The 57671-nt window shown below is 36.1% G+C and carries 60 protein-coding genes and 1 pseudogene (2 of these 61 running past the window's edge); 23 read left to right on the top strand and 38 right to left on the bottom strand.

The genetic code is table 11. The annotated features are described in order from the left end of the window. Nucleotides 1-1697, bottom strand: the 5' portion of a protein-coding gene (locus KUI_RS05260) for an AAA family ATPase (RefSeq protein WP_013521252.1). Its footprint begins 637 nt before the window's first position; 1697 of the gene's 2334 nt are visible here — the first part of the coding sequence; it begins with the start codon at nt 1695-1697; its stop codon lies beyond the left edge, outside the window. A 99-nt stretch (nt 1698-1796) separates the two neighbouring features. Here KUI_RS05260 and KUI_RS05265 point away from each other — a divergent pair, with 99 nt between their 5' ends. Then, the gene (locus KUI_RS05265) at nt 1797-2027 is read left to right on the top strand and encodes a cold-shock protein (protein ID WP_013521253.1); all 231 of its coding nucleotides are present in this window, start codon (nt 1797-1799) and stop codon (nt 2025-2027) included. A 10-nt stretch (nt 2028-2037) separates the two neighbouring features. Beyond that, the gene (locus KUI_RS05270; protein WP_013521254.1) at nt 2038-2469 is read left to right on the top strand and encodes a DUF192 domain-containing protein; all 432 of its coding nucleotides are present in this window, start codon (nt 2038-2040) and stop codon (nt 2467-2469) included. On the opposite strand, the gene KUI_RS05275 is transcribed toward KUI_RS05270, so the two are convergent. From KUI_RS05275 to KUI_RS08225, 3 genes are read right to left on the bottom strand one after another with little or no spacing between them, the layout of a single operon-like run. Then, on the bottom strand, nt 2470-3411 hold the full coding sequence (locus KUI_RS05275; RefSeq protein WP_014840469.1) for a hydrogen peroxide-inducible genes activator: 942 nt from the start codon (nt 3409-3411) through the stop codon (nt 2470-2472). Between the two features lie 13 nt (nt 3412-3424). Beyond that, complete coding sequence (recG, locus tag KUI_RS05280; protein ID WP_014840470.1) at nt 3425-5467, bottom strand: ATP-dependent DNA helicase RecG; 2043 nt, start codon at nt 5465-5467, stop codon at nt 3425-3427. A gap of 3 nt (nt 5468-5470) precedes the next feature. Next, entirely contained in the window at nt 5471-5857 is a 387-nt protein-coding gene (locus KUI_RS08225) for a Rid family detoxifying hydrolase (protein ID WP_013521257.1), read from the bottom strand. A 143-nt stretch (nt 5858-6000) separates the two neighbouring features. On the opposite strand from KUI_RS08225, the gene KUI_RS05290 reads away from it, so the two are divergent. The 3 genes from KUI_RS05290 (at nt 6001) to KUI_RS05300 (ending at nt 9513) form a co-directional block, all read left to right on the top strand. Beyond that, nucleotides 6001-7014, top strand: a complete 1014-nt coding sequence (locus tag KUI_RS05290) for an extracellular solute-binding protein (RefSeq protein ID WP_013521258.1) — start codon at nt 6001-6003, stop codon at nt 7012-7014. 68 nt (nt 7015-7082) lie between these two features. Then, on the top strand, nt 7083-8750 hold the full coding sequence (locus KUI_RS05295) for an ABC transporter permease (RefSeq protein WP_014840472.1): 1668 nt from the start codon (nt 7083-7085) through the stop codon (nt 8748-8750). Then, the gene (locus KUI_RS05300) at nt 8743-9513 is read left to right on the top strand and encodes an ABC transporter ATP-binding protein (protein ID WP_014840473.1); all 771 of its coding nucleotides are present in this window, start codon (nt 8743-8745) and stop codon (nt 9511-9513) included. Before KUI_RS05295 ends, KUI_RS05300 begins: the two co-directional genes overlap by 8 nt. Before the next feature lie 308 nt (nt 9514-9821). Here KUI_RS05300 and KUI_RS08360 read toward each other — a convergent pair whose 3' ends face one another. From KUI_RS08360 to rph, 8 genes and pseudogenes are all read right to left on the bottom strand, one after another. Next, on the bottom strand, nt 9822-10070 hold the full coding sequence (locus KUI_RS08360) for a DNA cytosine methyltransferase (protein WP_225972083.1): 249 nt from the start codon (nt 10068-10070) through the stop codon (nt 9822-9824). A 72-nt stretch (nt 10071-10142) separates the two neighbouring features. Next, nucleotides 10143-10349, bottom strand: coding sequence for a hypothetical protein (locus KUI_RS08365; protein WP_197718092.1), 207 nt, complete (start codon nt 10347-10349; stop codon nt 10143-10145). Further along, complete coding sequence (locus KUI_RS08655) at nt 10328-10432, bottom strand: hypothetical protein (RefSeq protein WP_197718093.1); 105 nt, start codon at nt 10430-10432, stop codon at nt 10328-10330. The genes KUI_RS08365 and KUI_RS08655 overlap by 22 nt, the downstream gene beginning before the upstream one ends. Nucleotides 10433-10493: 61 nt before the next feature. Further along, nucleotides 10494-11021: pseudogene (locus KUI_RS08375) on the bottom strand (DNA cytosine methyltransferase); the annotation flags it as partial. An 83-nt stretch (nt 11022-11104) separates the two neighbouring features. Next, nucleotides 11105-12517, bottom strand: a complete 1413-nt coding sequence (gene glnA, locus KUI_RS05315) for a type I glutamate--ammonia ligase (RefSeq protein WP_013521265.1) — start codon at nt 12515-12517, stop codon at nt 11105-11107. Between the two features lie 54 nt (nt 12518-12571). Next, the gene (hemW, locus tag KUI_RS05320) at nt 12572-13756 is read right to left on the bottom strand and encodes a radical SAM family heme chaperone HemW (RefSeq protein WP_013521266.1); all 1185 of its coding nucleotides are present in this window, start codon (nt 13754-13756) and stop codon (nt 12572-12574) included. Continuing rightward, nucleotides 13737-14333 (bottom strand): RdgB/HAM1 family non-canonical purine NTP pyrophosphatase, encoded by a 597-nt coding sequence (gene rdgB, locus KUI_RS05325; protein ID WP_013521267.1) that lies wholly within the window; start codon nt 14331-14333, stop codon nt 13737-13739. Before rdgB ends, hemW begins: the two co-directional genes overlap by 20 nt. Beyond that, nucleotides 14333-15088: a ribonuclease PH gene (rph, locus tag KUI_RS05330; RefSeq protein ID WP_013521268.1), complete on the bottom strand. Its 756-nt coding sequence runs from the start codon at nt 15086-15088 to the stop codon at nt 14333-14335. The genes rdgB and rph overlap by 1 nt, the downstream gene beginning before the upstream one ends. A gap of 60 nt (nt 15089-15148) precedes the next feature. On the opposite strand from rph, the gene KUI_RS05335 reads away from it, so the two are divergent. Further along, nucleotides 15149-16057, top strand: coding sequence for a YicC/YloC family endoribonuclease (locus tag KUI_RS05335; protein ID WP_014840474.1), 909 nt, complete (start codon nt 15149-15151; stop codon nt 16055-16057). Between the two features lie 10 nt (nt 16058-16067). Here KUI_RS05335 and dnaB read toward each other — a convergent pair whose 3' ends face one another. The 9 genes from dnaB to xseB form a co-directional block, all read right to left on the bottom strand. Continuing rightward, nucleotides 16068-17483, bottom strand: coding sequence for a replicative DNA helicase (gene dnaB, locus KUI_RS05340; protein WP_013521270.1), 1416 nt, complete (start codon nt 17481-17483; stop codon nt 16068-16070). A gap of 99 nt (nt 17484-17582) precedes the next feature. Then, nucleotides 17583-18035 (bottom strand): 50S ribosomal protein L9, encoded by a 453-nt coding sequence (rplI, locus tag KUI_RS05345; RefSeq protein WP_013521271.1) that lies wholly within the window; start codon nt 18033-18035, stop codon nt 17583-17585. An 11-nt stretch (nt 18036-18046) separates the two neighbouring features. After that, on the bottom strand, nt 18047-18322 hold the full coding sequence (gene rpsR, locus KUI_RS05350; protein WP_013521272.1) for a 30S ribosomal protein S18: 276 nt from the start codon (nt 18320-18322) through the stop codon (nt 18047-18049). A 38-nt stretch (nt 18323-18360) separates the two neighbouring features. Next, nucleotides 18361-18651, bottom strand: coding sequence for a primosomal replication protein N (gene priB, locus KUI_RS05355; protein ID WP_013521273.1), 291 nt, complete (start codon nt 18649-18651; stop codon nt 18361-18363). Nucleotides 18652-18665: 14 nt separating this feature from the next. After that, nucleotides 18666-19145 carry a 30S ribosomal protein S6 gene (rpsF, locus tag KUI_RS05360; RefSeq protein WP_013521274.1) on the bottom strand — a complete coding sequence of 160 codons (480 nt, stop codon included), beginning with the start codon at nt 19143-19145 and terminating at the stop codon, nt 18666-18668. Between the two features lie 145 nt (nt 19146-19290). Next, the gene (gene folE2 / locus KUI_RS05365) at nt 19291-20094 is read right to left on the bottom strand and encodes a GTP cyclohydrolase FolE2 (protein ID WP_013521275.1); all 804 of its coding nucleotides are present in this window, start codon (nt 20092-20094) and stop codon (nt 19291-19293) included. Beyond that, a complete protein-coding gene (dxs, locus tag KUI_RS05370) occupies nt 20081-21949 on the bottom strand; it encodes a 1-deoxy-D-xylulose-5-phosphate synthase (protein ID WP_013521276.1) in 1869 nt (622 codons plus the stop codon). The genes folE2 and dxs overlap by 14 nt, the downstream gene beginning before the upstream one ends. Before the next feature lie 2 nt (nt 21950-21951). Next, nucleotides 21952-22863 carry a polyprenyl synthetase family protein gene (locus KUI_RS05375; protein ID WP_014840475.1) on the bottom strand — a complete coding sequence of 304 codons (912 nt, stop codon included), beginning with the start codon at nt 22861-22863 and terminating at the stop codon, nt 21952-21954. Beyond that, nucleotides 22832-23101: an exodeoxyribonuclease VII small subunit gene (gene xseB, locus KUI_RS05380; protein WP_013521278.1), complete on the bottom strand. Its 270-nt coding sequence runs from the start codon at nt 23099-23101 to the stop codon at nt 22832-22834. Before xseB ends, KUI_RS05375 begins: the two co-directional genes overlap by 32 nt. 115 nt (nt 23102-23216) lie before the next feature. Between xseB and KUI_RS05385 the strand changes: the two genes are divergently transcribed. Further along, nucleotides 23217-24350, top strand: a complete 1134-nt coding sequence (locus KUI_RS05385; RefSeq protein ID WP_173546055.1) for an aromatic ring-hydroxylating oxygenase subunit alpha — start codon at nt 23217-23219, stop codon at nt 24348-24350. Between the two features lie 50 nt (nt 24351-24400). On the opposite strand, the gene hutI is transcribed toward KUI_RS05385, so the two are convergent. The 3 genes from hutI to hutU are packed head-to-tail and all read right to left on the bottom strand — an operon-like array spanning nt 24401 to nt 28891. Continuing rightward, nucleotides 24401-25621: an imidazolonepropionase gene (gene hutI, locus KUI_RS05390; protein ID WP_014840478.1), complete on the bottom strand. Its 1221-nt coding sequence runs from the start codon at nt 25619-25621 to the stop codon at nt 24401-24403. Nucleotides 25622-25652: 31 nt separating this feature from the next. After that, nucleotides 25653-27194, bottom strand: a complete 1542-nt coding sequence (gene hutH / locus KUI_RS05395) for a histidine ammonia-lyase (protein ID WP_014840479.1) — start codon at nt 27192-27194, stop codon at nt 25653-25655. 5 nt (nt 27195-27199) lie between these two features. Continuing rightward, nucleotides 27200-28891, bottom strand: a complete 1692-nt coding sequence (gene hutU, locus KUI_RS05400; protein ID WP_014840480.1) for a urocanate hydratase — start codon at nt 28889-28891, stop codon at nt 27200-27202. Nucleotides 28892-29012: 121 nt separating this feature from the next. Between hutU and KUI_RS05405 the strand changes: the two genes are divergently transcribed. Continuing rightward, the gene (locus tag KUI_RS05405; protein ID WP_225971973.1) at nt 29013-29750 is read left to right on the top strand and encodes a GntR family transcriptional regulator; all 738 of its coding nucleotides are present in this window, start codon (nt 29013-29015) and stop codon (nt 29748-29750) included. Here KUI_RS05405 and KUI_RS05410 read toward each other — a convergent pair. Beyond that, nucleotides 29747-30580, bottom strand: a complete 834-nt coding sequence (locus tag KUI_RS05410; protein WP_013521284.1) for a sulfurtransferase — start codon at nt 30578-30580, stop codon at nt 29747-29749. The two genes, KUI_RS05405 and KUI_RS05410, sit on opposite strands and share 4 nt — an antisense overlap. Continuing rightward, nucleotides 30581-31507 carry a DMT family transporter gene (locus tag KUI_RS05415; RefSeq protein ID WP_225971974.1) on the bottom strand — a complete coding sequence of 309 codons (927 nt, stop codon included), beginning with the start codon at nt 31505-31507 and terminating at the stop codon, nt 30581-30583. A gap of 89 nt (nt 31508-31596) precedes the next feature. On the opposite strand from KUI_RS05415, the gene htpX reads away from it, so the two are divergent. Continuing rightward, nucleotides 31597-32559 (top strand): protease HtpX, encoded by a 963-nt coding sequence (gene htpX, locus KUI_RS05420; protein WP_013521286.1) that lies wholly within the window; start codon nt 31597-31599, stop codon nt 32557-32559. Nucleotides 32560-32630: 71 nt separating this feature from the next. Here htpX and polA read toward each other — a convergent pair whose 3' ends face one another. Then, on the bottom strand, nt 32631-35357 hold the full coding sequence (gene polA, locus KUI_RS05425) for a DNA polymerase I (protein WP_014840482.1): 2727 nt from the start codon (nt 35355-35357) through the stop codon (nt 32631-32633). Here polA and KUI_RS05430 point away from each other — a divergent pair. After that, nucleotides 35356-36024 (top strand): LOG family protein, encoded by a 669-nt coding sequence (locus KUI_RS05430; protein ID WP_013521288.1) that lies wholly within the window; start codon nt 35356-35358, stop codon nt 36022-36024. The two genes, polA and KUI_RS05430, sit on opposite strands and share 2 nt — an antisense overlap. A 1-nt stretch (nt 36025) precedes the next feature. After that, a complete protein-coding gene (locus KUI_RS05435) occupies nt 36026-36979 on the top strand; it encodes a DNA-formamidopyrimidine glycosylase family protein (RefSeq protein WP_013521289.1) in 954 nt (317 codons plus the stop codon). Here the strand turns inward: KUI_RS05435 and KUI_RS05440 are convergent. Genes KUI_RS05440 through thrS form a run of 6 tightly spaced genes read right to left on the bottom strand, consistent with a single transcriptional unit; the run spans nt 36976 to nt 42214 of the window. Beyond that, nucleotides 36976-37272: a hypothetical protein gene (locus KUI_RS05440; protein ID WP_013521290.1), complete on the bottom strand. Its 297-nt coding sequence runs from the start codon at nt 37270-37272 to the stop codon at nt 36976-36978. The two genes, KUI_RS05435 and KUI_RS05440, sit on opposite strands and share 4 nt — an antisense overlap. Beyond that, nucleotides 37269-38999: a phosphoenolpyruvate--protein phosphotransferase gene (ptsP, locus tag KUI_RS05445; RefSeq protein ID WP_013521291.1), complete on the bottom strand. Its 1731-nt coding sequence runs from the start codon at nt 38997-38999 to the stop codon at nt 37269-37271. The genes KUI_RS05440 and ptsP overlap by 4 nt, the downstream gene beginning before the upstream one ends. A gap of 9 nt (nt 39000-39008) precedes the next feature. Further along, nucleotides 39009-39278: an HPr family phosphocarrier protein gene (locus KUI_RS05450; RefSeq protein WP_013521292.1), complete on the bottom strand. Its 270-nt coding sequence runs from the start codon at nt 39276-39278 to the stop codon at nt 39009-39011. Nucleotides 39279-39288: 10 nt separating this feature from the next. Beyond that, a complete protein-coding gene (locus KUI_RS05455) occupies nt 39289-39729 on the bottom strand; it encodes a PTS sugar transporter subunit IIA (RefSeq protein ID WP_014840483.1) in 441 nt (146 codons plus the stop codon). Between the two features lies 1 nt (nt 39730). Beyond that, the gene (gene infC, locus KUI_RS05460; protein WP_081447329.1) at nt 39731-40255 is read right to left on the bottom strand and encodes a translation initiation factor IF-3; all 525 of its coding nucleotides are present in this window, start codon (nt 40253-40255) and stop codon (nt 39731-39733) included. Between the two features lie 18 nt (nt 40256-40273). Beyond that, entirely contained in the window at nt 40274-42214 is a 1941-nt protein-coding gene (gene thrS, locus KUI_RS05465; RefSeq protein WP_013521295.1) for a threonine--tRNA ligase, read from the bottom strand. 98 nt (nt 42215-42312) lie between these two features. Between thrS and KUI_RS05470 the strand changes: the two genes are divergently transcribed. Continuing rightward, nucleotides 42313-42816, top strand: coding sequence for a hypothetical protein (locus KUI_RS05470; RefSeq protein WP_013521296.1), 504 nt, complete (start codon nt 42313-42315; stop codon nt 42814-42816). On the opposite strand, the gene lon is transcribed toward KUI_RS05470, so the two are convergent. From lon to KUI_RS08305, 5 genes are all read right to left on the bottom strand, one after another. Further along, nucleotides 42809-45247 (bottom strand): endopeptidase La, encoded by a 2439-nt coding sequence (gene lon, locus KUI_RS05475; RefSeq protein ID WP_014840484.1) that lies wholly within the window; start codon nt 45245-45247, stop codon nt 42809-42811. The two genes, KUI_RS05470 and lon, sit on opposite strands and share 8 nt — an antisense overlap. A 28-nt stretch (nt 45248-45275) precedes the next feature. Next, on the bottom strand, nt 45276-46505 hold the full coding sequence (gene clpX / locus KUI_RS05480; protein ID WP_013521298.1) for an ATP-dependent Clp protease ATP-binding subunit ClpX: 1230 nt from the start codon (nt 46503-46505) through the stop codon (nt 45276-45278). After that, a complete protein-coding gene (clpP, locus tag KUI_RS05485) occupies nt 46502-47185 on the bottom strand; it encodes an ATP-dependent Clp endopeptidase proteolytic subunit ClpP (protein ID WP_013521299.1) in 684 nt (227 codons plus the stop codon). The genes clpX and clpP overlap by 4 nt, the downstream gene beginning before the upstream one ends. Beyond that, nucleotides 47185-48504 (bottom strand): trigger factor, encoded by a 1320-nt coding sequence (gene tig, locus KUI_RS05490; protein WP_013521300.1) that lies wholly within the window; start codon nt 48502-48504, stop codon nt 47185-47187. Before tig ends, clpP begins: the two co-directional genes overlap by 1 nt. Before the next feature lie 95 nt (nt 48505-48599). Continuing rightward, nucleotides 48600-48737: a hypothetical protein gene (locus KUI_RS08305; RefSeq protein ID WP_013521301.1), complete on the bottom strand. Its 138-nt coding sequence runs from the start codon at nt 48735-48737 to the stop codon at nt 48600-48602. A 75-nt stretch (nt 48738-48812) separates the two neighbouring features. Here KUI_RS08305 and KUI_RS05495 point away from each other — a divergent pair, with 75 nt between their 5' ends. From KUI_RS05495 to KUI_RS05545, 11 genes are all read left to right on the top strand, one after another. Beyond that, a complete protein-coding gene (locus tag KUI_RS05495) occupies nt 48813-49241 on the top strand; it encodes a hypothetical protein (protein ID WP_013521302.1) in 429 nt (142 codons plus the stop codon). Between the two features lie 3 nt (nt 49242-49244). Next, a complete protein-coding gene (gene glnE / locus KUI_RS05500; RefSeq protein ID WP_014840485.1) occupies nt 49245-51965 on the top strand; it encodes a bifunctional [glutamate--ammonia ligase]-adenylyl-L-tyrosine phosphorylase/[glutamate--ammonia-ligase] adenylyltransferase in 2721 nt (906 codons plus the stop codon). Beyond that, a complete protein-coding gene (locus tag KUI_RS05505) occupies nt 51962-52639 on the top strand; it encodes an epoxyqueuosine reductase QueH (protein ID WP_014840486.1) in 678 nt (225 codons plus the stop codon). The genes glnE and KUI_RS05505 overlap by 4 nt, the downstream gene beginning before the upstream one ends. Beyond that, a complete protein-coding gene (locus KUI_RS05510) occupies nt 52636-53304 on the top strand; it encodes a hypothetical protein (RefSeq protein ID WP_014840487.1) in 669 nt (222 codons plus the stop codon). Before KUI_RS05505 ends, KUI_RS05510 begins: the two co-directional genes overlap by 4 nt. Before the next feature lie 277 nt (nt 53305-53581). After that, nucleotides 53582-54328, top strand: a complete 747-nt coding sequence (locus KUI_RS05515) for a nucleotide-binding protein (protein ID WP_013521306.1) — start codon at nt 53582-53584, stop codon at nt 54326-54328. Further along, the gene (locus KUI_RS05520) at nt 54315-55001 is read left to right on the top strand and encodes a TrbM/KikA/MpfK family conjugal transfer protein (protein ID WP_013521307.1); all 687 of its coding nucleotides are present in this window, start codon (nt 54315-54317) and stop codon (nt 54999-55001) included. Before KUI_RS05515 ends, KUI_RS05520 begins: the two co-directional genes overlap by 14 nt. Continuing rightward, the gene (locus tag KUI_RS05525) at nt 54985-55989 is read left to right on the top strand and encodes a hypothetical protein (protein ID WP_014840489.1); all 1005 of its coding nucleotides are present in this window, start codon (nt 54985-54987) and stop codon (nt 55987-55989) included. The genes KUI_RS05520 and KUI_RS05525 overlap by 17 nt, the downstream gene beginning before the upstream one ends. After that, nucleotides 55986-56717, top strand: coding sequence for a lytic transglycosylase domain-containing protein (locus tag KUI_RS05530; RefSeq protein ID WP_013521309.1), 732 nt, complete (start codon nt 55986-55988; stop codon nt 56715-56717). Before KUI_RS05525 ends, KUI_RS05530 begins: the two co-directional genes overlap by 4 nt. Before the next feature lie 110 nt (nt 56718-56827). Beyond that, nucleotides 56828-57124: a hypothetical protein gene (locus KUI_RS05535; RefSeq protein WP_013521310.1), complete on the top strand. Its 297-nt coding sequence runs from the start codon at nt 56828-56830 to the stop codon at nt 57122-57124. Then, a complete protein-coding gene (locus KUI_RS05540; protein WP_014840490.1) occupies nt 57124-57549 on the top strand; it encodes a VirB3 family type IV secretion system protein in 426 nt (141 codons plus the stop codon). The genes KUI_RS05535 and KUI_RS05540 overlap by 1 nt, the downstream gene beginning before the upstream one ends. A 16-nt stretch (nt 57550-57565) precedes the next feature. Beyond that, on the top strand, nt 57566-57671 hold the beginning of the coding sequence (locus tag KUI_RS05545) for a VirB4 family type IV secretion/conjugal transfer ATPase (RefSeq protein WP_225972084.1). The gene runs 2183 nt beyond the window's last position; 106 of the gene's 2289 nt are visible here — the first part of the coding sequence; it begins with the start codon at nt 57566-57568; the stop codon falls past the right edge of the window.

Here is a 57671-nt window from a genome sequence, read left to right on the forward strand (position 1 = left end):
TCTCTATATCCAATATAACCTGCTGAAGTACCAAGTAATTTGGTTACACCCATCTCAGTGTTGTACTCTGTCATATCAAAGCGAATTAATTTAATTGAAAGCATCTCGGATAACTTTTTAACTAATTCAGTTTTACCCACACCCGTAGGACCTACAAATAGAAAACTACCAATTGGACCGCTACTTTTACCTAAACCAGAACGATTAAGTTTTATAGAATCTACGATTTTGCGGATTGCGGTCTCTTGACCAAATATTAGTTGAGAAAGATCTGAATAAAGATTTTTAATCTTTTGCTTATCATTAGTAGACACTTCTATCTCAGGCACTTTTGCAAGGATTGATACCATTTTTTGAACATCAGATACATCTACAGATTTTGCCATAGAGTTCTTTATCCTAACGTAGGAACCCGCCAAGTCTAATAAATCAAAAGCTTTATCAGGAAAATGCTTATCTGCCATATACCTTTGAGCCAAATTGACACATGCTTCCAATGCGGCCTCGGTGAAATTTAATTTATAAAAATTGGAGTATTGATCTAATGAGTTTTTCAATATCTCTAATGTAGCTTCCTTACTAGGTTCATCCACATTTATAACTTGAAATCTACGTTTTAGTGCTGAGTCCTTACTGATAGAATTTTCATACTCTTGAAAAGTCGTAGATCCTATACAACGAATTTCCCCTGAGCTTAGAACAGGCTTTAACATATTAGCCGCATCTAAATTCTCATTACTTATTGATGTTCCAGCTCCAACTATAGTGTGTATCTCATCGATATATATAATTGCATTCGGAATTTGTTTGATTTCTTCTACTAGACCTTTTAGTCTCATTTCAAATTCCCCTCTTAACTTAGAGCCAGCTAGAATGCCTCCAACATCAAGGCTAAAAATAACTGATTCAGAGAGAAATTCAGGAACTTCCTTTGAGTGAATTAAATAAGCTAAACCTTCAACTATGGCTGTTTTACCTACACCAGCTTCTCCCAAAAGCAATGGATTTCCTTTTTTTAATCTACCCAAGCAATGAATAAGCATTTCGGTTTCTACTTCTCGCCCATATGCTTTGCGAATTAAACCTTTTTCAACTAGTTCGTTCAAATTAACGGCAAATTTTTTAATTAATTCAAAATCCTCTGGGGCCTTATTTTTATAGTTGGATATATCATCGTTGTAGACTCTTTCATTATTTGAACGAGATTTCTCATTTTTTTTATTTGGATTCTGTTTGTATTTATAGGGGTTATTTTTAATATTGAATTGTTTAAAAATAGTTCTAACGGGTTCATTAAAAAATTCAGCATCAACGAATTTTTCAACTAATAACAAACAAACTTCCTTAGATTCACAAAGAATATTCAGGTAATTTAAATACACATATTCATCTGAATAGTCTTCCATTTGCCCGTTAAACCAGTTTGAATCTAGTTTTTTAATAATCTTTTGAAGTTCTTCACTAGGTTCAAGTTGTTCATTATGTAGAGATTCTCTTTTTTCACCGTAAGAAAGAAAATTTTCAACCTTCTGGATTAATTCATTTGTATCAAGAGATACGAACGAGAGGCTCTCTCTTACAGAATCTTTCCTAAGCAATGCAAGCAACAAATGACATGCAGTTACATACTTAGAATTAAGCATAAGTGCTTCGGTAAAAGCCTCGGTTAATAATTGGTTTAGAATAGAATTTTTCATAATGTGTAACACCTGTACATATTAGTAAAATTGCTAATTGAACAAATACATATATAATTCATAATAATCTCTATTTTTAAACTTGTTAGTAGGTAATTAATGACTGAAGTTTCTAGCAATAGTAATAGAGTAACTGGTACTGTTAAATGGTTTAACGATACCAAAGGTTTCGGATTTGTAACTCCTGAAGGCAGTAACGAAGATTTATTTATTCACTTCTCATCAATTCAGATGGAAGGTTTTAAAACTTTGAAAGAGAATCAAAAGATTTCTTTTGAAATTACTGAAGGTCCTAAAGGTAAACAAGCTATTAATATTCAACCAGCTTAAGTAATTATATATGACCCACAAACTTATTAAAAAATTCTCCCTTTTCTTACTTTTTGTGGGTCTTATATCCCCTGTTTATGCTGACCCAGCACAAAAAACACTTATTATCAACGATTCCAAATTATCAGTTGAAATTGCAGATACTCCTAGTTCTCAACAGCTAGGTTTGATGCATAGAGAGACATTAGATCCTAATCATGGCATGCTTTTTGTATTTGAAGAGCCGCAAAAATTATGTTTTTGGATGAAAAATACGCTCATTCCCCTAAGCATTGCCTACATAGATCAAAATTTTAAAATAATCGATATTTTGGATATGCAACCCTTAGATGAAACCCCTATATGTGCAAAGCAGGATGCACAGTACGCCCTAGAAGTTAATCAGGGCTGGTTTAAACTGAATAATATAAAAATTGGCGATCTTATTGGTATTTCTAAATAATCACGAGTATTTAGATTTACTTAAAAATTCAACTCCACCTATAAAACTAGTTTTTATGGCTTTTACTAAAGCTTCTATAGCCTTAGTTCTGGGAAATGTTTTTCTATATACTACGCCCACTTCCCTACAGGCAGAGGTCTCTTCAATATCTACGAATTTAATATTATTGAGATCCTTACCTTCATGTACAACACTTTTTGGTACTAAAGTTATACCTAGCCCAGCTGAAACCATATGTAGAATTGTGTGAAGCGAAGAACCTTCAAAAGATCTTAGGGCTCGCTCCTTAGGATTATTTAAGTACACTTCTGGCAATGATTTTATTATTTGGTCTCTTAGGCAATGACCCGCACCGAGTAGCAGCATGGTTTCCCTTTGAACCTCTTTAATGGATATTAATTTTTTATTTGACCACGGATGATTATTATTAAGGGCTAATACAAAATCTTCCTTGTACAGAGGAATATACTCAAGTTGTGGTTCGTCGATTTTTTGCGTAATTGCCATAATTGCACAATCGATTTCATTAGTTTTTAATCTATCAAATAATTGAGTTGTAAATTCTTCGTATAGTACCAATGGAATTTGGGGTGCTACCTCTCTAAGCCTGCTTATAAGCTTGGGCAATATATAAGGAGCCACCGTATAAATTATCCCAAGTCGCAATGGTCCGACTAACGGGTCTTGTCCTCTAGTAGCTGTATCATAAATATCATCACAGGCCTCGATGACTCTCTGAGCTTGATCTACTATTCTTTGTCCAATCGGAGTGGTAGTTATTTCACCTGACCCTCTCTCAAAAATAACTACATTTAACTCATTCTCCAGTTTTTTAATAGCTACTGAAAGTGTGGGTTGACTAACATTCATTGCCTCTGCTGCACGAGCATAATGTTTAGCCTTATACACTGCCAATACATATTTGAGTTCCATAAGTTTCATAAAGTATCTCCAATTAAGACCTTAATAGTTCTTCTTTTCCAAATGTCCATCTATCTATGTGATTTTGCACCAAGTCAGGATAGTTTCTGATAAGATTTTTTGCCTCATCTCTAACAAATTCCAAAGTGGCGGTATCTACTTGAATTTGGGCGAAACGAAGCATTGCCACCCCAGATTGCTTCTGTCCAAGAAGTTCACCAGGACCTCGAATTTCAAGGTCCCTGCGGGCGATTTCAAAGCCGTCAGTAGTTTCATACATCGCCTTTAAACGCTCTTTTCCAACTACGGTAAGGGGCTCTTGGTAAATCAAAATACAAGTAGATGAATTTTGACCGCGACCAACCCTTCCTCTTAGCTGATGTAACTGGGCTAATCCGAATCGCTCTGCATGTTCTATAACCATAATCGAAGCATTTGGCACATCAACTCCAACTTCAATTACAGTCGTTGCTACTAAAATTTGACATTCATTGTCTTTAAATTTTTGCATGATATCGTTTTTTTCGGATGATTTTAGTTGTCCATGAACCAGTCCTACTTTTATATCTGGCAATAAATTTCGAATCCAATTATACGTATCTACAGCTGATTGAAGTTGCAGAGCCTCACTTTCCTCGACCAAAGGACAAACCCAATACGCCTGCAGTCCTTTTTTTACTTCGTCTCTTATATGAAAAGCAACCTGATCACGCCTCTCTTTTTTAATAAGTTTAGTCAGAATTGGTGTCCGACCAGGAGGGAGTTCATCTATAGTAGATACATCAATATCAGCTAAATATGACATAGCTAAAGTTCTAGGTATGGGAGTGGCACTCATGCTTAATTGATGAGGTATATACTCACCCAATTCACCCTTTTTATTCAAAGTCAATCTTTGGATAACTCCAAACCTATGTTGCTCATCAACTATCAACAACCCTAAGTTAGCAAATTCAACTTTCTCTTGAATTAAAGCCTGAGTCCCAATAACGAAATTAGCAGTTGATTTTAAAATAGCCTCATATACTGAATTTTTCTCTTTTGCAGAGAGGCTTCCATAGAGTCGCACAATTTCAATTCCTAGAGGATTAAACCACTTACTAAGTTTAAGATAATGCTGCTCAGCTAAAATCTCCGTCGGAGCCATGAGGGCAACCTGATATCCATTAGATATAACTAAGGAAGCGGCTAAAGCTGCGACAATAGTTTTACCACTTCCAACATCACCTTGTAGCAACCTATTCATAGGTTTTGGCTTTTTTAAATCCTCAGTTATTTCCGATATAACTCTTTTTTGAGCACCAGTTAACTCTAATAAAAATTCATTAATAACGCCCTCAAACAAAGACCTATCATTTAGTTCCAAGGGAATCGCTTTTAACTGCTCTCTTTTATCTCTAGCCAGCTGTAAAGTAAGTTGCTGTGCTAATAGCTCATCAAAAACTAAACGATGCCACGCAGGATGAGTTTTATTTTCTATACTTTTCGCTTCACTTAATTTTGGATTATGTAACGTAAAAATAGCTTCTTCAAATGCTGGAAGTGAATATTTGTTTAAGATTTGGGGTGGCAATGTATCCCTAAAATCACCGTTTGTCTTTGCTAACTCAAGATTAAGTTTTATTTTTTTCCGTAAAACATCTTGAGTAAGACCTGCTGTAGTTGAGTAGATAGGCGTCAGATTAGCTGGCAATGGATCTGTAATTTTTTTTATCTCAGGATGAATTATTGTGCATCCCCATTTAGGGCTTCCTTTAACTAATCCTCTTACTCTAACAACAGGACCTGATTTTAAGTAACCCACTAAATTAGGGTAAAAGTGTATCCAACGTAGAGACAGAGTTCCAGAATCATCACTGAGGGTAGCTGTTAAAGTTTTTTTATTCCCGTAGGATATATCAACATCATATATCCGTCCTTCAAATTGTTGCTTTAAATCTGGTTGTGCTTGAGATATGGGTGTAATGACAGTCTCATCTTCATATCTTAAAGGTATCCAAAGTGCAAAGTCTATAGGTCGAATAAGACCCAACTTTGCAATTTTGTTATCAATAGAAGCCTGAGATGTTCTAGCCATAACTTAAAAAACTGCAATAGCCTCGGCTTCGAAAAGTGCACCTTTAGGAAGCTCAGAAATCTCCACAGTAGATCTAGCAGGAAATGGCTGATCAAAAAATGATTTCATAATTTCATTAACAATAGAGAAGTCTTTAAGATCAACCATAAAAAGTGTCAGCTTAACTATATTATTAAGATCTCCACCTGCTTCTTTTACTATTTCTCTTATATTTTCAAATACTTGCTTTACTTGGTCTTCTAGAACATCTGAAATTAGATTATTTGTTCCTGGTACAAGACCAATTTGTCCAGACATATAAAGTGTCTTAGTTGATTCAATAAGCACCCCCTGCGAATATGGTCCTATAGCCGCAGGAGCAAGTTCAGTCTGAATTATTTTTTTGTTCATAAGTAAGTCCTTGTTAATTAACTTAATTTTATATTATTGGCATAATAATTAAAAACTTTAAACATAAAAAATTGACAACAATTTCAAAAGAAATTATTATTGCGATTGAAAATCATTCTTATTTACAAAAGGTCAATTTATATATGAATTTCAAAAACATTTTAAAACCCGTGGTTTTAGCCTTGTCTTTAGGTGCTGCTAGTGTACAAGCTGCTGATGTTGTTAATATCTACACTACTCGTGAACCAGGGCTATTAAAACCTATTCTTGAAGCATTTGAAAAAGATACAGGAATTAAAGCTGAGACAGTATTTGTAAAAGACGGTCTAGCTGAAAGGGTTGAGAGTGAAGGTGACAAATCTCCAGCTGATGTTTTGATGGTAGTGGATATTTCTCAACTTACAAATTTAGTTGAACGTGGTTTAACACAACCTACAGACTCAAAAGTATTAACAGAAGTTATTCCTGAACAGTACCGTGACCCAAATAACCATTGGTTTGCATTATCCTTAAGATATCGAGTTTTATATGCACGTAAAGACATGCCTTTAGATTCGTTTAACTACGAAGATCTTGCAGATCCTAAATATAAAGGTCGCGTATGCATTCGCTCAGGCAAACACCCATATAATGCTACTCTATTCGGTGCGATGATTGCTCATAATGGCGTAGAAGAAACAGAAGCATTCCTTAAAGGCGTTAAAGCTAACTTAGCCCGTAAAGCAACTGGCGGTGACCGTAATGTTGCTAGGGATATCTTAGGTGGTATTTGTGATTTAGGTTTCGCAAACTCTTACTACGTCGGAAAAATGTATGCCGATCCTAAACAAAAAGAATGGGCTGAAGCAATTAAAGTTATTAAACCTACTTTCAAGAAAACTGGCGGTACACACGCAAATATCTCTGGAGCTGCTGTAGCTAAGTATGCACCAAATAAAGATAATGCCGTTAAACTTCTTGAGTACCTAGTTGGACCTACAGCTCAAGAGATGTACGCTAAAGTTAACTATGAACACCCAATTCGTGCAGGCGTAGCACCAGACCCTATTATTGCTGAATTCGGAGAGTTCAAAGCGGATACATTGCCACTTATCGAAGTGCCAAAACACCGCAAAACTGCAACTGAAATTGTAGAAAAAATTGGTTTTGATGACTAAATCCTAAATTTGAATGCGTGTACAAAGGGATGAGTCTATCATCCCTTTGTTTTTTGTATACTTACGAAATGCCAAAATTAAAAAGAAATAACTATCATTCAAAGTTGACTTGGGTCGCATATGTAGCAACCGCTATCGTGTTATTACCTATTGCCTCCCTATTATTGATATCTATTTTTGGCGACTTTAGTGAGTGGTCTCACCTATTACGTTATTCCCTTCCAAATACAGCTTTAAATACTGTTTTGCTATTAATAGGGGTCGCAATATTTGTAGGAGCTGTTGGTACAGGTGCCGCATGGCTGACTGCTGCTTACATTTTCCCAACTAGAAATATATTGATATGGGCTATGTTATTGCCATTATCAGTGCCATCTTACATTATGGCATTCTCATATCTAGATCTAACTCATACTCTTGGACCAATTCAGAGTACTATTCGAGATATTTTAGGATACTCCTCTCCCAGAGACTTTAGATTACCAGATATCCGCGACATGGGTATTTTTGGAGCCGTAATAGTACTTGGGCTATCTTTGTACTCATACGTCTATTTAAGTGTTAGAGTCATGTTTATGAGTCAATCGGCAAATTTAATTGAAGCTGCTAGGACCTTAGGGTGTAGTCCATCACGAGCTTTTATGCGGGTTATGTTACCAATGGCCCGTCCAGCAATTGCAGTTGGTATAAGCCTAGCATTGCTCGAAACCTTAAATGATATAGGAGCCTCTGAGTTTCTAGGCATCCAAACGATGACTGTTTCGATTTATACAGAATGGACTACCAAACATAACATGCAAGCAGCTGCTCAGATTGCGATGGTTATGTTGGCAGTAGTTACCGTTATTCTTTATATAGAAAGAATCAGCAGAAATCGTCAAAGATATTCAAACACACAAAAATTAAAGCCTATAGAACCCGTTAGGCTTCATGGCTATAAAGCTCTGTTAGCTATATTTTTTGGATGGTTACCTATTATTGTAGGTTTCTTCTTCCCTGCTTCGTACTTAACCTATGAAACCTATATACGTATCGGAAATTACGGTAGAGTTTCATCTGACTTGTTCGATGCTACATTTAACACATTTATATTAGCTTCTATTGCCACAGTAATTACAGTATGTTTAGGTCTTTTGATAGCATGGGTTGTACGAAATCCAAGATATAAATTTGGAAAAATTCTAGTTAGACTAGCTACTATAGGGTATGCCGTACCTGCTTCAGTAATATCAATCGGATTAATCTATCCGCTTGGTCATATAGATGATTTCCTAAGCTCAGTAATTGAGTATTTTACAAGTGCCCCTCCCCAACTATATATAACTGGAAGTATTGCGGGGCTTGTGATTATTTATGTAATCCGTTTCTTGTTAATTAGTACTGGTGGGCTTGAAGCAGGACTTTCAAGAATACCGATATCGCTAGATAATGCAGCTAGTTCACTCGGAATGAAGTCAAATAGAACTTTTTTTAAAGTGCATCTGCCTCTCTTAAAACCCGCATTAGGTTCGGCGGCATTATTAGTTTTCGTAGATTCAATGAAAGAACTATCAGCCACCCTACTACTTAGACCTTTAAGTTTTGAAACCCTTTCAACTTGGCTATATGCTGAGGCTGCTAGAGAAACCTATGAAGAAGGTGCTATTGCCGCTTTGCTTATAGTTCTCGTAGGTATATTGCCTGTTATATTTTTAGCACGCCCTCATTTAAGGCATGCAATTAATGATCATGAATGATACTAATAATTTCCAAAATATTCTTGAAGTCCGTGATTTAAAGCTTGGATATGAAGTAGATAATAAGTTTAAAACTGTTATCCAAGATCTAAACTTTGATCTAGAAAAAGGCGAAATAGCTTGCCTACTTGGTCCTTCTGGGGGAGGCAAAACTACCGTATTACGTGCAATTGCAGGTTTTGAGCCTGTTTACGAAGGTACTATTTTTGTAGATGGAAAATGCTTTTCTCGAAAAGGTGAAATGGTTCCTCCTGAAAAACGTCAGATAGGTATGATGTTTCAAGACTATGCTTTATTTCCCCACATGGATATAAAGCAAAATGTTTCATTTGGTCTATACAAACTGCCTAAATCTCAGTCTAAGGAAATAACTAAAGATATGCTTAATCTAGTTGGACTTTCTGAGTATAAAAATAATTTTCCTCATGAGTTAAGCGGTGGCCAACAACAACGTGTAGCTTTAGCAAGAGCATTGGCACCAAATCCCAAATTATTATTGTTGGATGAGCCATTTTCTAACCTCGATGTAGATACTCGAGAAAAACTTGCATTGGACGTGCGCAAGATTTTAAAAAATAAGGGTATGAGTGCAATTTTAGTCACACATAATCAAGTTGAAGCATTTGCTTTTGCGGATAAAATCGGTATTATTAACGATGGTAAACTTGTTCAGTGGGGCACTCCTGAATCATACTTAAATTGTGCAGATGAAAAAATTAAAAGCTATATACGCAAAGACGTAGTTCAAGCATACGATAGATAGAAAAAAGCCCCAACTAAATGGGGCTTTTTAATTCATACGTAAAGATACGTATTTAAATTTTGGTTGAGATTGTTTGTAGTGAAAATAATTTTTTTATTTTTTATGAACAAATATATAGTTACCAAATTTCTCGAAATAGTTCGAATAAAAAGTATTGAATTCCTTATAGAAGAATTAATTTTAGCTTGGCAGGACTATGAGATTAGCAATGATACATATCAGAATAGAATTAGTTTCTGGCTAAAAAAAGTGAAATCCTTTTTAAAGATACACCTAGTATCAATCCAGAAATAGAATTCCTTGACAATTTATTCTTCAAAGTAGGTAGGCCATAAATCTTCAAGTCTTTTTGCAATGTGAAAACCCAATAATGGAGGCACAGCATTACCTATAAGTTTGTAAACCTTAGAACCAGAAATTCCATTATTACCTGACTTAACGAATGAATAATCATCAGGAAAATTTTGAATTCTTGCACATTCACGAATTGTTAAACGTCTTTCAATCATGCCTTCATTTAGTTCTTTGATATATTTACCACCGTTTATTTCAGACAACCTTCTAAATTCAATATTTCCATGATGTTCTGATCTGATTGTAGGTGATATTCCATCCAGGTTGATTTCAATTTACCCTTGAAGTTTTCTTCCAAGGTACTTAGCCTTAGAATAAATTTTCTGATCTTCATCTTCTGCAACATCAGGTTCAAGCAAACCATGCAGAACTTCAGAAATTTTTACATAAGGTTTAAGATTTTCATAAAACTGCTTAGAATGAGTAATAAGTGGGTAAGGATCTAAATCCAAATTTTTATCTAAATTTTCAAGTTTGGACAATATACCATTTGACAGAGATTTTTTTGAACACCTATAAAAATTACTTTTTCTCTACTTTGCGAAACACCAAAATCAGCTGCCATAAAAATTCTTGATGGAAATACTAAATACCCCCATCGGATATATTCCTAAAATCAGATTCGATTATTTTTTTGCATCCCCAAGACTTATTAATCCTTTAACATTTTCAGCAACAAATATCTTTGGTTCTGTAATTCGTATGACTTCTCTCATCCATATATATAAATTACCTCAATTTTCTAAACATGGAGAATCAATAACAATGCTTTCATTAGAGTGGCTCATTTTCGAATTAAAACCTAAATGTTTTCCAGATACAGAAAAGTCCTGACATGGGAAGCCACCTGTCAAAACGTCTATAGAGTCAGGAATTTTCTTTAGTTCAGAATTGTGTGATTTAACAAGTTCAACAATACTTGCTACTTTAAATATAGATGGGTCACGGCGAAAATAGTTATCCCAAACTATTTTCGCATCTGGTTTTATGTCATTTGCAAAGACAGTCTTAAACCTTGTCTTTGGTAAAAGAATATGTGTCTTATCTAAATCTTTAATTTTCCAATGGGGGTGAACATTTATGTTGTATTGGGATTTAAGAATAGGAAATCCTCCTTCAAATCCCAAATCTAACCCACCACAACCTGAAAAAAGCGAAAGTACATTTAAACTTTTACTTTCTCAACTTACTTTTAATGAATGATTAGATTTTGAAGACTCATATTTCATTTAATCAATTATAAAGAGTAGTAAAGATCGAATTCTACAGGATGAGTAGTCATTCTGAGACGATTAATTTCCTGCTCTTTTAAACCAATATAAGCATCAAGCATTTCATTACTAAACACACCACCTTTTGTGAGAAACTCTCGATCTGCATCTAGAGCTTCAATAGCTTGCTCTAAAGATGAAGCTACAGTAGGAACTAATTTATCCTCCTCTGGTGGCAAATCATATAGGTTTTTGTCAGCTGGATCTCCCGGATGGATTTTATTTTGTATTCCATCTAAACCTGCCATCAAAAGTGCTGCGAATGCAAGATATGGATTTGCTAAAGGATCAGGGAAACGAGCTTCAATACGACGTCCTTTAGGGCTACTTGAGTATGGAATACGAATAGAAGCAGAACGATTACGTGCAGAATAAGCAAGTTTAACTGGCGCTTCGAAATGTGGTACTAAACGCTTATATGAGTTAGTTCCAGGATTCGTAATAGCATTTAAAGCACGAGCATGCTTAATAATGCCTCCGATATAAAACAGAGCTGTATCTGAAAGACCGCTATAACCATTACCGTGGAACAGATTTTCGCCATTTTTCCAAATCGATTGGTGAACGTGCATGCCCGAACCATTATCTCCGACAATTGGTTTAGGCATAAATGTAGCTGTTTTACCGTAAAGATAGGCTACATTTTTAACTGTATACTTAAGAATTTGGTTCCAGTCAGCTCTCTGCACAAGAGTACTAAACTTGGTACCAATTTCAAGTTGCCCAGAATTTCCGACTTCATGATGATGAATTTCAACTGGAACGCCCTGCTCTTCAAGAATAGTACACATCTCAGAGCGCAAATCGCCGAATGAGTCGACAGGTGAAACAGGAACATATCCACCTTTAACACGTGGTCTATGACCAGGATTTTTACCCTCCATATCCAAAGCATTCGAACTTGCAGCTTCATCAGAAGAAATCTTAACGAAGCGACTATACATATCATCATGCCAAGATACACCATCAAAAACAAAAAATTCAGGTTCTGGCCCAAAAAATGCCTTATCTCCTATACCAGAAGATTGCAAATAATGCTCTGCTCGTCTAGCAATTGAGCGTGGGTCACGATCATAACCTTGAAGGTTTGTCGGATCTACCACATCGCATGTCATAACAAGAGTTGGGATTTCTCTGAAAGGGTCAATTCTGGCTGATGTAGAATCAGGCATAAGTAACATATCCGATGCCTCAATCCCCTTCCATCCAGCAATTGATGAACCATCAAATGGCTGACCAGACTCAAATCGGTCTTCGTCAAGCTGATGTGATGGAATAGTGATGTGGTGTTCTTGACCAAGAGTATCAGTAAACCTTAGATCAACAAATTTCACTTCCCTTTCGCTAATAAGATTTAGGATATCATCTATAGAAAACATACACTATCTCCGTGAATAATCTTATATTGTTTCATTTTTTTTAAACCAATTCAATTAAATAAGAAAAATTTCTTGTAGGTTGTTTAAATATTTCCACCCTAAATCGGTGGCTTTAAATTCTAATGGATTTTGGGATAGTAATCCCTTATCGACCGCCCTTTTAATATTTGGCAATGCAACCGCCATCGAAACACCACAACGCTCTTCAAAATAGTTCGTAGGGACACCATCTTTTAGTCTTAAAGCATTCAACATAAACTCAAAGGGAAGCTCCTCAACCTTAAGCTCCCTATGCTCAATAATTTGTGCACCCTTTTGATCTGACATGCACTTTTTTATCCACTTAATGGGATGCTTTTCTCTAACCTCACGAATTATCTTATCGGGAAAACTTATTTTACTGTGAGCACCAGGACCAATACCCACATAATCTCCAAACTCCCAGTAATTCCGATTATGGATGCATTGCCACCCATCAAGGGCGTAGGCTGATATTTCATATCGCTTAAATCCACGCAATGCTGTGAGCTCATGAATCATTTCTTCCATATCGATAATCTCATCCTCAGAGGGTAATATTTTTGGAGGAAATTTAGAAAATAGTGTATTTGGCTCTAACGTCAATTGGTATAGCGAAAGGTGTTTAGACTCTAACTGAAGGGCAAGAATTATATCCTCTTCACATTCTTTTAAACTCTGATCGGGCAGAGCATACATAATGTCTAGATTAAAATTATCAAAAAATTTTTTTGCTATTTCACAGGCATTTATGGCACTTTGCGAATCATGAACACGGCCCAGTGCTTGTAAATTTTTATTGTTAAAACTTTGTATTCCGATTGAGAGTCGATTAATCCCTGAAGACCTGTATGCTGCGAATTTTTCAGACTCAAATGTAGCTGGATTGGCCTCTAAAGTAATTTCTATTTCCGAAGATATATTTAGTAAATTTCTTAAAATTTGAAGGATGCGGTCTATCGTTTTTGTTGAGAGAATGCTAGGCGTACCCCCACCGATAAATACCGATATGATTGAACGCCCCCATATATGCGGGAGATTGTATATCAAATCCTCTTCCAGTGCCTTAAGGTACTGTTCTTCGGGCAATTCAATTTCCGTAGTCTCATGTGAATTGAAATCGCAATATGGGCATTTTCTAATACACCAAGGTGTATGGATGTAGATGGATAGGGGTGGCAATGCCCCTTTAAAACCAATCCTAGGTGATATTGCTTTCATTTAAAAGCTTTAAGAGGGTTTGCATAGCCAAACCTCTATGACTAAGTTTATTTTTATATTCAAGATCAAGTTCTGCTGCAGTTTTACCTAAAGAAGCTATATAAAAATAAGGGTCGTACCCGAACCCGCCATCACCACGAGGTTTATTAATAATTTCTCCATACCATCGAGCATGTGCCACTAATGGACTTGGATCATCATGTGAACTCAGCCAAACTATATAACAGACATAGTAAGCAGTACGGTCAGATATATTTTTAAGTTTCTCTATTAACAGAAGATTATTTGCTTCATCTTGATCTATACCTTCAGGATTTTTACTAAATCTAGCAGAATACACTCCAGGAGCTCCATTTAAAGCAGGCACTACAATACCCGAATCATCTGCAATTGCAGGCAATCCAGTTTCTAATGATGCATGTCTAGCTTTTTTAAGTGCATTTTCTAAAAAAGTACTATATGGTTCTTCGCAGCTTTTTACTCCAAGTTCGCCCTGAGAGACGATATCAAAACCATCAAGTAGTTTTGAAAATTCTCGAATTTTGCCTTTGTTGTTTGAAGCTATTACTACTTTCATTATGTTTTTAGATTTAAATTAGAAATGCCAAGACTTTCAAGCTGTACCCTAAGAAGTTGATCGCACCCAAATTGAGCCAAATCCAAAAGCTGATTCAACGAATCTCTAGAAAAAGTTTCACCCTCTGCAGTACCCTGAATCTCTACAAAAGTTTTATTTGATGTCATCACCACATTTATATCAGATTCACAATTGGAATCCTCAGAATAATCTAAATCTAAAAGCAAGCCATCACCAACCACACCAACAGAAATGGCAACGATTTGTTGATGTATAGGATTACTTTGAATCAATCCTCGCTCAATGCACTTATTAATAGCATCGTATAAAGCAACCCAAGCTCCCGTAATGCTTGCACATCTAGTCCCTCCATCGGCCTGTATTACATCGCAATCAATATGAATACTTATCTCACCTAAAGCCGCAAGATCGATACAGGCCCTTAGACTTCTTCCAATCAGTCGTTGAATTTCTTGGGTACGACCAGTTTGTTTTCCTTTTGAAGCTTCGCGATCCATCCTGTCGTGAGTTGCTCTTGGGAGCATGCCATACTCAGCCGTCACCCAACCAGTTCCCTGTCCCTTTAAAAATGGGGGTACCTTTGGCAATACGCTTGCATTACACAATACATGAGTTTGACCTACCTTAATTAATACAGAACCTTCTGCATATGGTGTGTAATTCCTCGTTATAGAAACATTGCGTATTTGGTTGTTTGAGCGACCATCTGACCGATTTTTCAATGATTCTGACATATGAGTCCTATAGGATTGATTTAGTACAATCAATTTTAACTAATCTAAACTAGGATAATCATGATTTTTAGCATGACAGGGTTTGCAACCAATGCGAGCCAAAATTCGGTATTTACCGTTGAGATCAAAAGTGTAAATAGCAAATATCTAGATATTAATCTTAAGCTTCCTGAATCAATTAGATACTTAGAGCAAACTATACGCGATAAGATAACCCAGAAAATTTTACGTGGAAAGCTAGAACTCCAAATATCAAAAAGTAATTTCGCCGAAGAGGAGAATTCGATGATTGATATTGATATTGCCACCAAAATCAATGATGTGTACAAAAAGATAAAATTGATGGTGCCTGATATGCAAGCACCAACTTTTAAAGAGTTGTATGAGTTAAGTCAGACTTTCAAACCTAAAAACATTCAAAATCATGATGAATCCTTAATCTTAGGACTTATCGATGAATTATTGGAGCAGTTTTTGGATTCTCGAAGACGCGAGGGAAGCCGTTTGGCTCAGATTATGCTTGATTATGTTATGAAAATTGAAAGCATTAGAGATCAAATAGTAGCTAAAATTCCCGTTATAACTAGGGAAGTTAACGAAAAACTTGCAATCAAAATTCAAAATATATTGGAAGAGCTAAATCCTAAAGGGATTGAAGGTCTGTCTAAAGATGAAATTAACAGTAGGGTAGCACTTGAAGTGGCCACTCTTTTGGTTAAAGGCAATATAAATGAGGAACTAGATCGGTTGCAGACACATTGCCACGAGATAAAATCTATTTTAAGTTCAGATGAAGCCTCAAAATCCAACCAAAGTAATGGTAAAAGATTGGATTTTATATATCAGGAGATGAACCGAGAAATCAACACAATAGGGTCAAAATCTAGTGACACCTCCATAACCAATCATGTGATTGATCTTAAAGTATTGGTCGACCAATTACGTGAGCAGTCCTTGAATCTGGAATAAGGGCTAGGAACTACAAAGTGTTGTAGTTGGGATTTGTAATAGCGTTTTCGAATTTGGTTATGTCTTTTTGGAACGCAAGTTTAATAGTCCCTATAGGGCCTGCTCTTTGCTTACCTATAATAAGTTCCGCTAAACCTTTGTCCAAACTGTCTGGATTGTAAACTTCATCACGATAGATAAACAGAATGGTATCTGCATCTTGTTCGATAGCACCTGATTCCCGCAAATCGGACATTATGGGTCTTTTATCTGACCTGTGTTCAAGACTACGATTTAACTGCGAAAGTGCTATGATAGGGCATTCCATCTCACGAGCTAGTTGCTTAAGTGATCGACTTATCTCTGATATCTCGGCTACTCGATTATCTGAGCGTTTAGTAGATCCAGACATAAGTTGTAAGTAATCGACCATTATTAAACCAAGCGACCCCTCTCTTGCTAAAAGACGTCTAGCCCTAGATCGAATGTCCAAGGGATTAAGCACTGGAGATTCATCTATAAAAACTTTAGCATCTGCAAGCTTTTTTGCAGCATCGGTAATTTTAGGCCAATCCTCTGCACGAAGATTACCAGTTCTAATTTTTAAATGGTCAACTCGTGCTATTGATCCTAGCATACGCTGCACAAGCTGAGATGAATCCATCTCCATACTAAAAACAGCCACGGGTTTCTTTTCGTTTATGGCAACGTTTTCCACGATATTCATAGCAAGCGAAGTTTTACCCATCGCAGGTCTGCCCGCAATAATAATAAGCTGACCTGGATGAAGTCCTGTAGTTTTACTATCTAAGTCAGCAAACCCAGTTTTAAGCCCCGTCACTATCGATTTATCTATTCTTGTACTTAGTACCTCAACTTCCTCCAAAACATCACAAAGAACATCGTCTATATTTTTAAAATCCGTAGTCTTATTGTTTATGTGTTGGGCAATGTTTAATATCCTACCTTCAGCTTCAACCAAGATTTCAGTAGCTTCTTTTCCGTGGGGATGATAGGAATCATCTATAGTAGATTCAGAGGCTTCAATAAGATTTCTTAATATAGATTTTTCTCGTACTATTTCTGCATATCGAACTGCGTTTGAAGAAGAAGGAGTGTTAAATGAAAGGTTTTGTATGTACTCCAATCCACCTACTTCTTCATCTTTGCCAGAATTTTTTAATGCAGTGTAAACAGTAATTACATCTACACTCCTATCAAGTGAACGCAGTTTTCGAATATGCTCCCAAATTATTTTATGATTAGAAAAATAAAAATCATCCTCGGTAACTATAGTTGATACTAGGTCAAAGGTATCATTACTAAGTAATAGGGCTCCAAGCAAGGACTGCTCGGCTTCTTCTGATTGTGGTGGAAGCTTTGTTTTTGGATTTTCTGAGATAGAAGTAATTTCCGATTCTGTTGGAGCACTGAATTCCGAAGACATAGAAAATGAAATGCAAAAAATTTATTTTATAGTAAAAAAAATCCCAAAGACAAAACCTGCTTTGGGATTAATAATGAGATTTAATTTAATTTAATTTAATTAAACCATCTCACCAATCACATTAACGATAATGTCAGCATCGACGTCAGCATGTAAGTGTAATGAAACTTCGTACTCACCAACAGCTTTTAGAGAACCTTGAGGTAAACGAACTTGCTGTTTGGTAACTGGGAAACCAGCTTCTGTTAAGCCCGCTGCGATATCCATAGATGTTACTGATCCAAATAGCCGTCCATCTACACCAGCTTTTTGGGTCATATCAAGTCGGTAACCATTAAGTTTTTCGCCTAAGGATTTCGCTTCAGCCAAACGTTCAGCTTGAAGTTTTTCAAGTTCGGCACGACGAGCTTCAAATTCAGCAATAGCTTCTTTAGTAGCTCTACGAGCCTTTTGCTGAGGAATTAAATAGTTACGTGCATAACCATCACGCACTTTAACTACCTCACCTAAATCACCTAATTTACCAATTTTTTCTAAAAGAATAACTTGCATATGAGAACTCCTTATTGGTGATTATCGGTGTATGGAAGCAAAGCCAAGAAGCGAGCACGCTTAATTGCAGTGTCTAGTTGACGCTGATAATTTGCTTTAGTACCTGTTAAACGAGCAGGAATAATTTTTCCTGTTTCAGTAATAAAATCTTTAAGAGTGTCGATATCTTTATAGTCAATTTCATCAACACCAGCTGCAGTAAAGCGACAAAATTTACGACGTTTGAACAAAGGATTTTGCTGTGTAAATTTGCTGCGTTTCTCTTTACCTTTTTTCATGAAAGCCATGATATTTCCTTTTTATGTGAGCTGTCTAAGACAACCAATTAAATCTTTTTAAATGACTGAATCTGTAATTTAAGTTTGCTTGAATTTTTTCTAGTTTCGCTTAGAAACCCTACTACTTCCAACTTAGTCCCTACATCTAACTTTGATAAATCCTCAGCTATAGTATCTACGGCTTGAGCCAAAATTTTAAAATTTAATTTTCTACTTAAGCTGAATGTTTTAACTTCAGAATCATGCTCTAAAATTAAATCTAAAATCGGAATTTTAGCTGGAGAGAATCTGATATCTGCGACCTCAATAATTACTCCATCGAGGCGAACAATATTCAAGACTAAACCCCAAATTACTCGTTAGAGTCCTCATCTGACACAGAATCTGAATCCATATCTGAATCAGAGTTAGAGCCCATATCAGCATCAGCTTGATCAGAATCTTCAGCCGAATGGTTTGCTTTAGAACTATTTCTATCTTCAGCAGAGGCTGCTTTGCGAGATTCTTCGCGTTCTGTTGATTTCATCATAATTGATGGTTCAGTGACTGCAGCTTTTTGCTTAATAACAAGATGACGCAAAATTGCATCGTTATAGCGGAAATTATTTTCTAATTCGTCTAAGGTTTCTTGATTACACTCGATATTTAAACAAACATAGTGTGCTTTAACTAACTTTTGAATAGGATAAGCAAGAATACGACGACCCCAATCTTCAGATCTGTGTACCTGCCCACCGTTAGATTTAATTAAAGCTGTATAGCGCTCTGTCATAGCAGGAACTTGCTCGCTTTGATCAGGGTGCACAATGTATACGACTTCATAGTGACGCATAAAATTAAATACTCCTTTTGTGGATTAAAGCCCGCTTAAAATTTATAAATCAAATCTTAAGTCGAGCAAAAGAAAAACTAACATTTTATTAAAAATAATCTTTAAAATCAATAGCTTTTCATAAATCTTTAGGACAATAAACTATTTATGTTGTTTTACTAGATAAATAGGCAAAAGCTGAATGATTATGTATAGATTCAAAGTTTTCAACCTCTAATTCAAAATGACCAATACCATCTAGATTAGATAGGGCTTTTGCTACGTCACGTATCAAATCCTCTACAAACTTGGGGTTATCGTATGAATGCTCAGTTACGAACTTTTCATCAGAGCGCTTTAATAACCCCCAAAGAGGGCTAGAAGACTCAGCTTCTACAATATCTATAACACTCTCCCATTTTTCACAAAATTCTCCATGTATGGTAAAAGTTATATGAGAGCGTTGATTATGAGCACCGTAATCAGATATTTCCTTAGAGCAAGGACATAAACTCATAACTGGCACCAAAACTTTAACGCTAGTACTAAAAGAATCAGTTGATTCCTGATATGAAACAATCCACGTAACTGAATACTCAAGTAAGCTTAAAACTTTAGATACAGGTGCTTCTTTTTCTACAAAAAAAATAAAACTAGTTTCAATAAAACCTTTGTTAGCCTCAAGTTGACCGACCATTTGCTTACATAATGTTTTGAAACTTGAAATTGTGAAACTGTAATTTTTGTGATTTTGCAAAAGATTAACAAATCGGGACATATGAGTTCCCTTTTTGTTAGCAGGCAATTCCACCGCTAAAGACCATTCTCCCACAGTTGAAAAGTCTCCAGAATTACTGGTTACTTTGAGGGGATATTTAATTCTTTTAATACCTACTTTTTGAATAACGAGTTCTCTTAGATCGTCTCGATTCTGAACATCAGGTATGTCGTAATTATTAATTTTTAACATTAATCTTAGATATGAAATCTTCTATGGATTTAATGATACCACTGGCATCAAGCCCAGCCTCAGCCAATAATTGCTTTTGATCACCATGGTCAACAAAACTATCGGGCAATCCAAGTTGTAATAAAGGTTTTGTAATACAGGATTTATTAAGAAATTCACTAACTGCACTACCAGCTCCACCTTGAATTACACCCTCTTCGATTGTTACAAATGCCTTATGTGATAAGGCTAATTCCTCAATAACTTTAGTGTCTAATGGTTTTACAAATCGCATATCAACAACTGTGAATTTTTTACTTGCTTTAAGTACTTCATGAACCAAAGGACCGAAGCACAAAATTGCAATATCGGAACCTTTTTGTTTTATATGAGCTTCACCTATATTCACAGTTTCGAGCTCGTAAGATACTACATTGCCAACACCAGCACCGCGCGGATATCTAACAGCAGATGGACCCTCATATTTATAACAAGTAGTCAGAAGTTTTCTACATTCATCCTCATCCGAAGGTACTGATATAACCATATCTGGCAAACAGCGCATAAATGCAATATCAAACACCCCTGCATGTGTAGCTCCATCAGCACCTACAATGCCCGCTCTATCAATAGCAAATGTCACATCTAAATTTTGAAGCACGACGTCATGTATAAGCTGGTCATATGCCCTTTGTAAAAAGGTGGAATAAATAGCAACAACAGGTTTATATCCAGAACATGCCAAACCACCTGCAAAAGTGACTGCATGTTGTTCTGCAATTCCAACATCAAAATATCTATCAGGAAATTTCTGCTCGAACTCAACTAAACCGCTTCCCTCTCTCATAGCTGGAGTTATAGCAATTAATTTAGGGTCAACAGAGGCTTGATCGCATACCCAATCACTAAATACATCTGTAAAATTAGTAATTTTTTTTGAGGAACTTAAGACACCTACTGATCGGTCAAATTTACCTGGACCATGATAGAGTACAGGATCATTTTCTGCTAACTTATACCCATACCCCTTTTTAGTCACTACATGTAAAAACTGCAACCCCCCTAGTTTTTTAAGATTACTTAAGGTTGGCAATAAGGCTCCCAAATCATGCCCATCAATTGGTCCAGAATAATTAAATCCGAACTCCTCAAACCAAGTCGCAGGACTAATAATACCCTTAGCATGCCCTTTTAGCTTACGAGCCAATTCTAATACTGGACTAGGCATTCTCTCAAGCATAGCTTTGCCAAAAGCATGAGCATCCCTAGCTAAGCTTCCAGATAGCAATCGAGTTAAATACTTGTTCAATGCTCCAACTGGCGGAGAAATAGACATATCATTATCGTTCAAAATAACAATAAGATTGATACCATCGACTGATGCAGCATTGTTTAAAGCCTCAAAAGCCATTCCCGCACTCATAGCACCATCCCCTATAACCGCTATGTGCTGACGATCTTCATGATTTAAATGGGAGGCAATAGCCATGCCTAAAGCAGCTGATATTGAAGTTGATGAATGAGCTGTCCCGAAAGCATCATATTCTGATTCTGACCTTTTAGGAAAACCTGAAATACCCTTTGACTGTCTAAGGGTAGACATTCTATCTCTTCTGCCAGTTAGAATTTTATGTGCATAAGATTGATGACCTACATCCCAAATTAATTTATCATCTGGAGTATTAAATACATAATGAAGGGCTACCGCTAATTCAACAGTACCTAAATTAGACGAAAGATGTCCACCTGTTTTAGATACTGATTCTAGAATAAATTCCCGTAGCTCTGAACAAAGGGGATAGAGCTTGTAGGATTCGAGCTTACGTAAATCCAGTGGCGTGTCAATTGTTTTTAATATGGAATCAAAGGTGGTCATTTTTAAAAATTTCTCATTATTATGTAATGAGCTAATTCCTTTAATCGATTTGAATTAGGGACAGATTCAAGGGATTTTAAGGCATTCCCATATAATGATTTAGCCAAGTTTCTAGCCTCATCCAAACCTAAAATAGTGACATAAGTTGGCTTATTGTTTTGCTGATCTTTTCCAGCTGTTTTACCTAGTGTATCACTATCCTGAGTTGCATCTAAAATATCATCAACTACTTGATATGCAATACCTATGTATTCAGAATATCTTTTTAATTCTTCATAATAAAGAGAAGAATCTTTGAATAGAATAGACACCACCTCAACGCAGGCCTGAATTAAAGCACCTGTTTTTCTGCTATGCATATCCTTTAGTGCTTCAAGGTCCATATGATTAGATACATTTAAAATATCAATCACCTGACCACCAACCATACCAGTGGCACCTGTAGCACTTAAAAGCTCTTTTGTACTAGATACTAGCAATTTATAATCTATATGCGAACCAAGTAAGTGCTCATAAGATAAAGGTTGTAATGCATCTGCCGCAAGCAATGCCATAGCCTCACCATATTTAACATGACAAGTCGGTCTACCCCTACGCAGATCATCATCGTCCATACAAGGTAAATCATCATGCACTAGCGAATAGGCATGAATCAGTTCGATAGAACATACGACCCGGCTTATGTAGTCGTCATACGAATCAGGGGATGTGGTCTGAAAAACCTCATAAGTAGCAAGAACTAAAGCCGCTCTAAGTCTTTTACCTGGACCCAATGTTGCATATCTCATAACCTCCAACAATTTGGGCGGAACATCATGTAAAGAAGAAAATATTTCTTCTAGATGTCTATTTGAAAATTTAACTACTTCTTCAAGCCAAGAGTCAAAATGGGATGTCTTCGAAACTAGAATCATTAGTTTTTTTATTTTGTTCTAATGGTTGGATAGAGCCGTCTTCTTGCATAACGCCTATTTGCTTTTGTGCATCATCTAATTTGCTCTTGCAAATTTCAGCAAGCTCCATGCCCCTTTTATATTTTGCAATTGAATCTTCAAGAGAAAGTTTTCCACTTTGCATATCTCTGACGATAGTATCAAGTTCGCTTATAGCATCCTCATATTTAATAGATGTTGCTTGTTCATCTATATTCATAACCATCTCCATGAAGTAAATGATTATTTTAATATAAAATACTAGTTATTTTGGCTCACTCAACATGACCCTTGGTGATGAGTGTTTTTTAATTTTTAAATCGGGGGGAACCGAAATGTCCGTTAAGGAAACCAATCTTTCATTAGGCGAATCAACTCTTCCAGTAGCCGCTTATTTCGATGAAAGCCACTTCGCTCTAGAGTTGGAGCATATATTCAAAAAATCTTCTCAGTACGTAACCCATGAAAAAACAGTGCCTAATCTTGGGGACTGGTATACATTGCCACAAGATAATGCTGGTCGTGTTTTAGTTCATAATGAAGCTGGTCCTCAGCTCATATCAAACGTCTGTCGTCATAGACAAGCTCTTATGCTTGGAGGTCAAGCTGGAAATGTGACCGACCCTAACCTATCTAGAGGAAATTTATCCGAGACAGGAGGTAATATTGTGTGTCCTCTTCATAGATGGACATATAACAACAAAGGTGAACAGATAGCAGCTCCACATTTTCCAGAAAATCCCTGTAAGAATTTGACTCCGTTTGAAGTTAAAAACTGTCATGGCTTATTATTCGAGGGTGTTCGTGAACCTTCAGCTGATATGAAGCAATTATTTGAGTTACCCGAATTTGATTTTTCAGATTATGTTTTCGATCGGGCAATTGTTCATGAATGTAATTACAACTGGAAAACCTTTATTGAGGTATATCTAGAAGACTATCATGTCGAACCATTTCATCCAGGACTTGGTAAATTTGTTAGTTGTTCGGATTTGCAATGGGATTTTTCAGACTGGTATAGTTCTCAAAGAGTTGGTGTTCATCAAGCACTCGCTAATCCAGGAAGTCCAACCTATCAAAAATGGCATGATGCATTGCTTAATTTTAGACAGGGAGAAGCTCCTAATTTTGGTGCTGTATGGGTTACTTATTTCCCTACTCATATGATTGAACTTTATCCTCACGTATTAGTTCTATCTACACTTTATCCAAAAGGTCCACAAAAAACACTTAATGTCGTTGAGTTTTACTATCCAGAAGAGATTGTGGCCTTTGAGCGTGAATTTATTGAAGCCCAGCAAGCTGCATATATGGAAACTGCAATTGAAGATGATGAAATTGCAGAGCGTATGGATCAGGGTCGCCTAGCCCTATTGAATAGAGGCGTAGAGGAATACGGACCTTATCAATCACCATTTGAAGATGGTATGGAACACTTCCATGCTTGGTACCGAAAAATAATGCCCTAAATCTATAAGGTCCTCAAAATTAGTTGAGGACCTTTTTTATCACCACCAAATTATTCAATGGTAGCAAAAGAATCACTACGTGGCTTAATCCCCATCATATAGCTGATGTCCGCAGGTCTTTCTATATCCCAAATTATATAATTAGCACTTAGACCAATATCTATTTTACCCATATCCGACCAACCCAAAGCTTTGGCAGCATTTATAGTAGCCCCTGCCAATGCTTCTTCAGGTGTAAGACCAAATAGTACACAAGCCATATTCATAGAAGTTGGAAGAGATAAGTTTGGCGATGTGCCAGGATTACAATCAGTTGATACGGCCAAAGGCACCCTTGATTTTCTTAAAGAATCTATAGGTGGTTTTTGAGTGTCTTTTAGATTATAAAAAGCTGAAGGAAGCAAAACGCCAACAGTACCAGACGCCGCCATTGCTTCTACTCCAGCATTACTTAGATGCTCTATATGATCACATGAAAGCCCACCATAAGCCGCACATAAGGCACTGCCTTCCATATTACTTAACTGCTCAGCATGTAACTTGACGGGCAGATCCAACTCCTTGGCTTTATCGAAAACCTTTTTAATTTGATTTTGATTAAAAGCAATATTTTCCATAAATCCATCAACAGCATCTATAAGCCCTTCATCATTAAGAATTTCCATCCACTCACAGACTTTATTAATATATTCATCTTCGCAATTTTTATATTCTGGTGGCAATGCATGTGCTGCTAGATAAGTTTTCTGTACCAGAATTTCATGACTTTCAGAAAGTTGTCTAGCGACTTGCAGCATTTTTCTTTCACTTTCGAGATTCAGTCCATAACCAGATTTAATTTCAACCGCTCTAACACCATACTCTGTCATTTGTGTTAGTCTAGCTTCTGACTCTTTGTAAAGCTGGTCAAAACTAGCCTCTCTCACACTTTTTACAGTCGAAAGAATACCTCCTCCAGATTTTGCAATCTCCTCGTAACTAGCTCCATTTAGGAGCATTTCAAACTCATTGCTACGATTACCCGAATATACAATATGCGTATGGCAATCAATAAGAGAAGGTGTGATCCAAACTCCAGCCGCATCAAAAGTATTACATACTGAGTCATTAACTTTAGGTATTGGATTATCAGGACCACCTATAGCAGAATATTTTCCATCCTCAATATATAGCCAACCACCCAGAATTTGCCCGTAGGGGTTTCCAAGACCATATCCAAACTTTTCGTTAAAAGTAACGATATTCAAATTTTTGATTAATTTACTGGACATTACCTCCTCCTACTGTACATGGTCGCTACTTCTAATTAGAAAACCAATTTTCGTACAACTCTGAATTAATATTTTTCACCTTTCCAGAAAGAATTAATTGCTTAGCTGCTTCTATATCAGGAGCAAATAAACGATCTACTTCATAAAAGTCGACCTCACTTCTAAGAAGTTTATAGGTAGAATTCAAATCCTCTCCTAAATCATTTTTATTTATTAAATCTATACCCTGTACTGCCCCCAATAACTCAATACCAATAATGGTGGCTGTGTTTTGAGCCATAGTGAAAAGCCTACGTGCTCCATATGTAGCCATGGAAACATGATCTTCTTGATTAGCTGATGTTGGTATACTGTCCACACTACTAGGGTGGGCAATGCTTTTGTTCTCGCTAGCAAGTGCAGCCGCAGTTACATGGGCAATCATGAAACCAGAATTAAGACCTGCATTTTGCACTAAAAACGATGGAAGCCCAGATAAATTTTTATCAATCAACATAGCAATTCGTCTTTCGCTCATGGACCCAAGCTCACATAAAGCCAATGCCAAAATATCAGCCGCAAACGCCACAGGCTCCGCATGAAAGTTTCCGCCAGAGATGGCTATAGGCTCATCACCATCAAATATTAATGGATTATCTGTGACAGCATTCGCTTCTGTGATGAGCGTATGTCCAGCTTGATTGATAATATCTAAACACGCACCTAAAACTTGTGGTTGGCAACGTAAGCAGTATGGATCCTGCACTCTCAATACATCACTTGGATTAGAAGTGCAAGCATTTGAATTTTCAAGTAGCTTCATATAAGTTTTAGCAACTGCAGACTGTCCATGATGCCCTCTAACTTCATGAATTCGATAATCAAAAGGAGAGCTAGATCCGCGTGTTGCCTTAACTGTAAGGGATCCTGTAATAACAGCCGATGCAAGTAAATCTTGAGCTAAAAAATATCCTCGTATAGCTAATGCTGTAGAAACTTGAGTACCGTTAATTAAAGCTAGCCCCTCCTTCATTTGTAACTTAATAGGCTTAAGCCCACACCGTTCAAGCACTTCTTTTGATGGCAATAACTCTCCATCCAAATAAGCACTACCTTCCCCTATCATAGTTAGTGTCATATGAGATAAGGGAGCTAAGTCACCTGATGCTCCCACAGACCCTTTTTCAGGGATATCTGGAATAATATTATGATTAATCAAATTTATAAGACTATCTACGACCTCTCTTCGTACACCTGATGCCCCCTGAGCTAAACTAGCAACCTTCATAACCATAATCAATCTAACAATATCATCTGGTAATGAATCTCCAGTACCCACAGAGTGTGAAAGAATTAAGTTTCTTTGAAGATTTTCTAAATCTGAATCAGCAATTTTAGTATTAGCTAATAACCCAAATCCCGTATTAATTCCATATACACTAGTTTCGTTTGATATAAGATTTTTTAGTGCCTCTCGATTATTTTCTATGATTTCATAACTTGATGAAGGAAGAGATACTTGTACAGGACCTTCGTATACTGTTCGTAAATCTTTAAAAGTTAATTGTCTTGGATTTATTATTATTTTTCGCATTTAATTTACTCCACAGAAGGAAGATTTAAACCATATTCTTTAGCAGTTTTTATAGCAAGCTCATATCCAGCATCGGCATGCCTCATTACCCCGCTTCCACAATCGTTAACTAATACATTTGCTAGTCTTTTAGATGCCTCCTCTGTTCCATCAGCAACAATAACCATACCTGAATGCTGCGAGTACCCCATACCTACTCCACCTCCATGATGCATACTAACCCAAGTAGCTCCACCAGCTACATTCAACATACCGTTTAAAAGTGCCCAGTCGGAAACCGCATCTGTCCCATCTTTCATACCCTCAGTTTCTCTATTTGGGCTTGCGACAGAACCAGTATCCAAGTGATCCCGACCAATAACAATAGGAGCCTTTAACTCTCCACTTCTAACCATTTCGTTAAAGGCTAAACCAGCTATATCGCGCTCTCCAAGCCCTAGCCAACAAATACGAGATGGCAATCCCTGAAACTTAATTCTTTCTCTAGCCATATTTAACCAGTTATGAACATGTTTATTTTGTGGAAATAATTCCTTAATTTTCGCATCGGTTTTATAAATATCATTAGGATCCCCTGACAATGCCACCCACCTAAATGGCCCCTTACCCTGACAAAAAAGAGGACGAATATATGCTGGTACAAATCCAGGATAACTAAACGCATCCTTAATACCTTCATCATAAGCAACTTGACGAATATTGTTCCCGTAATCTGTTGCTGGAATACCCATATCTAAAAAATCTAAAATAGCTTGCACATGAATAGCACACGATTTAGAAGCTTCATCTCTTAGTTGCTTGTGCATATCTGGATTTTCTTGAGCATCTCTCCATTGTTTTACACTCCAACCTATGGGCAAATATCCAAATATAAGATCATGGGCTGATGTTTGATCTGTAACTAAATGGGGTTTTATCTCTCCATTTTGGGCACGTTTTACCATCTCGGGGAGAACTTCAGCAGCATTGCCAAGAAGGGCGATTGATATCGCATCCCCAGCATCTGTGTGTTTTTTTATAAGCTCATATGCGTGATCTAAATCCCGTGCCTGAACATCTATATAACCCGTACGCAATCTAAAATCTATGCTAGATTGCTGGCATTCAATTGTTAGAGAAACGGCCCCTGCAAATGTAGCAGCCAAAGGCTGAGCACCACCCATCCCTCCTAATCCTGCAGTCAAAATCCATTTACCCTTCCAATCATCGTTGTAATGTTGCCTACCAGCCTCGGCAAACGTTTCATACGTACCCTGCACTATGCCTTGAGTACCAATATAAATCCAACTACCCGCAGTCATCTGACCATACATAAAAAGGTCTTTGCGGTCGAGTTCATTAAAATGCTCCCACGTAGCCCATTTGGGAACTAAGTTTGAGTTGGCAATAAGTACACGTGGAGCATTCTCATGTGTATTAAAAATACCTACTGGCTTTCCAGATTGCACTAATAAAGTTTGATTTTTCTCTAGGGATTTTAAGCATTCTAGAATCCTGTCGAAGCTTTCCCAGTTTCTCGCAGCTCTACCAATTCCGCCATAAACAACTAAACTTTGAGGATTTTCTGCGACATCGGGATGTAGATTGTTTTGAATCATCCTAAAAGGAGCCTCAGTAAGCCAACTTTTACAATTTAGTTTAGTTCCGATCGGGGCTTTGATAATACGATTTTTATCTGTTCTGGTAAATGTACCCATGATATAACTCAATGTTAAATTTGTATATACAAGTAAATTTAACATATATTTCAGTTGTAAATTAGCTATTTATACTAGGTAAAACCATAAGTTTAATAAGAGAATGAAATGATAGAATAGTTTGAATATTACAAATATTTACATATATTCGATGCGTAGAGTATTGCCAGAATATAAAAAAATTAAAAACTATATCCTAGATCAAATCCATAAGGGAAACTGGCATCCCGATGATTTGATTGAAAGCGAAAACGAGCTTGTTAAGCGATTTAAAGTTTCACGTATGACTGTAAATCGTGCCGTTAATGACTTAACGGCAGAAGGTGTGTTGACTCGCCGTCGTGGTGCTGGTACATATGTTGCTCAAAAGAGGTTTAGTAATACTTTTGTCACTGTACGTAATATTCGCTCCGATATCGAATCTATGGGCAAATCCTATAGTGCACATCTTATTAGTAAAAGAAGATTTCCAAACCTCGAGCTACCGCCTGCAGTCGCAAAAATTTTTCAACCCCATCAGAATATTTTTAGAATCGAATTGCTTCACTTATCTAATGGTGTACCTATGCAATTTGAAAGAAGGTATGTTGATTTAAATCTTGTTCCTACATTTGAGAATTTAGATTTTGAGTCAGTTAGTCCAAGTGCACATCTTATTAAAAATGTTCCTTTAGTTAATGGGCACTATGAAATTAAATCGTTGCGTTGTCCTAAGGATGTGGCTCAGTATTTAGAAATGAAAGAAGCTGATCCTACACTAGTATTAACTAGATTCACATACTCATCAGAACAGCCTGTCACATACGTAGAGATGTGGTATAACGGTGATAATTTCAGTTTCTCTGGGGACTTGGATTAAGTTTTAGTCACTACTGGGTTTTCGGGATATGCAATCCATTCACTCCAGGACCCCGCATATAAACCACTACCCTCTAAACCTGCCTCTTCCATTGCAAATTCGTTAAGACATGCGGTTATGCCAGAACCACACTGATGAACAATAGCTTTGGGATCAGAACTTATATCTAAGAAAATTTGTCTAAGTTTTTCTTTTGAATGCAATTCTCCTTTATAGTTAAAATTTAAATCCGCAGGATGATTTAATGCACCTGGTATATGACCAGCTACAGGATCCATAGGCTCGAAATCACCATTGAACCTACCTTCCACTCTAGCATCCAAAACTTTAAATTTGGCATCTTTAAGATTTTCTTGTACTTCAGACATTGAAATTAATCTAACAAGTGGTTTTAATGGTAACCACTCATCAACAGGTTTAAGTTTTAGAATACTACTAGTTGTGTATAGACCTTTATCAACCCATGCATCAAAACCACCATTTAAAACTCTAACATTTTGGATGCCCAACCATCGCAACAACCACCACATATGGCTAGCAAACATCAAACTACCACAATCATAGGTAACTATCTCATCGTGTAGGGAAATACCAGTACTAGCTAATAATTTTGCAAAGTGCCTTCTGTCTGGCAAAGGATGCCGTCCAGATTTAGAAGTTTTAGGTCCACATAAATCAGTTTCATGATCAAAAAAAATAGCATTTGGAATGTGGGATTTTTCATATGCTTTACGACCAAAAGCGTGATCAACCAAATCGTGTCTAACATCAATAACTTTAACAACATCTAGCTTTTCATTTAATACTTCTGGCGTAATTAAATATGACATCTAATGTCTCCGATCATGAGGTTTTGGAGGATGGTGATGGTGATGATAGTGTCTAACTATATACTTCCACCTCACACGAAGGGCTCTTGATTGGTCGATAACTACAACTAAGACCCCAGCAACTATAACTAGAAGCATACCGACCCAAGACAATAAATCTGGGACGGTATTCCAAATGATAATTCCTAAAATCGCAGAGAAAATAATTGTTGAATACTGCAAAACCGCCGAAACAATAGGAGAACCAGCCCCGTAAGCTTGAGTTAGAGCCAGCTGACCACCCATACCCGATAGACCAACGATAAATAACACCATCCATGAACGGACCGATAGCTGAGCAAATTCATCAAAATTTACTGCTATAAAACCAGTAAGTGTCATCATAATAGAAAAATAAAATACCGTTCTCCATGTAGGCTCTCCAGTAGCCCCTAAGGATCGAACTTGAAGCATTGCAAATGCAGCTAATATACCAGAGCTTAAACCGAAGACTGCACCTAACATTTGATCGTGTCCAATGCTAGGTCTAAGTATTAAAAGAATCCCCAAAAAGCCTATAAATAAAGCACCTAACTTGCCCCAATTTGCACTTTTTTTCCAAGTAATCAGAACAAGATAAAGACCTAAAAAAAGTGATGAAGAATAGTTCAAACTAGTACTCGTGGCAATAGGCAATAGGCTTAAGGCATTAAAATTAAGCCACATAGAGGTAGTTCCTAAAACATTTCTCTTTATGTGTAATCCTAAATACTTTGTCTTAAGGGACCGATGAGTAAGAATCACCCATACAAAAATGATTACAAACGAAGGCAATCCTCGAAATACTACTAACATTGGGGTACTAACACCAAAATCATAAGAAATTTTGATAGTAGCCGCCATAATTGCAAACATAATGCTTGCGAGCAACATCCAAAAAGATTGCATAATCTATTAAGTGTGTGAATCGTTCCATTTAGTATAATTTAAGGAAAAATATAACTTCAAGACTTTTCACCATTACCTCAGGATTTTCAATGAAAAACATATTTTTATTAACTTTGACCAACTTAGCTGTTGTGACACTTTTAATGCTAGTGTTTATGCTATTGTCACCCGTACTTCAAGAGTATGGTATCTATACAGAAGAAACCATAGGACTTGGAATTATGGCTTTAGTAGTTGGTTTTGTAGGATCTTTTATATCCTTGCTTTTGAGCAAGTTTATTGCCAAGAGAACTATGGGAGTACAAGTTATAGACCCAAAATCACCTAGAAACGAAGCTGAAAACTGGATTTTAAATACCACTTATAAGCTGGCTGATACCGCTAATATCAAACGTCCAGAAGTTGGTATTTTTCAAGGTGCACCTAATGCTTTTGCAACTGGTCCTAGCAAAAATAATTCTCTAGTGGCTGTTTCGACTGGATTATTGAACACAATGAATAAAGCTGAGGTTGAAGCAGTTATAGGTCATGAGATATCTCATATCAAAAATGGAGATATGGTCACAATGACTTTATTGCAGGGTGTCTTAAATACATTTGTTATCTTCTTTTCTCAAATTATTGCTAGAGCGTTAAGTAGAAATGAAAATGGTCGATCAGGTGGTTTTTTGTCCTACTATTTAGTTTATTTTTTACTTCAGACTATTTTAGGAGCTTTAGCTACGATTATTGTCTGTTGGTACTCCCGTAAAAGGGAATTTAAAGCTGATAGCGGGTCTGCTGATTTACTACAAAACAATCAATCTATGATTGATGCCTTAAAAGTCTTAGGTGGCTTAAAAGAATCTCCTAAACTAGGCCAAGGCTTTGCTGCATTTGGTATCTGTTTTGGAGGGATTTTAGCAACCCACCCACCTATAGAAAAGCGTATTGCAAGCCTAGAAGCATGGAATTTAAATTCCCAAAACCTTGCTACACCTAAAGCAACTAGAGTTGCTCAAATCCAAAATCCTGAGATCAAAGATTTCGACCGCTCTGATTTTTTTAAATAGATCTTTAGGTCTGTAATATTTACCCCAACTCCCCAAAGAAGTTTCTTTGGGGTTTTATTTAGTAGTATTAATTAATGGGCTTCATCCCAATTGGAACCCACATATACTTGAGCTTCGAGAGGAACATCTAATTTAGCTACATCTTCCATAAGTTTAGGAAGTTTTAATTTTAATATTTCAATTTCAGATTCATGTACTTCCAAAACTAACTCATCGTGCACTTGCAAGATAATGCGAGAATTTAGTTTATTTTGACTAATCCATTTATGAACAGATATCATAGCCATCTTTATGATATCAGCGGCACTACCCTGCACAGGAGCATTGATAGCTACACGCTCTAAGGCTGCCTTACGTGCTCCTTTAGAATCTTGAATCCCAGGAATATAAATTCGTCTACCGTAGATTGTTTCTACATAACCATCTTGGAATGCTTGTATTTTGATATCATCCATAAACTTCCTGACTTTAGGAAATCTATCAAAATACTTATAAATATAATTTTGTGCAGTTTCTCGACTTATACCTAAATTATTAGCTAATGCAAATGCACCCATACCATATATCAGTCCGAAGTTGATGGCTTTAGCAGCCCTACGTTGACTATCATCTACTTCAGACAAGGGCACTCCAAAAACTTCAGAAGCAGTAGACCTATGAATATCTGCCCCCTCTTTGAAAGCTTTCAGCATACCCTCATCATTAGAAATATGTGCCATAAGTCTAAGTTCTACTTGAGAGTAGTCAGCAGACATTAACTTAAAACCATCTTCTGCTACAAACGCCTGGCGGACTTGTCTTCCATCCTCATTTCTAATCGGTATATTTTGAAGATTAGGATCAAATGAAGACAATCTTCCAGACAGCACAGTAGTTTGCGAAAACACTGTATGCACACGTCCAGTTACTTTATTAATCATAGTAGGAAGTTTGTCAGTATATGTGGATTTAAGTTTTGATAAACTTCTGTACTCTAATAAATGAACAGCTATAGGGTGATCTAATGCTAACTTCTCAAGAGCATCCTCATTTGTAGAAATTACACCAGTTCTAGTTTTACCCTGTGTTTCAAGTTTTAGTTTAGTGAAGAGGATTTCACTTAATTGCTTAGGTGAATTTATATTAAATTCCTCACCAGCTAGATTAAAAATTTCGCTTTCTAATTTACTTAGTCTGCAAGAAATTATTTCGGATTGGCTTAAAAGTTTGGAGGAATCAATTAAAACCCCAACCCTCTCCATATCAAATAGAACTTGAAGCACTTGCATTTCCAAATCATAGATAAATTTAAGCCCTTCAAACCCTTCTAATTTAGGAAGTAATTCTGTTAATAAGTGAAAAGTAAAATCTGCATCTTCGCACGCATATTGAGTTGCTTGATCCAAAGGTACATAATCGAATGTTATAGCTTTAGCACCTTTGCCACATATTTCTTCGTAACTCAAACCCTTACGGTTAAGATACTTCAGTGAAAGAGCTTCCAGCCCAACCCTTTGATTGGTATCAATCACATATGCCAAAACCATGGTATCGTGCTTAATCCCCTTAAGAACTATCCCTTCGTTCGCAAATACGTGCATATCGTATTTTGCATTCTGAAGGATTTTAGTTTTTTGCTCTGATTCAAGCCATGACCGCATAGCCTCTAGCACTTCGGCTTTCATAAGTTGATTGCAACCTAGCTCAACTTGATGGGCAACAGGTATATACCATGCTTTTCCAATATCTGTAGATAAACTTATACCGACTAATCTAGTCTTTAACTGATCTAGACTATTTGTTTCAGTGTCGAGTGCTACTAAATTTGCTTGTTTAATTTCTTCCAAACAGCTTTCTAACTTATCGATAGTATCAACCAAAACATAATTCGTTTTTATAGTTTTCTCAGTGGCAATATCTACCTTCTCTTCGTCTTTTTTTCTTTGAAGAGTTGGTAGATTATCGATACTTTCCAAGTCTTTTAAAAACGTTTTAAATCCAAAACGCGTATAAATTTCTTTTAATACATCGAAGTTTTTTTCTTTTGGTAGTAAGTCATCTATACTCTTAACCCATTTGCTAATATCGCAATCTTTTTTAATGGTTACAAGCTTACGAGTTAAGTCAAATTGCGATTGAGCTTCAATTAGATTTTGTGCAACCTTACCTTTGAGTGATCCAGCATTTTTAAGTAAGTTTTCCAAACTACCAAATTCGTTAAGCCACTTAGTAGCTGTCTTTGGTCCAACCTTATCTACTCCAGGTATATTATCCGAGGTATCCCCCATAAGCATCAAATAATCGATTATTTGATCTGGTCGAACTCCGTACTTTTCAAGCACTCCATTGCTGTCTAGAATTTCCTCTTTACCTGTAATAATAGAAATATTATCATCAACAAGTTGTGCAATATCTTTATCACTTGTTGCTATAACACATTTTATATTTTGATTAATTGCAAAGTCCGCTATGGTGGCAATGATATCGTCTGCCTCTACACCCGATTGCATTATAATAGTCCAGCCTAGAGCTTCAATGGCCTGATGAATCGGCTCAATTTGAGTTCTCATATCGTCTGGCATGGGCGGTCTATGTGATTTATATTCAGTATATAACTCATGTCTAAAAGTTCTACCTGGTGCATCAAATACACAAGCTATGTAGTCAGGTTTAGAGACGATTTGTGTCCGCTTCATCATATTTATCAGGCCAAATATAGCCCCAGATGGTTCTCCATCAGGACTTCTCAAATTTGGCATTGCAAAATGAGCTCTATACAAAAAACTAGAACCATCTACTAATAACAAGGTTTTCTTCATGGTCGAAACAAGATCTATAACAATTAAAGGACAAATTTCTGAGATTGCTGATGAACTTCAAGACGCAGCAACTCATCTTAAAAACGTAACTCAGGCTGTAAGTATTTTCGGAAGTGCTCGCATTAAACAAGATGACCCCTTTTATATTCTAACTACAGATATTAGCAGAAAGCTTGCCTCTGCAGGATTCACAATAATTTCTGGTGGAGGACCTGGGATTATGGAGGCTGCAAACAAAGGAGCTCATGAAGTCAACGGTAATAGTATTGGTCTTAATATCAAACTACCTAACGAAACTACTAATAACCCCTTTCAATCTCAAAGTATTTATTTTAAATATTTTGTTTCGAGGAAAACCACTTTCTTTATGAATAGTTGGGCTTATATTATTATGCCTGGTGGATTTGGTACTATGGATGAATTATTTGAAGCTCTTACCTTAGTTCAAACTGGAAAAGCAAACAGAGCACCCATAGTTCTTGTAGGGACCTCTTTCTGGACAGGGTTAATTGAATTTATAAAAAATAATTTATTGGGAAATGGGTACATTTCTGCTAAAGATATTGATTTAATTTCTGTAACTGATGATGCAGATTTAGTGCTAGACATAGTTTCAACATACTATGATGAGCATCACGCTAATCCTCACTGTTTGGGGCTATGCTGATATGCCTGAACTTCCTGAAGTTGAAGTTACAAAGCAAGACCTCTATTCAATGATTCTTGAAAGTGAGGTTGGAACAGAATCAAAAACGATTGCAAAAGTATTGCCATATACTAAAGAGTTTTTTACTGCTAAAACCAATCCTAGAAATAACAAAAAAGATTTTTTAGCTCAAATTCTTAAATATGATGATAGAAGAAAAGAATTAGAAAACTCCAAAATCACATCAATTTATAGAATTGCAAAATACATAATTATTAGTACAGATGCATCGCTTCATTTTGTGATACATCTAGGTATGTCAGCCACTGTATACTCAATTATTGCCACCCCAAATGATAGGAAATTAATTGAATCTGGTGGTGGCTTAGAATTTTTAGATTTCCTAAACTCATCAACCGATCGTGTTTTTGCTAGGCATCATCATACGGGATTTTTGCTTAAAGATGGGCGTATATTCCTATTTCATGATGTTAGAAGATTTGGAGAATGGGCAGTTCTAACCGATGATGAGCTAAACAAATTTAAAGATGGATTTGGCTCTTCTTGGGATCCTCATTTATCTAATTTTGATTCAAAATCACTTATTGAATTTATTAATAACCACCCACAAAAGACTACTCGCAAATGGAATCAGTCAAATATGGGTTTGCTATCTTTCATAGGTAAATCAGGTGCTATCAAGGGTTGCGGAGCGATATATTCACGCGAGGTTGTTTTTGCATCAGGACTGGATCCATCCACCCCTATTAGTTCTTTAAAAGAATATGATTGGATAAATCTTGCTAACTCAATGCAGACAGTACTGAGTGAATCTATATCTGACGGAGGAACAGCTTTTAATTCAAAAGACACTGATGATGCTGACTCAGTAAGGTCTAGAGGCGACTTTGTAAGACCTAGCGGACAATTAAGTAGATACCAAGAAAAACTGAAGTCTTATAAAAAGAAGCACTAGTTTTCTGGTTTACGCACTGGCTTGTTGTGATTAAAAATTTTAAATTCTGGTTTTTTAGAGTCAGCAGGACGGCACCTTAGATGTACAAATTTTTTTCTATGTCCACTATCCAGAACTTTACCTTTATATTTAGTGGCACAAATCTTTTTAAATTCTTCTAACTTCGAAGGACACCCATCTTTATCCTGACAGTTATAAGTGAAATGTACATCTGTTTCTTCATATATCGCACCAGAACAAGCACCTAAGCCAAGAGCCACAATGAAGAGAAATACAAATCTAATATTTTTCATATTGAATTTAATTTAACTAAATCAATGTACGAACTTTCTTCTAAAAAGGGCTCAATAAAACCCTTCACTTTAGAAATATCGGTTGAATTTACCCTATCAATTACATCAGCAAAATTATTTGGATGCATAGAGAAATGCCTTAATCCCATACCAAGCAAAAGGCTTGTATAATCAGGGTCACCTGCCATCTCACCACACATATGAACAGGTTTTGAAAATCTTTCACAACTATCGATAACCATTTGTATCAATCTCAAAATAGCTGGATGATTGGGTTCAAATAAATTTGCAACAGAATCATCAATTCTATCTACTGCCAATGCATACTGAATCAAATCATTAGTCCCTATAGATACAAAATCTAATTCTTTGAGGAAGGGTGCCATCGATACCGCCATAGCAGGGATTTCGACCATTGCCCCAAGTTCAATTTGTACCTGACGATGTGGATTGTTTTTCAAAAATCGATCTTTGCTAGTTTCTAAAATTTCTTTCACTTGCATGATTTGGCTAACATGTGAAATCATAGGCAATAAAATCCGCAAACGTCCATAAACAGAAGCTTTTACCAAGGCATCAATTTGAGTCTTAAAAATATCTGTATGCGTTAGACAATACCTAATCGCCCTAAGCCCAAGAGCGGGATTTAATGCGGTATTTGATGAATTTTTAAAAAGCTTATCATTTCCTATATCAAGCGTTCTGATAGTTACTGGCAATGGATTCATACACTCCAGTACATGCTTATATGCTATGAATTGTTCTTCTTCAGTTGGCAATACATCCCTATTCATAAACAGAAATTCTGTTCTAAATAACCCTATACCACCAGCCCCCATTTCTAAGGCTAAATCCACCTCGGATGGATGCTTAATATTCGCCTCAATATGAACCTTTACACCATCAGATGAAATTGCTGTATGATTGATTAGCCCTGAAAAGTCTTTCTTTGCTTGCTTTTGCTCAATCTGTCTTTTTTTATACTGACTGAGAATTTTATGTGACGGGTTAACTATAACAAGCCCTTGATCTCCATCTACAATTAATAAATCCATAGGATTTACCAACGATCTGACATTTTTCATACCTACAACTGCAGGTAAACGCATGCTTCTAGCCACAATAGATGAATGAGAAGTTGGACCGCCCAAATCAGATATAAAAGCACCAAATTTCTGATCACCAAACGATAGCAAGTCCGCCGGACTTATATCACTAGCAACAAGAATTAAACTATCGGATTGATTTGAAATTTTGGGCAAAATATTAGCAACATTTCCAGATAATCTAGATACCACTCTATCAATAACTTGCTGAATATCAGATAGGCGCTCTTTTAAGTAATCATCCTCTAAGTGCTCAAACTGCTGAGCTATCTTTTGTCCGTAAGCAACGATGGCCCACTGGGCGTTATAAAGTTTAGTTCTTATGATTTCTTTTGTTTCGGATGCTAATGAAGCATCAGCTGCCAATTGGCTATGAACTTCTAGAATGGGTGCAAGTTCACTTGGAGCATCAGGCGGAAGAGATTCCGTCAAGGAAAGCAATTCTTTAGAAACAGTTTTTAGAGACTCTTCTAAACGTAAACACTCGCTTTCTATATCCTCTTCATTTATATGAGTGAAATTATTTTCATTATATTCGGACCCTAAAAGTAGTGCCTTCCCTATGGCAATACCCTTGGATACCCCTTTTCCGTACAAAGCTACGACAGTTGTACTAAGCATTGTAATTACTCACTCTACCTCGCCGAATTTGGAATCGAATAACTCCTTTATGGATACCAAAGCCTCCTCTGAATCATCACCATTTGCATCTACAATAATTGTAGAACCTTTTCCCGCAGCCAAAAGCATAACGCCCATTATGCTCTTTGCGTTAACTTTTTGATTGCCTTTGGATATGGATATTTCGCTTTTAAACTTAGAAGCTAACTGAGTCAACTTAGAAGCCGCTCTTGCGTGCAAGCCAAGTTTATTTGAAATTACAACTTCTACTTGAGTCATAAATTACACCTCAATTAACGGTATCCTTAAGATTTTCAGATTCCAGCTTCATACACTTACGTCCTGATTCGATAATTTTTAGTTTAAGCTCTTGAAATGGCAATGACTGACTACCCAATGCAGTAAGGACTATGCCCATATTAATTCCTGAAATCAAATCAGCATCTACACCATCTTTTTGTAATTTAGAAACCACTTCTTTGGAAATATTATAAGGAGTGGCTCCAATCAGATCTGTAAGTATTAAAACACTATTTCCTTCTTTAATATCAAACTTAATATCTTTATATATTTTATCGACTAAAAAAGAGGGGTCTTGATCAGCCTCTACGTCATAACCCATAAATGAGTTTGCATTTGGACAGATATGTTCCATCACTTTTAAATATGCCTTATGCATTGGGCTATGTACACATAAGACAATATTAGTGAAAGGAGTATTTGTGTGCATATTATTTAGCTTTTTTATTTGGAGCAACAACCATAATCATCTGACGCCCTTCAAACTTAGGCATAGATTCAACAGTTATAAGATCCCCTAAATCTTCTCTAACTCTTTCAAGAACCTTCATGCCAAGATCTTGATGTGCCATCTCACGTCCACGAAATCTAAGCGTAACCTTAGCCTTATCCCCATCCTCAATAAATCGTTTTAGATTTCTGAGTTTTACTTGATAGTCGCCTTCATCAGTACCTGGTCGAAACTTAATCTCTTTGACTTGAACGATTTTTTGTTTTGATTTAGCTTCTTGAAGTCTTTTTTGCTCTTGATATTTAAACTTACCGTAGTCCATCAATCGACAGACAGGGACATCAGCATTTGGAGCAATCTCCACTAAATCAGTATCTTCTTCTTCCGCTTTGATTAGAGCGGCCTTCAATGGAACTATACCAAGTTGCTCTCCATCTAAGCCAATTAATCTTACTTCCTTGGCTGTGATTTCGCCATTGATGTTATGGGTTTTTCCAGTAGCTATGTTAGAACTCCTATTAAATTAAACAGACGGTACGACAACATCAAGTTTGTTATCGATTTCATTTTGAAGGCGAGCAATAAAATCATCAACAGTTAAAACGCCTAAATCAATATTTCCTCTGGCTCTGACAGCAACGCTTGAAGAGCTACGTTCTTTTTCACCAACCACAAGGATATATGGAATTTTTTGCATAGAGTTTTCACGTATTTTTTTTGTGATTTTTTCGTTGCGTAAATCCACTTTTACTCTAAATTTTTGATTTAACTTGGTCTGAACTTCTAAAGCATAGTCATTAAATGCTTCTGAAATCGGACAGACAACTACATGTTCAGGAGATAACCATGGAGGCATAGCACCAGAATAGTTTTCTATAAGCATACCTATAAATCTTTCGAGAGATCCCAAAATAGCTCTATGCAACATAACTGGAGTTTTACGAGTATCATCCGCATCTACATATTCCGCACCTAAACGAGCTGGCATAGAAAAATCAACTTGGATAGTACCACACTGCCAGTGACGACCGATTGCATCTTTTAGTGTGTACTCAATTTTGGGGCCATAAAAAGCACCCTCTCCAGGAGAAATTTCAAATTCACAGCCCGACTGCTTTAAACTCTCCATCAAGGCTTTTTCAGCTTTATCCCAAATTTCATCAGCCCCAATTCTTTTTTCTGGGCGAGTAGCTATCTTATACAGAACTTCAGTAAAACCAAATTCTTTATAAACTTTTTGTAGTAAAGCTGTAAAAGCCAAACATTCGGCTAGGAGTTGATCTTCAGTACAGAATATATGACCATCATCTTGAGTAAACCCGCGAACACGCATCATACCGTGCAAAGAGCCAGAAGGCTCATTTCTATGACACTGACCAAATTCACCGTACCTAATAGGAAGCTCTCTATAAGAGTGCAAAGTTGAATTATAGATTTGAACATGACCTGGACAATTCATTGGTTTAAGACCGTACTCCCGATTTTCGGATTGTGTCGTAAACATATTTTCTTTGTAATTATCCCAGTGACCTGTTTTTTTCCATAGACCAAGATCAAGGATTTGTGGTGCTTTGATTTCCTGATAACCATTTTCAACATAAACTTTACGCATAAACTGCTCAACTTGTTGCCAAATGGTCCATCCCTTAGGATGCCAAAATATCAACCCAGGAGCTTCATCCTGAAAATGAAATAAATCTAATTCTTTTCCAAGTTTTCGATGATCTCGTTTTTCTGCTTCCTCAAGCATAGTAAGATACTTAACTTGATCATCTTTAGAACTCCAAGCGGTACCATAAACCCTTTGGAGCATTTCATTGTTAGAGTCACCACGCCAATATGCACCCGCAACTTTCATAAGCTTAAAAACTTTAAGTTTTCCTGTAGAAGGAACATGTGGTCCACGGCACAAATCTACAAAAGAACCCTGTCTATATAAACTTATAACCTCACCCTGAGGAATAGATGAAATAATTTCAGCTTTATAAAGCTCACCTTCTTTTTTAAAAAACTCTATAGCTTCATCTCTATCCCACTCTTCACGAATTACAGCAATATCTTGCTTAACTAATTCACTCATACGTTTTTCAATTTTTTGTAGATCTTCAGGAGTGAAGGGTCTTTTATATGAAAAGTCGTAGTAAAACCCATTATTAATAACTGGACCAATAGTTACTTGAGCATCTGGAAATAATTCTTTTACCGCATGAGCAAGCAGATGAGCAGTTGAGTGACGAATAATGTCCAACCCTACATCATCTTTGGGAGTAATAATCGATAATGACACATCACTATCCACTACATAACTAGTATCAACCGTAGTCTCAATACCTGTATCAGATTTAACCGTGGCTGCAATAGCAGCTTTTGCTAAACTTGGGGCAATGGATTGAGCAATTTGCTCCACAGTTTGTGGAGTTTCGTAACTTCTAGAAGAACCGTCAGGCAGGGTTACTTGTATCATCTATATAAATAAACCTAAAATAAAAAAATGCATAAAAATGCATCATATAGTCAAAGTTTCAATGTAACTTTAAATTTTAGCACTAATATCAATTCCTTATGAAAAAGAATCTTTATTGGATATATTTACTAACAACTGTAGCAATAATAACTTTTATAGTAGTTGTTCTTTTTAGAGTTTTATCAGCTCCAAATACAGGCCCTAAAAATAAAACAAAAGAACCAAGTATTCCAGTAACTATAGTTAAACAAAACGCTCAGATAAAGGAAGATATAAATCAAATTTTATCTAAACCGAATAGTACCAACACCGAAGAATATGTTGGTACAACTCAAAACACAGAAAAAGAATCCAATTCTAATTCCGAAACAACCACATTCACGCAAAATAAAACTGGTAGTGAGGAATCAAATTCAGAAGATCCGCTTAATGTAGAACTTCAAATTGATGATTTATCACCTCAAAGTGAATTTCCAACTCCTGTTGAAGGGACAATAAATAGCCTGGAGCAAAACAATAACGATGAAGGCCCTAGAAATACATTTCCAGAGCCTAACTCATCAAATCCTCCAAGTGGAAGTTTTCCAGATCCAGTTAATTAATCGACTTAGGGGTCGAACCAGATGTGCTTTCGTTATTAAGTGCTTCAGCCTTAAGTTTAGAAATTTGTTCCTCTGATAGCGGTTTAGGCATAGATACTAAAGCATGCTCTAGAACTTCATTAATCCACTTCACAGGTATAATTTCTAAGCCATTTTTAACATTTTCGGGTATCTCCGCCAAATCCTTAACGTTCTCCTGAGGTATTAGAACCTTTTTAATACCTCCTCTTAGAGCTGCTAGAAGTTTTTCTTTTAAACCTCCAATAGCTAAAACTTCACCTCTAAGAGTTATTTCGCCTGTCATAGCAACATCAGCCCTTACTGGAATACCTGAATATGCAGATACCAATGCTGTAGTTACAGCTATACCAGCAGAGGGTCCATCTTTAGGAGTGGCACCGTCAGGAACGTGGATATGCATGTCTTTTTTCTCAAAAAGATTATCGAAAAATCCAAGTTGATAAGCCCATGATCGGATTACAGTACGGGCAACACTCATAGATTCCTTCATAACATCACCCAGGGATCCTGTATGCTGAATCTGTCCTTTACCTTGAACAACTGCTACTTCTATAGAAAGCAAATCGCCTCCAACCTCTGTCCAAGCCAAGCCAGTAACCTGACCAATACGGTTTTCTTTTTCTGCCAATCCAAAAGTAAATTTACGTACGCCTAGATATTTATCTAGATTACTGCTATCAACCACTGTGGTTTTAATCTTAGTTTTTTTGGAACTTTCTTCCTCTTTTTCAACAATAGCTTTAACCACCTTACGGCAAATTTTTCCCAATTCTCTTTCAAGAGAACGAACACCAGCTTCACGTGTGTAATATCTCACAACATCTATCACAGCAGTGTCATCGATTTCGAGTTCACCAGTCTTAATTCCATTGTTTTTCATCAATTTTGGAATCAGATGATCTTTGGCAATGTGCAATTTTTCATCTTCTGTATAACCTGAAAGTCTGATTACTTCCATACGATCGAGTAATGGTGCAGGTATGTTCATTGTGTTGCTTGTAGCTACAAATAATACATCCGACAAATCATAATCAACTTCTAAATAATGATCTTGAAAGGTATTATTTTGCTCAGGATCTAGAACCTCTAATAAAGCCGCTGAGGGATCACCTCTGTAATCCTGACCCATCTTATCTATCTCATCAAGTAAGAAAAGCGGATTTTTAACACCGACTTTAGTCATATTTTGAATGATTTTTCCAGGCATAGCTCCGATATATGTACGTCTATGACCACGTATCTCGGATTCATCATGCACACCACCTAATGCCATACGAACATACTTTCTATTCGTAGCTTTCGCAATGGATTGCCCTAATGAAGTTTTACCCACCCCAGGAGGTCCAACTAGACAAAGTATTGGAGCTTTAAGTTTGTTACCTCTTTTTTGTACTGCTAGGTATTCAACAATACGCTCCTTAACTTTTTCAAGCCCATAGTGATCTGCATCCAATGTCTCTTGGGCAACAGAAAGTTTAGTGTTAGCTTTTGATTTTTTCTTCCATGGCACACTAACAACTGCATCAATATAACTTCTAATGACTGCTGCCTCTGCAGACATAGGAGCCATCTGTTTAAGTTTTTTAAGCTCACCTAGAACTTTTTCCTCTGTTTCATCAGGCATGCCCGCCTCTTTGATTTTCTTTTCTAAAAGTTCAAGATCGGCACCCTCTTCACCTTCTCCTAACTCTTTCTGAATAGCTTTTATCTGCTCATTTAGATAATAGTCGCGTTGACTTTTTTCCATCTGTTTTTTTACGCGATCTTGGATTTTTTTCTCAAGAGAAATAATATCCATCTCGTACTCTAGGAAAAATAAAAGACTATTCAAACGATCAATTAAGTCAATTTTTTCAAGAAGGCTTTGTTTTTTACTTTGATTTACATGAAGCTGAGCACATACTGTATCTGAAAATCTAACTGGATCCTCAATGCGTAAAATTGATTGAACAACATCAGGTTGAAGGCGTTTATTTATTTTTACAAACTCTTCAAATTTAGTTCCAACACTGCGAATAAGAGGAGATACTTGAGATTCGTCCGATATTGTAGTCTCTACAATATGCCCTTCGCCCATATATAAAGAACCATCATCCTCTATATAATCGATTTTTATGCGTTCTACACCCTCAACTAATAATTTAATTGTCCCATCTGGCAATTTAATCAGTTGAAGAATATTTGCTACTACACCAAATTTATTAATTTGATCAAATTTTGGCTCATCAACTTCTGGAGAAGTTTGAACAGTAAGGATTACTTGATGACCATCTTTTTCGGCCATAGCCTTTTCTAGGGTGGCAATAGATCTCGCTCTACCCACGAATAAAGGCACAACCATATGAGGAAACACCACGATATCTCGCAGTGGCAATAATGGAAGATTAACCAGTTTTTTATCTAATGACATATGCATCCTCTAATTTAAAGGAGAGTCATCAACTTATAATTTCTGGCTCTCCACCTAAGACAGCTTCTTCGTTTAGAATAACCTTTTTAATATCCGAACGAGAAGGCATCTCAAACATAATAGGCATAAGTACAGATTCAATAATCGATCTTAACCCTCTCGCCCCAGTTTTTCTTTTGATAGCCTTCTCGGCAATCAATTTAAGGGCTTCTGGAGTCACCTCCAATTCAACGCCTTCCATAGCAAACAAAGTTTGATACTGCTTAACTAAGGCATTTTTAGGGACAGTAAGAATCTGAACTAAAGCTCCTACATCCAACTCCTGTAATGTGGTGACTACAGGTAGCCTACCAACAAGTTCAGGAATCAAACCAAATTTAATAATATCCTCGGGTTCAACTTGGGCAATAAGCTCCCCCACCCCTTTTTCAGTTTTGTGGGATACAGAAGCATTAAATCCAATCCCAGATTTTTCAGTTCGGTTTTGGATAATCTTCTCTAATCCTTCAAATGCACCACCTACTATAAAAAGTATATTAGTAGTGTCAACCTGAATAAACTCCTGCCCAGGATGCTTACGACCACCTTGTGGTGGAACTGCGGCAACCGTACCTTCTATAAGTTTAAGCAGTGCTTGCTGTACACCCTCACCCGAAACATCTCGAGTAATAGAAGGGTTTTCTGACTTCCGAGCAATCTTATCTATTTCATCGATGTATATAATGGCTTGCTGAGCTTTTTCAATATCAAAATCGCAGTTTTGTAACAGTTTCTGAATAATATGCTCTACATCCTCACCTACGTATCCAGCTTCAGTTAATGTAGTTGCATCAGCCATAGCAAAAGGCACATCAAGTTGCTTGGCTATAGTTTGAGCTAAAAGTGTTTTACCAGAACCAGTAGGACCAATCAATAATATATTGCTTTTACTAAGCTCCACATCGTTTGATTTTTCACCAGCATGACGAATTCTCTTATAGTGGTTATATACCGCTACAGAAAGTTGTTTTTTTGGACCCTCTTGACCAATAACATACTTATCTAGAAATTCCTTAATTTCAGAAGGGGTTGGAAGTTTTGCTAACTCTTCAGAACCTTCATCAGTATTTTTTGATTGCTCTTTAATTAAATTCAAACAATCATTTATACACACATCACAAATAAATAATCCTGAAGGACCAGCAATAAGTTGATTTACTTCTTCTTTTTTTCTCGAGCAAAAAGAGCAACGTGCATTTTTTGTTGATTTTGATGTCATTTTTCTTTGTTCAAATCGCTACGATTTGTAAATACAGTGTCAATTAAACCAAACTCGAGTGCTTCTTCGGGACTCATATAATAGTCACGTTCAGTATGCTTACGTATAATTTCTATATCTTTATCGCAATGCTTAGATAAGATGCGGTTCAGTCTTTCACGCAAATCCAAAATTTCTCTAGCTTGAATTTCAATGTCCGTAGCCTGACCTTTGGCTCCCCCAAGGGGTTGATGAATCATAATACGAGAATTTGGTAAGCTATATCGTTTACCTTCAGCTCCAGCAGTCAGTAACAACGCACCCATGCTGGCTGCCAATCCTGTACACATAGTGGAAACATCTGGAGTAACAAACTGCATAGTGTCATATATAGCAAGACCAGCATAAACTCCACCACCTGGTGAATTTATATAAAGTGAAATATCCTTTTCTGGGTTTTCTGATTCTAAGAAAAGAAGTTGAGCAACAACTAAATTAGCGGTCTGCTCATTAACTTCACCAACCATAAAAATAATACGCTCTTTAAGAAGACGAGAATAGATATCATAAGCCCTCTCGCCTCTACCAGACTGTTCTATTACATGAGGAATATAACCTAAGCCATGAGGGCGAACTGAATCACTCCCATGCACAGAAGTATAGAAATCAATAAACTTAGAGTTGTAATCAAATAAACTCATTATTGTTGACCCATAAGCTCTTTAAATGGAATTGATTCTTCTGTGACTTTACCTTTAGAAAGGAAATATTCCACAACATTATCTTCTAAAACAGAATTTTCTATATTTGAGCGTGCTTCGCGATTAGACAAGCAATATGCCACAAACTCCTGAGGTTTCTCATAATTTTTAGAAATCTCTTCAATTCTCGCTCTAACTTGCTCCATAGTTGGTTTAACATCCTCAGTATCAACTATATGTGCAACAATAAGCCCTAATTTAACTCTTCTAGAGGATTCATCTCTAAATGTTTCTCCCTCGATAGGTAGAGTATCAGCATTAGGAGTTTTTGTTTGAGCTAATTGCTTTCTAATTGTGGCAATGTGATCTTCTATTTCCCTATCTACCAATGCTTTAGGTACTTCCATTTCAACTTTAGATGCTAGTTCATCCCAAACGGATTTTTTTGTGCGTGAAAGCAAACGAGCATTTGTTTCTCTTTCAAGATTTGCTTTGATCTCTTCTTTTAATTTCTCAACATCACCATCTTTTTGACCTAGTGATTTAGCAAACTCTTCGTTAACTTCTGGAAGAACAGGCTCTGCTACTTCTTTCATATTAAGTGTGAACTCAGCAGTTTTTCCAGCCACTTCTTTTCCGTGATAATCTTCTGGGAAAGCTAGTGAAAATGTTTTCTCTTCGCCCGCTTTAAGCCCTTTTGCTGCCTCTTCAAATTCTGGCAACATAGCACCAACACCTAGTACAAATGGAAAGCTCTCAGCCTTACCGCCTTCAAATTCAACGCCATCAATCTTACCTGTAAAATCTACTGTCACACGATCCTGATCTTGAGATGCACGATCTACCTTATTAAATTTGGTACGTTGTTTACGTAGAATTTCAATTGTTTCATTGATTTCAGAATCACCTAGTTCTGATTTAAATTTCGTGAAGTTCATAGAACCTACATCACCCAAATCAACTTCAGGATATACCTCAAAATCAGCTAAAAATACAAAATCCTCAGTCGAAGTTTCACCCTCTTTAGGTTTGATGTCAGGTCTACCAGCTATTCTAAGATCCTGTTCACGAACAATTCTATCTAGCTCATCAACAACTTGCTTATTTAGAGCTTCGTATCTAACACTAGGTCCGTGACTTTGCTCAATCATTTTTAATGGAGCTTTACCTGGCCTAAAACCCTGCACTTTTGCAGTTTTAGCGATACGTTTTAGTTCTGATTGAGCAGCATCATCTACTGCTTTTTGGCTAACACGCAACTCAATTTGACGCTTTAAGCCATCTAGTTTTTCAATTTTTGATTCATTACTAGTAGTCATGAAAAAACCCTAAATAAGTTATAAATTTTTTTGTTAACTTGCTATTTTACTTAAATAACAAATATTTTTATCTCATTTAGGGCAAAAAACTATATTTAATTAAAATTTATGCCTCCGCCCACATTAGCTCCTATACCGCTTCTATCAGCCTTAACGCTACCACCAAGCTGACAAGCACTTATAGATAAACTTGTAAATGCGATTAAAATTCCAGCAATAATAATTCTAACCATATGTTAACCCTCAAAAAATTAATTTTTCTATGTAAAAATATACCTTAATTCAACTTCTATTCCAATGGGGTAATTATGAGCAATGATTTCAATGAAATAAAAGATGTAGAAATTTCAGAGACAACTAGTCGCCACGATTCCATATTCACAAATGGCACTTTTGTACTTGGACTTATTATCTTCGGAATTCTAGGGCTTGTTATATCATGGTCTGTGAGTTTCACAACCATGTTTTTTGGTATGGTTGGTACTATAGTATCAGTAGGCACTTGTAGCTTAAGTAATAGCGAACTAGAGTTCTCAAAATCAAAACTTCCTCGACTTAGAGACGAGAATTATGTGTATATTGCTATTAGGTCAGTTATAGGTGCTTTATCAGGTACTGCGCTCGTTCTTATGACCATTCAACATGTTCAAGTTCATTGGTCTCACCTTGCGGTAGTATCACTATTTTCTGCATTTGCAGTTGATCAAATCGTTTTTAAAAGGGTATTTTCTAAGTAATTAATGGACATTATTTCTAATGCCGCTAATTGGTCAAATTATTTAAAGACAAAATTATCCTCTAGTCCTAAAGTTTTAGAGCAACTTAACAAGGACCTTGACCAGGAATATGGGAGGTCCTTGATTAAATCTGTGTTTGCTGATGTTGGATTAAATTTAGATTCTATTGAAAGCTGTGACTTAGAAATTGATAGTGTAAAGTCGTCTTTAAGGCTTGCCAGAAGAAGAATACTTTTAGTGACTATTGTAAAAGATATTGCCAAAGAGATTAAAACATCTCAAGTTGTTCAGACTATGAGTTTACTGGCTGATTTTTCAATAAAAACTGCCTATCACACTGTAAATAAAAAGTTATCCAAAATCTATGGCACCCCCACAGATCCAGAAAAAAAACAGCCACTATTACCAATAATAATAGGTATGGGGAAATTAGGAGGTTTTGAACTTAACGTTTCTTCTGATATTGATTTAGTTGTTCTTTATTCATGTCAGGGAGAAACCGAAGGCAAACATAAATCAATATCATTTCATGAATATTTTCACAAACTAACTCAAAGGATGATGCATTTGCTATCAGACATTGATGCCGATGGATTTGTGTTTCGCACCGATTTAAGGTTACGTCCAGATGGTGATGGCAGTCCGCTTGCTTGGAGTCTAAATGCTTTTGAGCATTACATAGTCACACAAGGTAGAGAATGGGAACGGTACGCTTATCTCAAGGCAAGAGCCATTTCTATTACTGATATTTCCATACCAAATAATAACGATTATGAATATTTTGAAGATTTAAGGACTTCTTTCGTCTATAGAAAATATTTTGATTTTGATACTTTAAATTCCCTTAGAGATCTTAGAGAGCAAATTAAAGATGATTGGGACCGTAAAGTCGCAGCCAAATCAAATAATGGTTTTAATATCAAATTAGGAGATGGGGGTATCAGAGAAATTGAGTTTATCGCTCAATTAATTCAACTTATGAAAGGTGGGCGATTACCAAGTTTACAGGAACGAGGTACGGTAGCAGCGTTAAAAGCAATTTCAGCCGCAGGTCTGATGGAACTAGAAGACGCAACCAAACTGGTAGAAATATATTACTTTCATAGAAGAGTTGAACACTTCTTGCAATATAAAGATGATATGCAAACCCATGAAATTCCAGATAGCCTTGAAACTAGAAAGTTTCTAGCATCTGCTATGGGATATGAGTTTAATGAGTTCACTGAAACCCTGGAAGATTACTGCAAGTTTGTATCTAAAAAATTTGAGGAAGTTTTTAATTTAGTTGGTTTGCAGACTGAGCCAGTTAAAGAAGTGATTACCACTTTGGAGAAAGAGGAATCCGATAAATTTTCAAATTTAAAACAAGCATGGAAAATTCTAAAAAACAAACCCAAAATAAAACAATTAAGCCCAACAAATATTAAAAGGCTAGACGAATTATTTTTGTATTTAGCAGACTCTAGCCTGAAATCAAATGAGCCAGTTAGAACTTTCATTTTACTTTGTGAATTAATAGAAACCATTGCTCAAAGAAGCACATACATAACCCTTTTAATAGAGTATCCTGAAGTTATAAAAAGAGTTGCTCGAATTATGAGCACAAGTCGGTTGGCGGCTCAGGTGTTATTGACACATCCTATACTGCTCGATAGTTTATTAGATTGGAATGCTCTTATGGAACCAATCGACTTTGAAACACTCAGAGAAAATTTAAACCGTGAAATGGCTGCTTGCGTAGACTCTAAGGGGAATGCAGATGTTGAACGTCAGATGAATCTAATTAGAGATGCGTTTAACATTGCCAACTTACAACTAATTGCTCAAGACTTAGAAAATGCTTTTACTGTAGAAGAGCTGGCCGATAATCTTTCGTTGCTGGCTGATATCCTACTTGAAATGTGCTTGAGGTGGTGTTGGGGCAATCTTCGCAAACCAGATTGGCCCGAAGAGCCTGAATTTGCAATTATTGGATACGGTAAATTAGGTGGCAAAGAGCTTGGATACTATTCCGATTTAGATTTAGTGTTTATTTTTGATAGTGTTCATCCTGATGCCTCAGAAATGTACAGTAAACTTGGTCGCAGGCTTATTAATTGGCTTACGGCTATGACCTCTTCTGGTCGTCTTTATGAAGTTGATATGAGACTAAGACCTGATGGTGATTCTGGTTTATTGACTGTTACCATGGACAGCTTCAAAAAATATCAACTAGAAGATGCATGGGTTTGGGAGCATCAAGCCCTTAGTAGAGCTAGATTTGTGGCTGGTTCTGTAAAAATTGGCAATGAATTTGAAGCCTTAAGAAAAGAGATACTTAAAAGAAATAGAGATGGCATCGATATCAAAGGTGAAATTCTAAAAATGCGAGAACGCATATCGCAATCTCACCGCCCATCTCAAAAAGGATTATTCAACGTCAAATATGATGTTGGAGGAATGATTGATATTGAATTTATTACGCAGTTTTTAGTGCTTACAAATTCACATAAATATGAAAAATTAATTTTAAATTTAGGAAATATCAATCTACTTCAAATAGCTTCAGATTTAAGTCTCATACCCGAAGATTTAGCAAGTAAATGCATAGTTGCTTATAGAACATATCGTAAAATACAGCATGAATTCAGATTACAAGAAAAATCAAATGTTGAAGTTAATCCATCAACTTTAAGCACTGAAATACAAGCCGTTAAAGACCTTTATAAGTATATATTTCAATGAACGATACCAAACCATTTGTAACGCCAATTGAGAGGCCGAAGTTAACATTGCCACAAGGGAAGAAGAAACTTTTAATGCATTCCTGTTGTGCTCCCTGTTCAGGAGAGATTATGGAAGCCCTTCTGGCTTCGGGTATTGATTATTCAGTTTATTTTTACAACCCAAATATTCACCCACGAAAGGAATATGATATTCGAAAGAATGAAAATATCAGATTTGCAGAAAAGCACGGTATTGAATTTTTTGACGATGATTACGACCCAGAAAATTGGTATACAAGGACTAAGGGCATGGAATGGGAGCCTGAGCGCGGTCCGCGATGTACTGTTTGTTTTGATATGCGTTTTGAGAAAAGTGCCAAGTTTGCACATGACCATGGGTTTGATTGTTTAACTAGTAGTTTAGGCATATCACGTTGGAAGGATATGAACCAAATTAATGGATGCGGTCATAGAGCCGTAGAACCCTACCCTGATTTAGTTTATTGGGATTTTAATTGGCGTAAAGGTGGAGGTTCTGCCCGTATGATTGAGATTAGTAAGCGTGAGGGATTTTATCAGCAGGAATATTGCGGTTGTAGTCACTCATTAAGAGATGCAAATCGATATCGAGTCAGTCAAGGCAGACCAAGAATTGAGTTGGGTGTCAAGTTCTATAGCAGGGAAGAAAATTGAAACTGTTCAAACAATTTGTATTTACATTATGTATGGGTGCAGTTTTAGGTTTAGGGCTTGAAGCTTATTTGTATGCACAAAATATCCAAGAATACACTATTAGATATGATTCTAATAAGATGATTCCTGCTTACATAAAGTATAAAAATGATGGTTCTCAATACTCTATTAGTACCAAGATTAACGTACCTTTTTACGATATGTCTTTTGAATCTGAAGGATTAGTACACTCCGATCGAATTGAACTTAAAAATTATAAAGATATACGCAACGGTAAAGTTTATGCCTCTGCAGTAGTCGATAACGGTCTAATTACATATGGGAAAGAAAAGTATCCAAAAAACTCAATTGAATTAAATCTTCCAGTTTTCGATTTATTTGGACTTGCATATCAACTTTCATACTATGGTGAATTACCTCCTAGCCTCCAATACACAAATGGAAAAAAATTGTATTTGATGGATCCTGTAGTTCTTAATCAAACTTCAAAAACAGTCACAGTAGACGGAGTAAATAAAACTGAAATCACATATAAATTTCATGGATCCGATAACAAGGCAATAGAAGTAAAGAAGCTAGAAGGTGAACAATTTCCTCGATACATTTCCTATACGAAGGACGGGGATAAATATGTTTTTAAATTTGATGAATTTGTTAACCCATAGATTCATAAAATTTAAAAAGCTAATAGTGAGCATTTAATTAATAAATTCAATCACTTATTCTATGTAATGGGGATTAGAAATTACTGAAAAAATGGAGGAAATTACGGGGAAAATTGGGAATGGGGTGGCTGATGGGAAATAAAAAAAATAAACTTTTTGAATGTATTCAATAACTTAAGTCCGACTAAAAGGCGCGTTGCCATAAGTGTTGCCATTTTTTTCGGTGCTTTTGTTGTATTTTAACCACTCTTTTGAGTGGTTTTTTTACGGAGAAAAAATGAAACAAGTTCATATTGTACTACAAGGAAAAGGTGGTGTTGGTAAAAGCCTAGTTGCTTTAGTTCTAGCACAGTATCTAAAAGATAAAGGAAATGAAGTTATCTGTTTTGACGCAGACCCAGTAAATCAAACTTTATATAAATTCCCTTCTTTAAATGTCAAGCTAATTAATTTACTAAAAGAAGATGGTTTTATAGATAACTCAAGTTTCGATAGTATTTTTGATGAATTGCTTAAGTCATCAGAAGACACCCAATTTGTGATTGATAATGGCTCTGGCTCTTTTATTCCCTTAATTTCATATCTTAAAGAAAATGAAGTGCAAGAAGTGATTAATACTATAGGTGCTGAATTAGTTTTTCATATACCTATTATTGGGGGAGGCTCAATAGATGATACCTCTCATGGATTAATGAATATCTTGACAAGGTTTAATTACCAATCAGTAATATGGATAAATGAATTTTTTGGGCAAGTAATTAAAAATGAAAAATCCTTTGAAAATTGGAGTGTTATTAAAAACAATCAACACAAAATCAAAGGGCTAATATTTCTTAAAAAATATAGCGATTCAACATTTGGAAAAGATATATCCAAAATGACAACAAATAATCTAACTTTTGATGAGGTAGATAACTCATCAGATTTCCCCTTAATGTCTAAACAAAGAATTAAGACATTTAAAAAAAATATATACCAACAACTAGATCCAATATTAGGAGGAACTAATTATGAAAAAACCTAATTCAATTAAGAAAAAAGCATTAGTAGGACTTACTGCATTAGCAATAAGTCCTATTTTTTCATTAGCGTATGCTGATGATGATTTATTAACTGGTGATGTTAGATTAGCATGTGAGGCAATTTTATGTTTATCCTCTGGTACACGCCCATCTGAATGCTCACCATCACTTCATAAGTACTTCAGTATTTTTAATAAGAAAAAACCTTGGAAAACCCCTCTTATGAGGATTGATTTTCTTAATCTATGTCCTGCTTCTCATGAAGTAGGAATGGCGTCATTAATAGAGGCAATAGCTTATGGTGCTGGTTATTGTGACGCTAATATCTTAAATACTCAAAATAGGCGTAAATATATTAAACATATAGAGACTGGAAAAAAGATATATAACGGAACAATTTCAGATTATGAAGATGAGGTTATCACTAAAGAAATTGAAGTTATAGAGGATACTAAACCTGCATATTGCATTAACTATGAAAACCACGAATGGACTGATGTAGATGTGACATACATCGGAGACAAATTTGAAGGTGGTAAATGGGCAGACCCATTAGATCGTGAAAAGGTTATGAAAGAAGTAGAGGCTATTAAAGCTAATACACCTAAAACCCCTAACAATTACAAAATTTGGTACACACCTATAAATGAGGGCAAGCGTGAACGAACAAACTAGTAATAAACTTTATGAGGTGAAGTTTAGAGGTAGAAAGGAATCTAAAATCCAACAAAAAGATGAAATCATAAACCTTTTTCGAAAAAACCTTCATTTGTTTTCCAAAGAAGACCAAAAGCAAATCAAAGTTTTTCTTCGTGCTAATCAAGAAAATAAAGATTTGGACGATGATGAAGTATTCACCGATTCGGATTTGTTTAAAAAACAAATGGAAGATGATTATGAAGACAATGAAGTTGAAAGTACAGAAGACAGCATAGGTTTAGAAGAAAAACTTCAAAGTCCAAATCCAGAACTTTCTACTTTCCCCTCTTCTAATTTATCTAAGAACAATGAAGGACACACAGTAGAAGCTAAGGAAAGTAAAGTTCAATCTGCAAGTAAGGAAGAAGCTGAAATTCAACCCTCGAAAGCTAATACGAATGAGTTAGAAGGTAACTATCCAAAAAGTAAGCCACTTAATTTAGAAAATCCAAATTTAAAGACAGAATTAGAATATCTAAGGGCAAACAAAGGGATAACGATAGATCGGTATAGAGATATTAAGAAAAGTATTCAAATGCAGTTTTATGATGTATCTAATCTAACCTTAGATGAAGATGAGCCAATGCTTTGGGTATTAGTGTATTGGAAGAAATATCTTAGAGAAGAAATCAGACAAGAAACTCAATATCTAAAAGATTTTATGGTTACTCTTGATAAAAAGATTGCTGAAGTTAGTGATTTTGTCAATAAATTAGATAAAGTTAAGCAGAATCAGTTAAGAGAGATGGTTAGTCTTTTTGAACACAAGAGAATCAATCTAGATGAGATAGCAGAAGCTCTATTAAATGAGATGTCTACAAATGGGCTTAAGTATTATCAACAGCAAAACAAAGGGATTATGCAATTTATAGAAAAGAAACTAAGTAAGAGTACTATCCTTACCCTTGGTTTAGGGTTAGCTAATCTTGCCCTTTTTACAATAATTGCATTTAAATTTATATGAAAAAATTAATCTACATAACTCTTTTTTTGATGGCATATTCTAGCAATGCTAATGCAAATGACTATGATGATGTTATTAAATCATGTTCACCAAATGTAGCCCCAGAGACTATGAGGGCAATTATAAGAGTTGAAAGCTCTTTTAACCCTTACGCAATTGGAGTTGTAGGCGGTGAAGTGAAACAGCCAAAAACATTAGATGAAGCCTTAAAGACAGTGCAAAAGCTAAAAAAGGAGAAATTAAATTTCTCAATGGGTTTAGCACAAATCAATAGATATAACCTCTCTAAATATAACTTAACGGAAGTATCAGTTTTTAACCCATGCTCAAATCTAAAAGCTAGCGAAGCAATTTTAAGTGAGTGTTTTCAAAGGGCTAAAAGCGAAGGTAGCAACGATCAAGTAGCTTTACAAAAAGCTTTAAGTTGTTATTTTGCAGGCAATTTTTCTACTGGGTTTAAAAAATCTAAAGGCTTAAGTTATGTAGATAAGATTAAAAGAGTAGCCCTTGCTAATGAAGGATTTCTGGTTCCTAAAATCAATCCTAAAGTTGATTACACACCTACCCCAAAAGGCAAAGGTGAGTTTGAGAAAGTAAAAGAGAGTGAAAAAGTTTTTAATCCTAAAGACTCTAATGGTAATGATGATAGTAAGCAAAAAGAGAAAAAATACTATGAGTGGGATTTATTTAACGATTTTGCACTAGAAGGGGGAATGTATATGAAATAAAAGAAAGTATATATCCTCTTAATTTAAGTTTTATTTTTTAGTCCGCTTTAATTATGAAGCGGATTTTTTATTTCTAATTTTTTTTCATTAAATATTTATGGAGTTAAAAAATGAAAAAGTTTTTAAATTTATTAGTAATTATTGTGCTTGGCGGTTTGAGTACTGTAGCTTATTCAGCAGGCTTCGGAGACGCCGTTGCAGGCAAAATGGAAGAGCTTCGTAAAGCAATTTTAATAGTAGTAGGTGTGGTAGCAACTATTGCGCTTTTATGGCAAATGGCTGAGGGTTTTATGGGTAAAAAGACATGGCCTGATGTGTTTCAAACATGCTTATGGATTTTAGGTGCAGGTGCTGCTGTAGCAATTGCTAACTGGGTATTTACAACTGGACAAGGAATTAGTTTCTAATGGACGATTTACCCGAATATCCAACCTTTAATGGGTTATCCCGATCAGCAATGATTTGGGGTATCCCCATTATGGCACTAGCCCTTATTGTTGGGGTAAGCATGGTTATATCACTGATTCTTCTGCAATTTATAGGGTTACAAGGTTTTTTGGCATTCGCCCTAGCGATTCCTTTGCTTTTTATGCTCAAAAGCATAAGTGCAAATGACGATCAAGCGATGAATATCTTATGGTATGAGGTGCTTTGTCTACTAAAGAAAAAAAATAGTAAAGCGTTTGGAGGAACAAACACAATACTAGCAACGAAATTTGGAAATACGAAAGATGATTACAGCAGACTGGTTAAAGAATATTTTGAACAAGCAAACCGCGCACGTAGATTACTTGCCAAAAATAAGCCATCACGTAACACCCGAATTAATTAGCTATGAAGATGGCTACTTGGCTTGGGTTATACAAGTAGATGGTATGCCGTTTGAAAGCCAAAACAATAGTCATATCATTACTCACTTTGAACAACTTAATAATTTACTAACAGCAATTGGTA

The sequence above is a fragment of the Taylorella equigenitalis ATCC 35865 genome (assembly GCF_000276685.1).
GTDB classification, from domain to species: Bacteria; Pseudomonadota; Gammaproteobacteria; order Burkholderiales; family Burkholderiaceae_B; genus Taylorella; species Taylorella equigenitalis.

What these genes read in the sequence shown, in the direction of transcription:
- rph (WP_013521268.1), bottom strand. Translation starts at nt 15,088, where the DNA reads ATGTCAGAATCATTGAAAAATCGGTCAGATGGTCGCTCAAACAACCAA.
- KUI_RS05505 (WP_014840486.1), top strand. Translation starts at nt 51,962, where the DNA reads ATGAACGATACCAAACCATTTGTAACGCCAATTGAGAGGCCGAAGTTA.
- KUI_RS05430 (WP_013521288.1), top strand. Translation starts at nt 35,356, where the DNA reads ATGGTCGAAACAAGATCTATAACAATTAAAGGACAAATTTCTGAGATT.
- xseB (WP_013521278.1), bottom strand. Translation starts at nt 23,101, where the DNA reads ATGAATATAGATGAACAAGCAACATCTATTAAATATGAGGATGCTATA.
- tig (WP_013521300.1), bottom strand. Translation starts at nt 48,504, where the DNA reads ATGACTACTAGTAATGAATCAAAAATTGAAAAACTAGATGGCTTAAAG.
- KUI_RS05270 (WP_013521254.1), top strand. Translation starts at nt 2,038, where the DNA reads ATGACCCACAAACTTATTAAAAAATTCTCCCTTTTCTTACTTTTTGTG.
- KUI_RS05515 (WP_013521306.1), top strand. Translation starts at nt 53,582, where the DNA reads ATGAAACAAGTTCATATTGTACTACAAGGAAAAGGTGGTGTTGGTAAA.
- KUI_RS05265 (WP_013521253.1), top strand. Translation starts at nt 1,797, where the DNA reads ATGACTGAAGTTTCTAGCAATAGTAATAGAGTAACTGGTACTGTTAAA.
- hemW (WP_013521266.1), bottom strand. Translation starts at nt 13,756, where the DNA reads ATGAAAGCAATATCACCTAGGATTGGTTTTAAAGGGGCATTGCCACCC.
- hutI (WP_014840478.1), bottom strand. Translation starts at nt 25,621, where the DNA reads ATGTCCAGTAAATTAATCAAAAATTTGAATATCGTTACTTTTAACGAA.
- KUI_RS08225 (WP_013521257.1), bottom strand. Translation starts at nt 5,857, where the DNA reads ATGAACAAAAAAATAATTCAGACTGAACTTGCTCCTGCGGCTATAGGA.
- rpsR (WP_013521272.1), bottom strand. Translation starts at nt 18,322, where the DNA reads ATGGCTTTCATGAAAAAAGGTAAAGAGAAACGCAGCAAATTTACACAG.
- KUI_RS05435 (WP_013521289.1), top strand. Translation starts at nt 36,026, where the DNA reads ATGCCTGAACTTCCTGAAGTTGAAGTTACAAAGCAAGACCTCTATTCA.
- KUI_RS05385 (WP_173546055.1), top strand. Translation starts at nt 23,217, where the DNA reads ATGTCCGTTAAGGAAACCAATCTTTCATTAGGCGAATCAACTCTTCCA.
- rpsF (WP_013521274.1), bottom strand. Translation starts at nt 19,145, where the DNA reads ATGCGTCACTATGAAGTCGTATACATTGTGCACCCTGATCAAAGCGAG.
- KUI_RS05530 (WP_013521309.1), top strand. Translation starts at nt 55,986, where the DNA reads ATGAAAAAATTAATCTACATAACTCTTTTTTTGATGGCATATTCTAGC.
- KUI_RS05495 (WP_013521302.1), top strand. Translation starts at nt 48,813, where the DNA reads ATGAGCAATGATTTCAATGAAATAAAAGATGTAGAAATTTCAGAGACA.
- htpX (WP_013521286.1), top strand. Translation starts at nt 31,597, where the DNA reads ATGAAAAACATATTTTTATTAACTTTGACCAACTTAGCTGTTGTGACA.
- hutU (WP_014840480.1), bottom strand. Translation starts at nt 28,891, where the DNA reads ATGGGTACATTTACCAGAACAGATAAAAATCGTATTATCAAAGCCCCG.
- KUI_RS08305 (WP_013521301.1), bottom strand. Translation starts at nt 48,737, where the DNA reads ATGGTTAGAATTATTATTGCTGGAATTTTAATCGCATTTACAAGTTTA.
- KUI_RS05335 (WP_014840474.1), top strand. Translation starts at nt 15,149, where the DNA reads ATGATTTTTAGCATGACAGGGTTTGCAACCAATGCGAGCCAAAATTCG.
- glnA (WP_013521265.1), bottom strand. Translation starts at nt 12,517, where the DNA reads ATGTTTTCTATAGATGATATCCTAAATCTTATTAGCGAAAGGGAAGTG.
- clpP (WP_013521299.1), bottom strand. Translation starts at nt 47,185, where the DNA reads ATGAGTTTATTTGATTACAACTCTAAGTTTATTGATTTCTATACTTCT.
- recG (WP_014840470.1), bottom strand. Translation starts at nt 5,467, where the DNA reads ATGGCTAGAACATCTCAGGCTTCTATTGATAACAAAATTGCAAAGTTG.
- KUI_RS05410 (WP_013521284.1), bottom strand. Translation starts at nt 30,580, where the DNA reads ATGTCATATTTAATTACGCCAGAAGTATTAAATGAAAAGCTAGATGTT.
- hutH (WP_014840479.1), bottom strand. Translation starts at nt 27,194, where the DNA reads ATGCGAAAAATAATAATAAATCCAAGACAATTAACTTTTAAAGATTTA.
- KUI_RS05540 (WP_014840490.1), top strand. Translation starts at nt 57,124, where the DNA reads ATGGACGATTTACCCGAATATCCAACCTTTAATGGGTTATCCCGATCA.
- thrS (WP_013521295.1), bottom strand. Translation starts at nt 42,214, where the DNA reads ATGATACAAGTAACCCTGCCTGACGGTTCTTCTAGAAGTTACGAAACT.
- polA (WP_014840482.1), bottom strand. Translation starts at nt 35,357, where the DNA reads ATGAAGAAAACCTTGTTATTAGTAGATGGTTCTAGTTTTTTGTATAGA.
- glnE (WP_014840485.1), top strand. Translation starts at nt 49,245, where the DNA reads ATGGACATTATTTCTAATGCCGCTAATTGGTCAAATTATTTAAAGACA.
- KUI_RS05520 (WP_013521307.1), top strand. Translation starts at nt 54,315, where the DNA reads ATGAAAAAACCTAATTCAATTAAGAAAAAAGCATTAGTAGGACTTACT.
- dxs (WP_013521276.1), bottom strand. Translation starts at nt 21,949, where the DNA reads ATGACCACCTTTGATTCCATATTAAAAACAATTGACACGCCACTGGAT.
- KUI_RS05375 (WP_014840475.1), bottom strand. Translation starts at nt 22,863, where the DNA reads ATGATTCTAGTTTCGAAGACATCCCATTTTGACTCTTGGCTTGAAGAA.
- folE2 (WP_013521275.1), bottom strand. Translation starts at nt 20,094, where the DNA reads ATGTTAAAAATTAATAATTACGACATACCTGATGTTCAGAATCGAGAC.
- ptsP (WP_013521291.1), bottom strand. Translation starts at nt 38,999, where the DNA reads ATGCTTAGTACAACTGTCGTAGCTTTGTACGGAAAAGGGGTATCCAAG.
- clpX (WP_013521298.1), bottom strand. Translation starts at nt 46,505, where the DNA reads ATGACATCAAAATCAACAAAAAATGCACGTTGCTCTTTTTGCTCGAGA.
- KUI_RS05455 (WP_014840483.1), bottom strand. Translation starts at nt 39,729, where the DNA reads ATGCACACAAATACTCCTTTCACTAATATTGTCTTATGTGTACATAGC.
- KUI_RS05440 (WP_013521290.1), bottom strand. Translation starts at nt 37,272, where the DNA reads ATGAAAAATATTAGATTTGTATTTCTCTTCATTGTGGCTCTTGGCTTA.
- KUI_RS05300 (WP_014840473.1), top strand. Translation starts at nt 8,743, where the DNA reads ATGAATGATACTAATAATTTCCAAAATATTCTTGAAGTCCGTGATTTA.
- rdgB (WP_013521267.1), bottom strand. Translation starts at nt 14,333, where the DNA reads ATGAAAGTAGTAATAGCTTCAAACAACAAAGGCAAAATTCGAGAATTT.
- KUI_RS05275 (WP_014840469.1), bottom strand. Translation starts at nt 3,411, where the DNA reads ATGAAACTTATGGAACTCAAATATGTATTGGCAGTGTATAAGGCTAAA.
- KUI_RS05450 (WP_013521292.1), bottom strand. Translation starts at nt 39,278, where the DNA reads ATGACTCAAGTAGAAGTTGTAATTTCAAATAAACTTGGCTTGCACGCA.
- dnaB (WP_013521270.1), bottom strand. Translation starts at nt 17,483, where the DNA reads ATGTCTTCGGAATTCAGTGCTCCAACAGAATCGGAAATTACTTCTATC.
- lon (WP_014840484.1), bottom strand. Translation starts at nt 45,247, where the DNA reads ATGTCATTAGATAAAAAACTGGTTAATCTTCCATTATTGCCACTGCGA.
- KUI_RS05535 (WP_013521310.1), top strand. Translation starts at nt 56,828, where the DNA reads ATGAAAAAGTTTTTAAATTTATTAGTAATTATTGTGCTTGGCGGTTTG.
- rplI (WP_013521271.1), bottom strand. Translation starts at nt 18,035, where the DNA reads ATGCAAGTTATTCTTTTAGAAAAAATTGGTAAATTAGGTGATTTAGGT.
- KUI_RS05295 (WP_014840472.1), top strand. Translation starts at nt 7,083, where the DNA reads ATGCCAAAATTAAAAAGAAATAACTATCATTCAAAGTTGACTTGGGTC.
- KUI_RS08655 (WP_197718093.1), bottom strand. Translation starts at nt 10,432, where the DNA reads ATGGCAGCTGATTTTGGTGTTTCGCAAAGTAGAGAAAAAGTAATTTTT.
- KUI_RS05415 (WP_225971974.1), bottom strand. Translation starts at nt 31,507, where the DNA reads ATGCAATCTTTTTGGATGTTGCTCGCAAGCATTATGTTTGCAATTATG.
- KUI_RS05470 (WP_013521296.1), top strand. Translation starts at nt 42,313, where the DNA reads ATGAAAAAGAATCTTTATTGGATATATTTACTAACAACTGTAGCAATA.
- KUI_RS05290 (WP_013521258.1), top strand. Translation starts at nt 6,001, where the DNA reads ATGAATTTCAAAAACATTTTAAAACCCGTGGTTTTAGCCTTGTCTTTA.